Below are 56,875 nucleotides of genomic sequence, written 5' to 3' on the forward strand. Positions count from 1 at the left end.
CAAACTAAAAATACAGGCATCGCGCCAGCTAAGGCGCGCGCGTTTGTACAGGAAAGCGGCCAGCTTGTTGATGCTCGTGTAGAGCGCGACCGACACCAGCAGCGGGACAATGGAAGGGAACGAAGACATGCGGAACCTGACGATAAAAAAAACCGGGAACGAGTCCCGGTTTTGTGATGATGCGATAACTTAGCGCTTGCGCGGCGGCGGCAGGTCGGTGCAGACGCCTTCGTACACTTCGGCGGCCATGCCGATCGACTCGCCCAGCGTCGGGTGCGGGTGGATCGTCTTGCCGATGTCGGTGCCGTCGCAGCCCATCTCGATCGCCAGGGCGATCTCGCCGATCATGTCTCCGGCGTGCGTGCCGACGATGGTGCCGCCGATGATGCGGTGCGTCTCAGCGTCGAACAGCAGCTTGGTGAAGCCTTCGGCGCGGCCGTTGGCCACGGCGCGGCCGCTGGCTGCCCAAGGGAAGTGGCCCTTCTCGACCTTGATGCCCTTGGCTTTCGCTTCGTCCTCGGTGATACCGGCCCATGCCACTTCCGGATCGGTGTAGGCCACCGATGGAATCACCTTTACGTCGAAGTGCGACTTCTGACCGGCTGCGGCTTCCGCCGCGACATGGCCTTCATGCACCGCCTTGTGCGCCAGCATAGGCTGGCCCACCAGGTCGCCGATGGCGAAGATGTTCGGCACGTTGGTGCGCATCTGGCTGTCGACCGGGATGAAACCACGATCGGTCACCACGACGCCAGCCTTGTCGGCGGCGATCTTCTTGCCGTTCGGGCTGCGGCCGACGGCGACCAGCACCAGATCGTAGACCTGCGGCGCTGGCGCGGTGGCGCCGGCTTCAGCGGCTTCGAACGTGACTTTGATCCCCTCCGGCAGCGCTTCAACGCCAACGGTCTTCGTCTTGGTCATGATGTTGTCGAAGCGCTTCTCGTTGAACTTCTGCCAAACCTTGACCGCATCGCGGTCGGCGCCCTGCATCAAGCCGTCCATCATTTCGACGACGTCGATGCGCGCGCCGAAGGTGGAGTACACGGTGGCCATTTCCAGGCCGATGATGCCGCCGCCGATAACCAGCATGCGTTTCGGGATCTGACGCAGTTCCAGCGCGCCCGTCGAATCGACGATGCGTGGATCTTCCGGCACGAACGGCAGCTTCACGACCGCCGAACCGGCGGCGATGATGGCCTGCTTGAACTGCACGACCTTTTTGCTGCCGTCGCCGGCGGTCACTTCGATGTGGTTAGCGCTCAGGAACTGGCCGACACCGGTGACGATTTGCGTCTTGCGGGCCTTGGCCATGCCGGCCAGACCGCCGGTCATGTTCTTGATGACGCCTTCCTTGTACTTGCGTACCTGGTCGATGTCGATGGTCGGCTTGGCGAAGGTGACGCCGGTGTTGGACATGTGCGCGGTTTCGTCGATCACCGATGCCACGTGCAGCAGCGCTTTCGACGGAATGCAACCGACGTTCAGGCACACGCCGCCCAGCGTTTCGTAACGCTCGACGATGACCGTGTTCAGGCCCAGATCGGCGGCGCGGAACGCGGCGGAGTAACCGCCAGGACCGCCACCCAGGACCATCATGTCGCAGTCGATGTCGACCTGGCCGGAATAGCTGCTACCGGCTGGCGCGGCGATCGGCGCGGCGGCTGCCGGAGCTGGCGCAGCGGCGGCAGGCGCGGGGGCCGCAGCGGCAGCAGGTGCTGCAGCGGCAGGCGCAGGAGCGGCCGCACCAGCGGCCTCCTCGACCACCAGCAGCAACACGCCTTCCTTGACCTTGTCGCCAACCTTGACTTTGACCTCCTTCACCACACCTGCGTGCGACGAAGGGACTTCCATGCTCGCCTTGTCCGATTCGACGGTCACCAGCGACTGATCGACCTTGATCGTGTCGCCAACCTTGACCATCACCTCGATCACTTCAACTTCTGCGAAGTCGCCGATGTTCGGCACTTTCACTTCTGTGGTCATAGTCGCTCCTTACAGCAGAATTTTGCGCATGTCGCCGAGCACTTCGCTCAGGTACACGGAGAAGCGAGCACCCATCGCGCCGTCGACCACGCGGTGGTCGTAGGACAGCGAGGTACCCATCATCAGGCGAGGCTGGAAGGCCTTGCCGTCCCACACCGGCTTGATCGACGCCTTGGACAAACCAAGGATCGCCACTTCCGGCGCGTTGACGATAGGCGTGAAGTGCGTGCCGCCGATGCCGCCCAGCGACGAGATGGTGAAGCTGGCGCCCTGCATGTCGGTCGGTTTCAGCTTGCCTTCGCGCGCTTGCAGCGACAGGTCGGTCATTTCCTTGGCGATCTGCGAGACCGATTTTTGGTCCGCGTTCTTGATCACCGGGACCACCAGGCCGTTCGGCGTATCGGCCGCGAAGCCGATGTTGTAGTACTGCTTGAGGATCAGGTTCTCGCCCTTCTCGTCGAGCGAGGCGTTAAACGACGGGAATTTCTTCAGCGCGGCGACCGATGCCTTGATGACGAAGGCCAGCATGGTCAACTTGGCCGCGTCCTTGTTCTTGGCGTTGGCGTTGTTGGTCTCGACGCGGAACGCTTCCAGATCGGTGATGTCGGCATCGTCGAACTGCGTGACGTGCGGGATCTGTACCCAGTTGCGGTGCAGGTTCGGGCCACTGATCTTCTTGATGCGCGACAGCGGCAGCAGTTCGGTCGGACCGAATTTGCTAAAGTCCAGCGACGGCCATGGCAGCACGCTGAAGTTGCCGCCACCACCAACACCGGAACCACCGCTGGCGGCGCCCGAAGGAGCTGCCACGGTACCGGCGATCACGCCCTTGACGTAGTTCTGTACGTCGATCTGGGTGATGCGGCCTTTAGGACCGGAGCCCGGCACCTTGAGCAGGTCGACACCCAGTTCGCGGGCGAACTTGCGGATCGACGGCGATGCGTGTGCCAGCTTGCCGGTTTGGACCGAGCCTTGCGAAGCTGCCGGAGCGGCGGCAGCGGGAGCGGCCGAAGGCGCTGGAGCTGCGGCGGCTGGCGCGGCGGCGGCCGCAGGTGCGGAAGCCGCAGCGGCAGGAGCGGCAGCGCCGCCGGTGGCTTCCACCACCAGCACGATCGAACCCATGGCGACCTTGTCGCCGACCTTGATCTTCACTTCCTTCACCACACCAGCGTGCGACGAAGGGATTTCCATACTGGCCTTGTCCGATTCGACGGTCAGCAGCGACTGATCGACCTTGATCGTGTCGCCGACTTTGACCATCACTTCGATGACTTCCACTTCCTTGAAGTCGCCGATGTCCGGCACTTTGACTTCGACCGGGCCGGCCGAAGCGGCTGGCGCGGCGGCCGGTGCGGGAGCCGGGGCAGCAACGGCGGCTGGCGCCGGCGCAGGAGCGGCAGCAGCCGGCGCGGCGGCCGCCGGAGCGGCTGCGGCTCCCTCGGCTTCCAACAGCAACAGCAGCGAACCCTCGGCGACCTTGTCGCCGACCTTGACCTTGATTTCCTTGACCACGCCGGCGGCGGACGAAGGAATCTCCATGCTGGCCTTATCCGATTCAACGGTGATCAGCGACTGATCGACCTTGATCGTATCGCCGACCTTGATCATCAACTCAATGATTTCAACTTCCTTGAAATCGCCGATATCCGGGACTTTAACTTCCACAATGCTCATAGCGTTTGCTCCGTATTCTATTTATTGGGTCACCGGATTTGGCTTGTTCGGATTCAGGCCGTACTTGACGACCGCTTCCTCAACCACCTTGACGTCGATCTTGCCTTCTTCGGCCAGCGATTTCAGCGCGGCGACCGTGATGTAGTAACGGTTCACCTCGAAGAACTCGCGCAGCGCGGCGCGGGTGTCCGAACGGCCGAAACCATCGGTGCCCAGCACGCGATAGGTGCGGTCTTTAGGAATGAAGGCGCGGATCTGTTCAGCAAAGGCGCGCATGTAGTCGGTCGTCGCAACGATAGGACCGGAGGTATCCTTCAGCAGCTGGGTCACGTAAGGAACACGGGCTTCCTTGGTCGGGTTGACCAGGTTCCAGCGCTCGGCGTCCTGGCCGTCGCGGGCCACCAGGGTCAGCGAAGGAGCGGACCACACGTCGGCGGCGATGTTCCAGTCGTTCTTCAGCAGTTCGGCGGCGAAGATCGATTCGCGCAGGATGGTGCCGGAGCCGATCAGCTGCACGCGCTGCTTGGCTTTCTCGTCGCCCTTCTGCAGCAGGTACATGCCCTTCAGGATGCCCTCTTCCTGGCCCGGCTTGATGCCTGGGTGCGGGTAGTTCTCGTTCATGATGGTGATGTAGTAGAACACGTCTTCCTGTTCTTCCACCATGCGGCGCATACCATCCTGGATGATCACGGCGACTTCGTGGCCGAAGGTCGGATCGTACGGCATGCAGTTCGGTACCGCTGCCGCGAACAGGTGGCTATGGCCGTCTTCGTGCTGCAGGCCTTCGCCGTTCAACGTCGTACGGCCGGCGGTACCGCCCATCAGGAAGCCGCGCGAACGCATGTCGGCCGCTGCCCACACCAGATCGCCGATACGCTGCATACCGAACATCGAGTAGTAGGTGTAGAACGGGATCATCACGCGGTTGTTGGTCGAGTACGACGTCGCCGCGGCGATCCACGAGCTCATACCACCGGCTTCGTTGATACCCTCTTGCAGGATCTGGCCGGCCTTGTCTTCGCGGTAGTACATGACCTGGTCTTTGTCGACCGGCTCGTACAACTGGCCTTGCTGGTTGAAGATACCCACTTGACGGAACAGGCCTTCCATACCGAAGGTGCGCGACTCGTCGACCAGGATCGGGACGATGCGCGAACCGACGCTAGGGTCTTTCAGCAGCGTGGTCAGGATACGCACGAAGGTCTGGGTGCTCGATACTTCACGGCCTTCGGCTGTCGCGTCCAGCACGTTCTGGAAGGCGCTCAGTGGCGGCACGGTCAGTTTTTCATCGGCTTGCTGGCGGCGTGCCGGCAGGTAGCCACCCAGCGCGGCGCGGCGCTCGTGCAGGTACTTGATTTCCGGCGCGTCGTCGGCAGGCTTGTAGAACGGGATGTCGGCCAGCTTGTCGTCCGGGATCGGAATCGAGTAGCGGTCGCGCATTTCGCGCACGGCTTCGTCGGTCAGCTTCTTGGTGTTGTGCGCGGTGTTGCGCGCTTCGCCGTGCTTGCCCATGCCGAAGCCCTTGATGGTTTTCACCAGCAGGACGGTCGGCTGACCTTTGTGCTCTTGCGCGACCTTGAAGGCGGCGTAGATCTTGTGCGGATCGTGGCCGCCACGGGTCAGGCGCCAGATGTCGTCGTCGGTCATGTTGGCGACCATCTCCAGCAGCTTCGGATGCTTGCCGAAGAAGTTCTTGCGCACGTAGGCGCCGTCCTTGGCCTTGTAGTTCTGGTATTCGCCGTCCAGCGTTTCCATCATCACCTTGCGCAGAATGCCGTCCTTGTCTTGCTTGAGCAGCGCGTCCCAACCCGGGCCCCAGATGACTTTGACGACGTTCCAGCCGGCGCCGCGGAAGTCCGCTTCCAGCTCTTGGATGATCTTGCCGTTGCCGCGCACCGGGCCGTCCAGGCGCTGCAGGTTGCAGTTGACGACGATGACCAGGTTGTCCAGCTTCTCGCGCGCGGCCATGCCGATCGCGCCCAGCGATTCCGGCTCGTCCATCTCGCCGTCGCCGCAGAAGGCCCAGACCTTGCGGTCGGTGGTGTCGGCGATCGAGCGCGCGTGCAGGTACTTCAGGAAGCGCGCCTGGTAGATCGCCATCAATGGGCCCAGGCCCATCGACACGGTCGGGAACTGCCAGAAGTCCGGCATCAGTTTAGGGTGCGGATACGACGACAGACCCTTGCCGTCGACTTCGCGACGGTAATGGGTCAGTTGTTCCTCGGTCAGGCGGCCTTCCAGGAACGCGCGGGCGTAGACGCCTGGCGACGAGTGGCCCTGGATGTACAGCAGGTCGCCGCCGTGGCTTTCGCTCGGCGCTTTCCAGAAGTGGTTGAAGCCGATGCCCAGCATGTTGGCCAGCGAGGCGAACGAGGACAGGTGGCCACCGAGGTCGCCGTCGACGCGGTTGGCCTTGACGACCATCGCCATGGCGTTCCAGCGCATCCACGAGCGCAGCTTCTCTTCGTATTCCAGGTTGCCCGGGCAGTGCACTTCCATGCTGGTCGGGATGGTGTTGACGTAGGCGGTATTGGCCGAGAACGGGATGTCCGAGCCGCTTTGGCGGGCCAGGTCGATCAGGCGTTCCATCAGGTAATGAGCACGTTCAGGCCCCTCTTGTTCCAGCACCGCGGCCAGAGCATCCAACCATTCTTTGGTTTCTTGCGAATCAGGGTCGGTGTTTGCCGTTACCTGGTCAAGTTGAGCTGACATGTATTAAGTCTCCTGAGTTGAGTGCCCGTTTTATACCGTTCTGGGCCGTTGGAACGCTGTCTTTAATGAATTATTTACTATTACTTCAATGACGTGTGCAGATTCTAACAGTGATTTTTTGCTTTTTCAAACTATGATACGACATTTCGTATTGTGAAATTTCCCTATGAAAATCTTGTGCGACGCAGCATAGCAAAACGGCCGGAAACACGGCGCGGCGCGGCCTGGCGCTTTATAATCCTGCTTTCCTCTCCAACCTGGTTAAATCATGCCTGCTCAACTGATCGACGGAATCGCCCTCTCCCAAAAACTGCGTGCGGAAATTGCTGCACGTGCTGCCGCCCTCACCGCCAAAGGCAAGAAACCCGGCCTGGCCGTGATCCTGGTCGGCGACGACCCGGCCAGCCACGTTTACGTGCGCAACAAGGTCAAGGGTTGTGAGGACGCCGGTTTTTACTCGTTGAAGGAGCAATACCCGGCCGACCTGACCGAGGCCGCGCTGCTCGAGCGCATCGCCGCCCTGAATGCCGATCCGGCCATCCACGGCATCCTGGTGCAAATGCCGCTGCCTAAACACATCAACCCGCACAAGGTCATCGAGGCGATCTCGACCACCAAGGACGTCGATGGCTACTCGGTGCTCAGCGCCGGCGAGCTGATGACGGGCCTGGAGGGCTTCCGTCCGTGCACGCCGTATGGCTGCATGAAACTGATCGAAAGCACCGGCGTCGACCTGCGCGGCAAGCACGCGGTCGTCATCGGCCGCAGCAACACCGTCGGCAAACCGATGGCGCTGCTGCTCTTGCAAGCCAACGCCACCGTCACCATCTGTCATAGTGCGACCCCGGATCTGGGCCTGTACACCCGCCAGGCCGATGTGGTGGTGGCCGCCGTCGGCCGCCGCAACACCTTGACCGCCGACATGGTCAAGCCGGGCGCCATCGTCATCGACGTCGGCATGAACCGCGACGATGCCGGCAAGCTGTGTGGCGACGTGGATTTTGCCGGTGTGAAGGAAGTGGCGTCGCACATCACGCCGGTGCCGGGCGGCGTCGGTCCGATGACGATCACGATGCTGTTGATGAATACCGTAGAGGCGGCGGAACGCAGCTAACCGCGCCACGTAAACAACCTATTGGAAGCTGACATGACCACAGACGCACAGAACCCCCTTCTCGATTTTTCCGGCCTGGCGCGTTTCGACGCGATCAAACCCGAGCATGTCACCCCGGCCATCGACGACCTTCTGGCAAAAAGCCGCGCCGTCGTCGAACAGTTGCAATCGCCGTCGGAGCAAGTGACGTGGGAAAACTTCGTCACGCCGCTGGAGAACGCCACCGAGCTGTTGGGACGCGCCTGGGGCATCGTCAGCCATCTGAACAACGTCGTCGACACGCCCGAGCTGCGCGCGACCTTCAACGAGAACCAGCCCAAGGTCACCGAGTTCTGGACCGCGCTGGCGCAGAACGAGGCGCTGTTCGACAAATACAAGGCGCTGCGCGCGTCGCCCGAATTCGCCACCCTGTCGCCGGCGCGCAAACGCATCGTCGACAACGCCATCCGCGATTTCCGCATGGGCGGCGCCGAACTGCCGGCCGATAAGAAGGAACGCTTCGCCGCGATCCAGGAAGAGCACGCGTCGGTGTCGACCCGCTTCTCCGAAAACGTGCTGGACGCCACCAACGATTACAAGCTGCTGGTGACCGACGAGGCCGACCTGGCCGGCCTGCCGGACGACGTCAAGGCCGCCGCCCGCGCCGCCGCCGAAAAGGACGGCAAGCAAGGCTGGCAGTTCTCGCTGCACTTCCCGTCCTACTACCCGATCCTGCAATTCGCCCACAAGCGCGAGCTGCGCGAGACCGTCTACCGCGCCAACGCCACCAAGGCGTCCGAGCAGGGCGAGGTCTTCAGCAAAAAGGACGAGTGGGACAACACGCAAAACATCGTCACCCTGCTCAAGCTGCGCGACGAGGAAGCCAAGCTGCTCGGCTACAACAACTTCGCCGAGGTGTCGCTGGTACCGAAGATGGCCAAGTCGCCGGACGAGGTGGTCAACTTCCTCGAAGACCTGGCCAAGCGCGCCCGTCCGTTCGCCGAGAAGGACCTGGAAGAGCTGCGCCAGTTCGCCAAGGCCGAGTTGGGCATCGACGAACTGAAAGCCTGGGACATTCCGTACGCATCTGAAAAACTGCAGGAACAACGCTATGCGTTTTCCGCGCAGGAAGTGAAGCAATACTTCCCCGAACACAAAGTGGTCGACGGCCTGTTCCGACTGATCCAGAACCTGTTCACGGTCGAGATCAAGCCGGACGACGCGCCGGTGTGGCACAAGGACGTGCGCTTCTTCCGCATCGAACGCGATGGCAAGCTGATCGGCCAGTTCTACCTGGACCTGTACGCGCGCGCCGGCAAGAGCGGCGGCGCCTGGATGGACGACGCCCGTGGCCGCCGCGCCGACAAGCAGACCGTGCAAACGCCGATCGCCTATCTGACCTGCAACTTCACCGAACCGGCAGTGGTCGACGGCAAGGTACAGCCGTCGCTGTTCACGCACGATGAAGTGATCACCCTGTTCCACGAGTTCGGCCACGGCCTGCACCACATGCTGACGGCGGTCGACGAGCTGGGCGTGTCGGGCATCTCCGGCGTCGAGTGGGACGCGGTCGAGCTACCGTCGCAGTTCATGGAAAACTTCTGCTGGGAATGGGAAGTGCTGGAGCACATGACGGCCCACGCCGTCACCGGCGAACCGCTGCCGCGCGCGCTGTACGACAAGATGCTGGCCGCGAAGAATTTCCAGTCCGGTTTGCAGACCCTGCGCCAGGTCGAGTTCTCGCTGCTGGACATGCACCTGCATTACGACTACGACGCCAGCACCGGCAAGACCGTGCAGCAGTTGATCGACGAAGTGCGCGCCAAGTTCGCGCTGATTATTCCGCCGGCGTTCAACCGCTTCCAGAATTCCTTCGGCCACATCTTCGCCGGCGGCTACGCGGCCGGCTACTACAGCTACAAGTGGGCCGAGGTGCTGTCCGCCGACGCCTACGCGGCCTTCGAGGAAGCCAAGGCGCTGGGACCGGCGGCGACGACGGAAACCGGCAAGCGCTATCTGCAAGAGATCCTGTCGGTCGGCGGCTCGCGTCCGGCGCTCGAATCGTTCACCGCCTTCCGCGGCCGCGAGCCGAGCATCGACGCGCTGCTGCGTCACAGCGGTATGGCCGCCTGAATAAAAATCGCAGGTTGATATACCTCGTCGATATACCGCCGCGCGCATCGCAGGATGTCGCGCGGCATTTTCTTTTTACGCCGTGTCGCAAGCGCCGTCGATAGCAACATCGATGCCAGCGGCAAAAACGGTTTTCGCATAAACTGGAATCACGCGGCCCGCGCCGCACGCCATTCCCCTCTACAGAACAGAACAACAGCTATGACACGCATCGATTTCCACACCAACGTGCCGGACAAGATCGCCTACGCCTGCCGCCTCGTGCGCAAAGCCTGGGCCGCCAACCATCGCGTGGTGCTGATGGCGGAAGATGAGGCACAACTGACGGAACTTAACGCGGCGATGTGGGCATTTTCGGCGACCGACTTCCTGCCGCACGTGCTCGCCGGCGATCCGCTCGCGCCGCACACGCCGATCGTGCTCGCCGACAACGATGAGGCGGAATTACCACACACCGAATTATTAGTGAATTTGTCGCGCCGCGCCTCGGCCAGGGTTGCCGAGTTCGAGCGCATGATAGAAGTGATTTCCTCCGACGAGGATGATGCGGCTGCCGGCCGCAAGCGCTATGTCGCGTACAAGCAGCAAGACTACCCACTTACCCACTTTGTCACAGGAAAATCATGAGCCAAGCCCAATCGTTTGACGCCAGTATCCCTGTATTGACGGAAGTCCTCAAAGCCGAGCCGCTGGGCGGGGACCTGCTGCCCGGCGAAACAGCCAACGCGCCGCACGCCACGTCCACCCGCGCCGAAATGGCGGCCCAGCTCGAAGCCGACGCCGTCGACGGCTGGAGCGACGCCGAGTGGGCGATGCTGGAACACCGCCTGTCCGAGCGCATCATGGGCAAGCTGCAATCGCGCGTCGACTTCGTGCTCGAGCAGCGCATCAAGGACAGCATGGCCGAGGTGCTGACGCACGCGCTGCATGGCCTGACCAACGAGATCCGCATCGGCCTGCACGACACCATCGAAAAGATCGTCGCCCGCGCCGTGTCGCAGGAGCTGACGCATCTGCAGGCGCAAAAGAAATAATCCTCCCCCTCCAGGTCCGCGCCCGGACGGTGCGCGGACCGCCCCGTTTGCGCGCAGCGCCGCACCAATTTTGAGAATGCACCCCGGATCGCCGTATCAACTCTGGAGCTGCATCATAAAAGCGCAAAACTTTCACACTTCTTTCGCCTTTCCTCCTTTGCGCGGGCAACAATTTGTTGTACCTTTTGGCCTTGCAGAAAAAAACTGCGGCGTTCACAAGACAGCCGTCGACTATTCAACCATTGGAGAATATATATGCCGTTCAAATCTAAATTCATTCCACTCGCCATCGCCCTGGCTTTCGCCGGCAGCGCCAGTGCGCAAGAAGTGATCAAGATCGGCCACGTCGGCCCGGTCTCGGGTCCGTCGGCTCACTTGGGCAAGGACAATGAAAACGGCGCCAAGATGGCAGTCGAGGAATTGAACGCCAAGGGCTTCAAGATCGACGGCAAGCCGGTCAAGTTCGTGCTGCAGCTGGAAGACGACGCCAGCGATCCGAAACAGGGCACGGCGGTCGCGCAGAAGCTGGTCGACGCCAAGGTCAACGGCGTGATCGGCCACCTGAACTCGGGCACCAGCATCCCGGCCTCGAAGATCTACTACGACGCCGGCATTCCGCAGATCTCCCCCGCCACCACCCAAACCAAGTACACGCAGCAAGGCTTCAACTCGGTGTTCCGCGTGGTCGCTAACGACGCCAAGCTGGGCGGCACCCTGGGTTCCTACGCGGTCGGCAAGATGGGCGCCAAGAAGATCGCCGTCATCGACGACCGCACCGCCTACGGCCAGGGCGTCGCCGACGAATTCATCAAGGGCGCCAAGAAAGCGCTGCCGGGCGTGCAAATCGTCGGCAAGGAATTCACCAACGACAAGGCCACCGACTTCAACGCCATCCTGACCACCATCAAGGGCAAGAACCCGGACCTGGTGTTCTTCGGCGGCATGGATTCGGTCGGCGGCCCGCTGCTGCGCCAGATGAAGGCGCTGGGCATCAAGGCCAAATACATGGGCGGCGACGGCATCTGCACCGAACCGTTCGCCAAGCTGGCCGGCGATGCCGCCACCAACGGTACGGTCATCTGCGCCGAGGCCGGCGGCGTCGCGCCGGAGCAGCAAAAGAACATGGACGACTTCGTCGCCCGCTACAAGAAGAAATACAACGCCGACGTGCAGATTTACGCGCCGTACGTGTACGACGCCATCATGACGATGGCCACCGCGATGGCCGACGCCAAATCGTCGCAGCCGGCCAAGTACCTGCCGTTCCTGCACAAGATCAAGTACCAGGGCGTGACCGGTCTGATTTCGTTCGACCCGAAAGGCGACATCAAGGACGGCGCGCTGACCTTGTACACCTACACCGACGGCAAGAAGACCAAAGTAGAAGTTGTCAAATAAACTCCAGGGTCAGGTCCACCATTGCTACACGAACGCGGCTGTGGTGGCCGATTTGGGCGGCCAGACCGGTCGCCGGAGCCTCAAAGGTTGTGCCCGTGTAGAATTGGTGGACCTGACCCCGGAGTTGGAAACAAGAAACGCACCCGGAGGTGCGTTTTTTTTTGCCGGCCAGAAGTGGATTACTTCTGCGCCAGCACCCATTTGACCAGCGTCTTGGCTTCCGCCTCGCTCACCTGCGGGTTGGCCGGCATCGGGATCGCGCCCCAGGTGCCCGAGCCGCCCTTGATGATTTTGGTGGCCAGCTTGGCCTCCGCGTCCTTTTGACCGGCGTATTTCGCGGCCACATCCTTATAGGCGGGGCCGACCAGCTTGGTCGCGACAGCGTGGCAAGCCATGCAATTCTTCGCCTTCGCCAGATCCGTGCCGGCGTCCGCCATCGCCGACGACGATGCGAAAGCCGTGGCCACTACCATCCCTACCATCATCAAATTGCGTTTCATCGTGCTCTCCAGTGTTTGTGCCATAAATGCGTGCTATCAATTCCGTACTTTCGATCCGCCGATCATTCTACCGTGTTTTGCTATTGTGCATTTAACGCTTAAACCGCCCAAGGGTTGACCCAGAATTAGAATATTGCTCCCAGTAAAGCTAGAATCTTTGTAAGATGACGGCAGGAGGAAATTCAACATGCCTATCATTCTGCTGATCGTGGCGCTGTCCGGGCTGCGTTATTTTGAAGTGTGGAAGTTCGCCCAGCTGTCGTGGTGGTGGATCGTCGCGTTGAGCGTGTTCGCCTTCGTCTGGTTCGAATTCCTGGAACCCCTGTTTGGCCTGGACAAACGAAAAGCGCATAACGAAGACGAACGCCGCCGCAAGGACCGCGTCAAACAAAACTTCGACAAGAAGTCGTAAGACCGCAACGGTGGCCGCAAAGCCCGCCACATCCTTCTTCTGTTGCACCATGCAAGCCGCCCCCCTCCACCGGTAGCGCCGCGCGCGCCTTCTTGCCTGTGGGCGCATAAAGCTATGCCTTCTCTTACCTCACGTCAATGGCGGCGCGCGTTGTTGCGTCTCAACAAAAAGTGATTATTGGAGACTTTTTAACGCAAAGCACTCACTAAGATGAATCGTCCGATATGCGGAATTCTCATTTGCATATGCGGATCACGATGGACCTCAGGAGGAAGTATGAAAGCGCGTAACATGACAATTGCGAAACGGCTGGGCATGGGATTTGGCCTCGTTTCGATGTTTCTCATAGTAGTGATAGCGCTCGGACTGGTCAGCATGCGCCAGATCCAGGGCCGCATGGACGAGATCATCAACGTCAACGGCGTCGAAACCCGGCTCGCCCAAACCATGGATTTGACCGTCACCGAGCGCGCGTTGGCGATGCGCAATCTGATTTTGTTGAAAGAAGATAAAGAAATCCAGATCGAGATCAAACGCATCGCCGAGCAGGAAAAAAAATACGCCGCTGCCCAGGACAAACTGGCCCAGATGTTCGGCAGCCTGGATGAAACCTCGGCCGAGGAAAAGCAGCTGCTGGACCAGATCAAGAAGCAGGCCGTGATGGCCGCCCCCTTCATCCAGCGCGCGGCCGCGCTGGCGCTGGAGCAAAAACAGGACGAGGCGTACAAGCTGCTGCGCTACGAATTCCGCCCGGTGCAGCGCGCCTGGTGGGACATGATACGCAAGCTGATCGCCGTCGAGGAAAAACAGAACCTGGACGCCACCGAGGCCGCAGCGGCGGCCTATGAGCGCGCGCGCACGGTGATGCTGATCATCGGCTCGCTGGCCCTGCTGACCAGCCTGGTCGCGGCCGTGCTGATCACGCGTGGCGTGGTACGCGAACTGGGCTGCGAGCCGGAGCACGCCGCCGAGATCGCCGGCCAGATCGCCGCCGGCAACCTGGCCGTGCAGATCGACACCAAGCCGGGCGACAGCCACAGCCTGCTGTTCGCGATGCGCTCCATGCGCGACAGCCTGGCCCAGATCGTCACCCAGGTGCACGCCAGCACCGAGACCATTTCCACCGCCGCCAGCCAGATCGCCTCCGGCAACCTCGACCTGTCCTCGCGCACCGAGCAGCAGGCCAGCACCCTGGAGGAAACCGCCTCGTCGATGGAGGAATTGACCAGCACCGTGCGCCTGAACACCGACCACGCGCGCCAGGCCAACGGCCTGGCCGAATCGGCCTCCAGCGTCGCCGTCAAGGGTGGCGCCGTGGTGGCGCAGGTGGTCGACACGATGGCCGCCATCAATATCTCGGCGCGCAAGATCGTCGACATCATCGGCGTCATCGACGGCATCGCCTTCCAGACCAATATCCTGGCGCTCAACGCGGCCGTCGAAGCGGCGCGCGCCGGCGAGCAGGGACGCGGCTTCGCCGTCGTGGCGACCGAGGTGCGCAACCTGGCGCAGCGCTCGGCGGCGGCGGCCAAGGAGATCAAGGACCTGATCGGCGATTCGGTCGACAAGGTCGAAGCGGGCAACCGCCTGGTCGAACAGGCCGGATCGACGATGCACGAGGTGGTCGCCAGCGTCAAGCGGGTGACCGACATCATGTCCGAGATCATGTCGGCCAGCCAGGAACAATCGAACGGCATCGAGCAAATCAACACCGCCGTCACCCAGATGGACGACGTGACGCAGCAGAACGCCGCGCTGGTCGAGGAGGCCGCCGCCGCCGCGCAGGCGATGCAGGACCAGGTCAACAGCCTCAATCAGGTGGTCGGCATCTTCCGCGTCGAGGCGCGGGCCGGCGCGCTGCGCCCGCCCATGAAGGCGATGGCCAAGGCGGCCCCCGCGCAGCGGCTGGCGCACACGCCTGCCCGCCCGCCGGGCAAGGCCAAGGCACCGGCGCTGGCCACGGACAGCTGGGAACAATTCTAAGTCGCCAACGGAGAACCGATCATGGGCAAACTGGACAAACTCGAACCCACCGGCGCGGCCGGCAACGTCCCCCATCTCTTCTGGCACGCCAGCCAGGTGACGGCGCAGGCGCGCACGCACCAGGCGGGCCAGCGGGCGGCCACCGTGTGGCTCACCGGCTTGAGCGGCGCCGGCAAATCCACGCTGGCTTGCGCGCTGGAGAAAAAACTGATGGCGGCCGGCCACATGGCCTATGTCCTCGATGGCGACAATCTGCGCCACCACCTGAACCGCGACCTGGGCTTCTCGCCGGCCGACCGCCGCGAGAACATCCGCCGCAGCGCCGAGGTGGCGCGGCTGATGAACGACGCGGGCCTGATCGTGATCTGCGCCTTCATCTCGCCGTTGCGCAGCGACCGGGAGATCGCCCGCGACATCATCGGCAGCGACAATTTTGTCGAGACCTACGTCAGCACGCCATGCGAGGTGTGCGAGGAGCGCGACCCCAAGGGCCTGTACAAGAAGGCCCGCGCCGGCCTGATACCGGAATTCACCGGCGTCTCGGCGCCGTACGAGGTGCCGCTCGAACCAGCCATGTCGCTCGACACCGGCGAACTGTCGCTGGAGCAGTCGTGCGAACAGCTGCTCGACCACCTGTCGTACCGATTCCTGTGATGCCAATGAAGTATGACGTCTTCAACGGCGACGCCGATGGCATTTGCGCGCTGCACCAGCTACGACTGCACGCGCCGGCCGACGCCGCATTGATCACCGGCGTCAAGCGCGATATCGAACTGCTGCGGCGCGTGCCGCAAGGCGCGGCCGAGGTGCTGGTGCTCGACATCTCGCTCGACGCCAACGCCGGCGAGCTGCGGCGCCTGCTGGACGGCGGCGCGCGGGTCGACTACTACGACCACCACTCGGCCGATTGCGCCTTCGAGCATGCCAACCTGCGCCTGCATTGCGACGGTTCGGCCGACGTCTGCACCAGCATCCTGGTCGACCGCCAGCTCGGTGGCCGCCACCGGCTGTGGGCCGTGACGGCGGCCTTCGGCGACAACCTGGAACAGGTCGGGCAAACCATGGCGCGGGAGCTGGGCCTGCGCGACGACGCCGTCGCCGACCTGGCGCAGCTGGGCCAGACCATCAACTACAACGCCTACGGCGAATGCACGGAAGACCTGCACATCGCCCCCGAGGCGCTGTACCGGGAATTGAGCGGCTACGAAAACCCGTTCGACTTCATCGCCGCCAGCGCCGTCTACCGCGACCTGCGCGAAGGCTACCGCGAGGACTGTGCCCGCCTGCACGAGCTGCAACCATACCTGGAACAGCCGGGCGGCGCCATCTACCTGCTGCCGGCGACGCCCTGGTCGCGCCGCGTCAGCGGCGTGCTGGCCAACCGTCTGGCGGCGCGGCGCGACGGCGCCTCCTTCGCCGTGCTCAATGAACGCGCCGACGGCTCCTATCTGGTCAGCGTGCGCTCCGGCGCGCCGTCGCTGCACAGCGCCTGCGGGCTGTGCCAGCAATTCGACGGCGGCGGCGGCAGGATCGCCGCCGCCGGCATCAACCGCTTGCCGCGCCAGGAACTGGCCAGCTTCATGAAACGCTTTTGCGAGTACTTTGAATTGAAAGGAACATGGAATGACTATCGCCCCCAAAACTCCTAAGCTTCCGGCGGCCCAGGGCGTCCGCCCGCGCCCCGTAATGATGATACCGCTGCGCCGCTGCGGCAGCCACGCGCTGCGCCTGCGGCTGAACATGTCGCCGCAGTTCTATTCGCCCTACCCGCTGCACATCGTCGACCTGATGCCGCTGGTGCCGCTGTACGGCGACCTGCGCGACGACCGAAGCTACTTCCGCATGGTGACCGACGTGGTCGGGCTGCAAGCGGTCAGCATGGTCAAGTGGCCGGGCGCGGTGTTCGATCCGGTCGAGATCTTCGAAACCATCCGCAACCAGCCGCGCAGCATCCACCGCGTGGTGTGGGAGCTGCTGCTGCGCGCCGGCGAGCGCCAGCACGCCAGCGTGGTGATGGACAAGTCGCTCGACAGCGTGCACTACGCCGACCAGCAGATGGAGCTGTATCCGGATATGTTGTTCATCAACGTGGTGCGCGATCCGCGCGCGCAGGTGGCATCGATGAACCGCGCCATCATCCACGACTTCGATAGTCTGCTCAACGCGCAGACCTGGCTGGCCGCGCACCGCGCGGCCGACCATGTGCGGCTGCGCTGGCCGGACCGGGTGCTGACGATACGCTATGAGGATTTCCTGTCGCAGCAGGAGACCACGCTGCGGCAGGTGTGCGTCTTCCTCGGCATCGACTTTTTGCCGCAGATGCTCGACGTGGCGGGCTCGCAGGAGGCCAAGCAGCTCTCGCAATTGTCGGCGCTGTGGTCGTCGAACTGCTATCCGCCGATCGCCGCCAATATCGACAAGTTCAAGCAGCAGTTGACGACGCCGGAGATCAATGCCATCGAGACGGTGACGGGCGAATTCATGGATCGCTATGGCTACACGCGCTTGACGGCGGGGGATGCGGAGATCACGCCGGAACTCAAGGCGCAGGCGCGCCTGCGCTCGGACGAGGGCCGCGAGCGCGCGTGGCGCGATCTGGAGCTGGATAATTTCAGGGATTATGTGCTGCGCCGCTGCCGCGCGGATTATCTGGCGCAGTTGGCGGCCAGGTTGACGCAGCAGGCGGCGCAGCCGGGACGCAATACCATCGTCACGCTGGACGAGTTGGACCCGGAGGCGTTCGAGGTGACGGATTAAAGTCGCCGCAGGCTGCCCACGCATTGGCGGATTACGCTTCGCTAATCCGCCCTACGTATCTCCAGAAGCCGCAGCCGCCACGGGCCGCAAGCAATCACGAGGAACCATGTAGGGCGGATTAGGCGGAACGCCGTAATCCGCCATGTGTGCGCCGCCGATTGCTTATCGCTTCAACTGCGACAAATCGCGCACGGCGCCACGGTCGGCGGAGGTGGTCAGCGCCGCATAGGCCTGCAACGCCTGCGACACATAACGCTCGCGATTGACCGGCTGCCAGGCGTCGCCGCCCTTCGCTTCCATCACCTGGCGGCGCGCCGCCAAATCGGCGTCGCTGATGCGCAGGTTGATGGTACGGTTCGGGATGTCGATGTCGATCATGTCGCCCTCTTCCACCAGGCCGATGGCGCCACCCTCGGCAGCCTCCGGCGAAGCGTGGCCGATCACCAGCCCAGACGAACCGCCCGAGAAGCGGCCATCGGTGAACAGCGCGCACGCCTTGCCCAGACCCTTGGACTTGATGTACGAGGTCGGATACAGCATCTCCTGCATGCCCGGACCGCCCTTCGGACCTTCGTAGCGGATGACGACGACATCGCCCTCGTGCACCGTATCGCCCAGGATCGCCTCGACCGCCGCATCCTGGCTCTCGAACACGCGCGCCTTGCCGCTGAATTTCAGAATGCTCTCGTCGACGCCGGCCGTCTTGACGATGCAACCCTTCTCGGCCAGGTTACCGTACAACACGGCCAGGCCGCCGTCCAGCGAGTAGGCGTGCGCCTTGTCGCGGATGCAGCCGGTGCTGCGGTCCAGGTCCAGCGTCGCAAAACGCTCCGACTGCGAGAACGCCGTCTGCGTCGGCACGCCGCCCGGCGCGGCGCGGAACAGCTGATGTACCGCCGGATCGTCGCTGCGTTTGACGTCGTTGCGTTCGATCGCCTCGGCCATGGTCGCCGCGTGGATGGTCGGCAGCGAGGTGTCGAGCAGGCCGCCGCGCGCCAGTTCGCCCAGGATGCCGATGATGCCGCCAGCGCGGTGCACGTCTTCGATGTGGTACTTGTCGGTCATCGGCGCGACCTTGCACAGGCATGGCACCTTGCGCGAGATGCGGTCGATGTCGGCCATGTTGAAGTCGACGCCCGCCTCGTGCGCGGCCGCCAGCAGGTGCAGCACGGTGTTGGTGGAACCGCCCATCGAGACGTCGAGCGCCATGGCGTTCTCGAACGCGGCCTTGGTGGCGATGGAGCGCGGCAACACCGAGTAGTCGTCCTGCTCGTAGTGGCGCTTGGCCAGTTCGACCACCAGGCGGCCGGCGCGCAGGAACAGCTGTTCGCGGTCCGAGTGCGTGGCGAGGATGGTGCCGTTGCCCGGCAGGGCCAGGCCCAACGCCTCGGTCAGACAGTTCATCGAGTTCGCGGTGAACATGCCCGAGCACGAACCGCAGGTCGGACAGGCGGAGCGCTCGATCTCGGCGACATCGGCATCGCTGACGGTTTGATCGCCGGCCTTGATCATGGCGTCGACCAGATCGAGCTTGATGATCTTCTGCGTGCCGTTGACGACCTTGACCACCTTGCCGGCTTCCATCGGGCCGCCGGAGATGAACACCACCGGGATGTTGATGCGCATGGCGGCCATCAGCATGCCCGGCGTGATCTTGTCGCAGTTGGAGATGCAGACCATGGCGTCGGCGCAGTGGGCGTTGACCACGTACTCGACCGAGTCGGCGATCAGGTCGCGCGACGGCAGCGAATACAGCATGCCGCCGTGGCCCATGGCGATGCCGTCGTCGACGGCGATGGTGTTGAATTCCTTGGCGACGCCGCCGGCCTTTTCGATCTCGCGCGCCACCAGTTGTCCCAGGTCCTTCAGGTGCACGTGGCCGGGCACGAACTGCGTGAAGGAGTTGACCACGGCGACGATAGGCTTGTCGAAATCGCCATCCTTCATGCCGGTGGCGCGCCACAGGGCGCGGGCGCCGGCCATGTTGCGGCCGTGGGTGGTGGTGCGGGAACGATATACAGGCATGATGTTTCTCCAGTGATAAGGCGGCTCTAAGGCTTTGAGCGTAGCCTGACAGATTGCCTTGCCCCTGCCCCGGTGTCAAATATATGATTTTCGACTCTGTGAGTCGTATAAAATATCACCAGAGTGAATTTCAATACCAACACATATGAATCTTGAACTCCGGCAGCTGCGCTACTTCGTCACCGTGGCCGAGGAACTCCACTTCGGCAAAGCCGCCCTGCGCCTGCACATGACGCAGCCGCCGCTGTCGCAGACCATCCAGGCGCTGGAGCAGTTATTGGGCGCGGCGCTGTTCGAGCGTAGCCGCCGTGGCGTGGCGCTGACGCCGGCCGGCATCGCGCTGCTGCCGGAGGCCAGGAGGCTGCTGGCGCAGGCGCAGGAACTGCCGCAGCTGGTCCAGCGGGCCGCCGCCGGCGAGGTGGGACGCCTGACCCTGGCCTTCGTCTCCTCGGCCGACTACAGCGTGCTGCCGCCCTTCCTGCGCGCCTACCGCGCCGCCTATCCACAGGTGCAGATCACGCTGCAGGAGGCCACCTCCGACCTGCAGCTCGACGACCTGCTGCACAACCGCATCGACGCCGGCCTGCTGATCCCGCCGCTGCCCGACAAGGCCAAACCTGAACTGGACTACCTGACGGTGCTGAACGAGCCGCTGGTGCTGGCCGTGCCGGCCGGGCTGCTGGCGAAAAAGGGCAAGGTGGCGCTGGCCGCGATGCCACGGCTGCCGCTGATCGTGTTTCCGCGCGCGATTTCGCCGGCGCTGTACGACGCCATCCTCTCGGTCTTTCGCGACGCCGGCATCACGCCGGAGATCGGCCAGCAGGCGATCCAGATGCAGACCATCGTCAGCCTCGTCTCGGCCGGCATGGGCATGGCGCTGGTGCCGCAGTCGGTCTCCAACCTGATGCGGCCCGGGGTAGAATACCGGGCCTTGGCCGACACCGCCCCGCTGGTCGAAACAGGCCTGGCCTGGCGCCGCGACAATACGTCGCCGGTGCTGCGCGGCTTTTTGGAACTACTGAATAAGAATCTAGGAAAGAACGCCTTATGCTGATACATCCGATGCCCGATCCGGTCGCCATTCATCTGGGGCCGGTCGCGATCCACTGGTATGGCCTGATGTACGTGCTGGCCTTCGCGCTGTTCATCACCCTGGGCCGGGTGCGCATCAAGCAGCCGCACATCGCCGCCCAAGGCTGGCGCAAGGAGGACCTGGACGACATGCTGTTCTACGGGATGCTCGGTGTCGTCATCGGCGGCCGCCTGGGCGAGGTGCTGTTCTATGAGCCGGTCAAATACTTCTCCAACCCGATCGAGATCTTCAAGATCTGGCACGGCGGGATGTCCTTCCACGGCGGCTTCATCGGTGTGCTGATCGCGATGGCGGTGTGGGCGCGGCGCGCCGGCCGCAACCTGCTCGACGTCTACGACTTCATCGCGCCACTGGTGCCGCTCGGGTACGCGGCGGGCCGCCTGGGTAACTTCATCAACTCAGAACTGCCGGGCCGCGTGGTGTCCGATCCGTCGCTGCCTTGGGCGATGATGTGGCCGGACATTTCGTATCCGCTGTTCCCCAACCCCGTCTTCCTGCAAGGGCTGCGCCATCCATCGCCGCTGTATCAGATGCTGATCGACGGCCTGCTGGTGTTCGTGATCCTGTGGCTGTACGCGCGCAAGGAGCGTCCGCGCCTGGCGGTGGGCGCCTTCTACACGCTGCTGTACGGGTGTGCGCGCTTCTTCACCGAGTACTTCCGCACGCCGGACTGGGAGACCACCATCCTGGGCATGCCGATCACCTCCGGCCAGGTGTTGTCGTTGCCGATGATCGTCGGCGCCATCGCCATGCTGGTGTGGGCCTACAAGGTCAGACAGAAAGGCCGCGCGCCGATCATTTCTTCAAAAGCTTGACGATCGCCTTCCATTGCGCCGCCGTGACGGGCGTGATGGACAGGCGGCTGCCCTTCTGCAGCACCACCATGTCCTCCAGCGCCGGGATGGTCCGCATCTCGGCCAGCGACAGCAAACGGGTTTTCTCCGTGCCCTTCACATCGACCGAAATCCAGCGCGGCTGCTCCGGCGTCGCCTTGGCGTCGTAGTACTTGCTCTTCTTGTCGAACTGCGTGGCGTCGGGATACGGCCCGCCCACCACCACCGCCAGGCCGGCGATGCCAGGCTCGGGGCAGCTGGAGTGATAGAACAGCACACCATCGCCATCCTGCATCTGGTCGCGCATGAAATTGCGCGCCTGGTAGTTACGCACGCCGAACCATGGCGTGGTCTGGTCCTTCGACGCCATCACGTCGTCGATACTGACTTCATCGGGCTCGGACTTCATCAACCAGTATTGCATCGCTTTTCTCCAGACGAAAAAAAGCGGCTGCGCATTCACATGCTAACAACCGCTTTCTAAATATAGGGCCCCGCCTGTGCCGTCTTTGCCGGCATCCCGAACCAAACGGTTCAAGGTGGTCACAGTTAGTTCAATTTCGGGTTCATCGGTCTAGCGACGCTCACGCCCATCGAACAAAATTCCGCAACCGGTGCACATAAATGGTTCAAGGAATATATGGCAATCGCGAACACCGCAGGGTACGAAGAAGTTTACTCTCTTGTCCGCCGCAAAGGAAGGAGTTTAGCGAATTAAAACAGGGTTTCTTGTGGAGTCAGTGCGCTATCGAGCACTTTATGCATGGCGCCGATCTTGGTCTGCACTTCCAGAATCGACATGTCAGACAACGGACCTTGCGGCGATTTCACCGACAGGAATTCCGCCGCCATGCCCAGCGCGGCCATCACGGCGATGCGGTCGTTGCCTTTGATTTTGCCACCGTCGCGGATGCCGGTCATCTTCTTGTCCAGCAAAGCGGCCGCTTCGCGCAGCGCGCGCTCTTCCTCGGGTTTGCACACCAGACGGTAGGGCTGTCCCATGATGGACACATCCAGCTGAATCATCGTACATCCTCTTTTTCAGGCAGATGATCGGTTGCGTCCTCGTCCTGGTCGGACTCGGGCTTGGACTCGTCCTCCAGCGCGGGCACTTTCTCCAGCAACGCCACGATCCTGCCGGACGCTTCGCTGAGGCGGCGCTGATAGCCCATGTTCTCGACCACGAGCGCGGCATTGGCTTGGCGCAACTGGGCATTCTCGCGGCGCAAGGCGTTGGTCATCTCGGCCAACTGGTCGATCTTGTCGGATAGTTCTTCGAATTCGGAAATCATCCCGCCACTATAGGCAGCGCGCGGGGCGCCGTCAACCGAATCAGGCGGCCACAACCCCATTTTGGGGCCGTGGCCGCCTGATTTACGCCTGATTTAATTAATGGTTAAGAATACAAGACACAATCTTATTACTTTACCAGCCTTATTGCTTTACCCTCGGCTCGATCGTGACGTGCCCTTCGATGCCGCTGCCCTGACCAGGCTCGGCTTCGACGATCACATTGATCTCACGTTTGCCAGTGCCCGCCGGCAACGGCAAGTCCAGCGGCGCGGGCGCGTAGCTGTCCTTCTTGCCGACCAACGCGCCGTTGACCCACACCTCGGCCTTGCCACGGATGCCGCCGAAGCGGATCAAGCCATTGCCGTCGGCGAGGTTCTTGCGCGGGGTGAAGCTGGAGCGGTACAGATGGTATTTCGCACCGGCGTCGGCCCACAGCGGCGGCGAGCCCCAGCCCCAGGTGTTCATGTCGAAGCCGGCCAGTTTCTGGTTCGGGTCCGGACGCTGGTCGCTGACCGGCGCCACGCGCCAGCTGCGCACGAAGGTGGTCGGCGCGTCGGCGCTGGCGACGAACGGCTCGGGCGCCACCGCCTTGACGGGAATCGAGATCTTCGCCGCGCTCAGGCCCGGCGCCGTGGCGATCACGTTGACGGCCTCCTTGCTGTCCCAGTTGGTCTGCACGATCAGCTGCGCCAGGCCATTGAACAGGCGGCGCGTGGCGCCCTTCTCGTCCTCGTGCGAGGTCGGATCGCCGTTGCCGTGACCGATGGAGCGGCCGCCGCCCGTCACCGCGAAGGTGACGTTGGCGTCGGCCAGAGGCACCGCGCGGCCCTGCGCGTCGAGTGCGCGCACGGTGATCGGCATGGCGTCGCGGCCATCGCCGGCCAGCTGCGCGCGGTCCGGCACCAGCTCCAGCGCGACGGCGGCGCCTGTGGTCTCCACCGACGTGCGCGCGACTTCCTTGCCGCCGCGATAACCGACCGCCTCCAGCTTGCCCGGCGCGTAGGCGACGTTGAAGAAGTTCATGCGGAACGGATCGACCTGCTGCTCGCCGAGCGCTTTACCGTTCAACAGCAGCTGCACCTTCTCGACGTTGGCCATCACCATCACGCGGATGTCCTTGCCCTCGCTGCCGCTCCAGTTCCAGTGCGGCGCGATGTGGATCAGCGGACGGTCCTTGATCCACTGGACCTGGTGGATGTAGTAGGCGTTCTTCGGGAAGCCGTTCAAGTCCATGATGCCGAACACCGAGCTGACGGCCGGCCAATCGTTCGGCGTCGGTTCGCCGCGATAATCGAAACCGGTCCAGACGAAGCCGCCGGCCACGTAAGGACGGGTGGCGATCGCCTCCCACGCGTCGCGGTGGGTATTGCCCCACTGGGCGGCGTCGCTCAGGTCATCGTAGCTGGCGATGATGCCCTTTTCCTTGATGGTCTTGAACTCGCCGCGCGTCATGAAGGCCGACGTATCCTCCGAACTGGTGAACGGCTTGTTCGGGAAGGCCTTGTGATAACGGTCGTAGTCCGGCACCTGGTAGTTGGCGCCGACCACGTCGACCGCGTGCGAGACATTCAGGTCGCTGAAGAAGCCGCCGTTCATCGCCGCCGTCACCGGACGCGTGTCGTCCAGCGATTTGACCACCGCCGCCATGCGGCGCACCATCTCGTAGCCCACTTCGGAACCCTGCACCGGCTCCTCGTTAAACACCGACCACAGAATGATGCCCGGATGGTGGCGGTCGCGCTTGACCATCCACTCCAGCTGCTTCATGTAGTCCGGCGACGGATTGAAGTTGCGGTTCTCGTCCATGACGACAAAGCCCATGCGGTCGACCATGTCCAGCACTTCGGCCGCCGGCGCGTTGTGCGAGAAGCGGATCGCGTTCACGCCCAGTTCCTTCAAACGGCGCAGGCGGTATTCCCACACCGAGTCCGGAATCGCCACGCCGACGCCGGCGTGGTCCTGGTGGATGCACACGCCCTGCAGTTTGAGGTGCTGGCCGTTCAGGAAGAAGCCTTGCTGGGCGTCGAAACGGATGGTGCGGAAGCCGGTGTGCAGCGACACCTCGTCCTGCGCCTTGCCGTCCTGGATCACGCGCGTGGTGACGCGGTACAAATTGGTTTTCTCGATCGACCACAGGGCCGGATCATTGATGGAAAACGGCAGCTTGACGACGGCGTCCTTCAACACGCCGACGGATGCCTTGGCGGTCTGACGTCCGACCTGCTTGCCGGCCGGGTCGAACAGCGTCACTTCGACGGTGACCTCGGAGACCTTCTTACCGCTGTTGTTGACGGTGACTTCCACCGGCAAGGTCCACTGCTTGCCCTTGCCCGCGCGCGGCACGGCGTACACGCCGTCGGTCGCCACATGCACCGGCGCGCGCTTGACCAGCCACGCGTGGCGGTACATGCCGGCGCCCTCGTACCACCAGCCCTCCATTGCCTCGGCGTCGGCGCGGATCGAGATGGTGTTGAGCGAGTCGCCGTAGTTCAGATATGGCGTGATGTCGATGTTGCTGGCGTTGTAGCCGGACCAGTTGCGGTTGACCACATTGCCGTTGACCCAAACCGTGGCGTGGGTGGCGATGGCGTCGAACTGCAGCTCGAAATGGCGGCCGCGATCGGCCGGATCGACCTTCAGGTAGCGCCGATACCAGCCGATGCCGCGCGGACGATAGCCCTGCGAGATATTGGCCTTGGGGTCGAACGGTCCCTCGACGGCCCAGTCGTGCGGCAGGTCGAGGCGGCGCCAGTCGGAGTCGTCGAATTCGGTGCCGGCGGCGCCGGGCGCGTTGCCGGCCTTGGCGTTGCTATACGATTCCTCGTGGCCGACGATGGGCGGGTGGACGACGTCGCCCAGATGGAACAGCCAGCCGCGATCGAGCGACAGGCGCTCGCGCCCCGCTTTGACGTCGGGCTTGGTGGAAGTGTTGGCAGTGGTGGCCGCGTGGGCGGAAACGCAGGCCGCCAGCAGCAAAAAGGCGGAGCAGATGCGCCGCCAGTTGGTCGTCTTTGGATTCAAACTTGGCTCCCGATAGACAAAAAAAACGGAGCAGCGCTCTCACGCACCGCTCCGTAAAACCACGATAAAAAAGTTACAAGAGACTAGGACATTACAGCTTGAACGACAGGCCCAGGTTGAAGCGGCGGCCGAATTCGGTCACTTCCTGCTGCACAGGAATGTTCGCGCTGGTGTAGACGGCCTTCTGGTTGGTCAGGTTGTCGATACCGAAGCGCAGCTGGATGTTAGGCGTCAGTTGCTTGGCCAGGTTCAAGGTCAGATAGGTCTCGGCCTCGTTCTCGATCAACTGGCCAGCGTTCCAGGTCGGGTTGCGCACGAAGGCGCTCTTGTAGTTGGCCGACAGACGCGCTTCGTAACCGGCTTTTTCGTACCACAGGGTCACGCCGCCGTTGTGCTTCATCAGGCCTTCGATCGGGTAAGGATTGACCGATGGCGTGGCTTCGCGGATGTTGCTGGTCGTGTAAGCGTAGTTGCTGGCGACGCCCAGGCCGTCGAACGGCGCCGGCAGGCCGGTGAACGCTTGCTGGTACACCAACTCGATGCCGCGAATATCGCCGCCGTCGCCGTTGATCGAACGCGTCACGGTCGCCGGACGGCCGTTGATGACGGTGGTGTCGCTGGTCAGGGCGATGTAGCGCTGGACCTTCTTGTAGAACGCGCCAGCCGACAGCAGCGAACCTTTCGAGAAGTACCACTGGTAAGCCAGATCGACCTGGTTGGCCATCATCGGCTTCAACTCGGGGTTGCCCGCGCTGCCGGTGGTCGGCTGCGACGAATCGGCAACCACGTTCAGGTTGCGCGAGGCGCGCATTTCATCCATCGGCGCGCGCGACATGGCGCGGGCCAGGCTGAAACGGATCTGGTGTTCCTGCTTCTCGTCCAGGTTGAAGATGGTGTTCAGGCTAGGCAGGATCTCGGTGTACGAGGTGCCGCCTTCGACATCGGTCGGCGCAGCGCCGTTGACCGACTGCATGCCGTAGCCGGTCTGCTTGGTGTGCACCACGCGCACGCCGACGTTGCCGCGATAGGTCTTGCCGAAGGCTTCGCCATCGAGGTCGCCCTGGATGAAGGCCGAGGTGCTGCGCTCCTTGACCTTCCAGCCGGACAGCAGATCGTTCTGGGTCTGCGGACGGCCGTCCGGATTGAAGGCGTTGGGACCGAAGGCCGCAGCGGTGCTGGCGCCGAAGTCCTTCAGCACGATGTACGAAGGGAAGCCGGCGACGGTGACGGTCTCGTAATCCGAAGCCGGGATCGCCGAGGTCTGCGACAGCTGCCAGGTGGTCTGGCGATAGCTCTTCTCGCGATCGGTGGCGCGCACGCCGACCTTGATGCGGCTGATGATGCTGTTTTCGATGCCACGCGCGGCGGTGACCGACGCGGCGTTCAGCAGATCCTTGATATGGCCGTCGGTGTCGACGTACAGGGTCGGTGCTTCGAAGTTGGCAGGGTTGCCGGTGTCGATGCCGCCGAAGTTGTAGCTTTGGCGCTCGTCGCCGGTGAACGACCAGTTGATCGACACTGGAATGCTGCCCAACGAGTTCTGACGCAGGTCGCGCCACTGGCTGCTACGCAGCGCGTGGGAGGTCGACAGATCGGTTTCGACTTTCCAGTCGCCGATATTGACCTTGGCGTTCAAGCCGCTGGCCGAAACGCTGCTGTCCTGGATCCAGTGCGCGTCGTTGTTGATCACGCGCGACCAGTTCAAGGTGCCGCCGGCGACGTAGCCGTTGCGGACATCCAGGTTGCTGAAGTTGCCCGAATTGCCGCCGTCCCAGTTGCCCATGTCGCCGGTCCAGTGCTGCATCTGGGCTTCGTCGATGGCGGTCTTGGCGTAGTAGGTGTCGGCGGTGATCAGGACGTCGTTGTTCGGTTTCCATTCGACTTTACCCAGCACGCTGCTACGCTTGTTGCTGCCACGGCGCACGTCGTCCTGGAAGCCCCATGGGGTCTTGTCGATCTTGCCGTCGCCATTGATGTCGGCCGAGTTGTTCTCGTTGAAGCCCCAGTGGCGCACGTTCTTCTGCACCGAAGGCTGGTCCTGGTAGCTGAACGCGATGGCCGCGCCCAGGGTTTTGTTCAGGAACTGGTCGACGTAGATGCCGCCCACGCGCGGCGCGACCTTGTCGGCGCCGGCGATGTCCTTGGCCAGCGCGTAGTACAGCGCATCGGCTTTGAGCGACAGCTGGCGGCCGGCGTACTTCAGCGGCGAGACGGTTTGCAGATCGATGGTGGTGGCGATGCCGCCTTCGGCGATTTCCGCGTTCTGTGTTTTGTAGACGGTGGCGCCGGTCACGGACTCCGACGGGAACTGCTCGAAACGCACGGCGCGGTTAGGCTCCGACGATGCCAGTTCGCGGCCGTTCAGGGTGGCGCCGATGAAGCGCGGACCCATGCCGCGCGCGACGATCTGCGATGCGTTGCCGCGATCGAGACCGGACGACAGGCCTGGCAGGCGCGCCAGCGATTCGGCGATGGTGGTGTCAGGCAGCTTGCCGATGTCTTCCGACGATACGACTTCCACCATGCTGTTGCTGGCTTCCTTGGCCGCCAGCGCGTTGCGCACGGAGGCGCGGATACCGGTCACGTTCACTTGCTGGATCTCGCCGGCGGCCGGCGCGGCCGGTGCGGGTGTTGCTGCGGCTTCTTGCGCGAAGGCCTGCTGCGCCATCAACGGGGTCGTGAAAAGCGTGGCGATCAGCCAGCTCATTTTCTTGTGCTTCATGTGCATCTCCAGTGTTTGTATTAGTTCCGTCTCTGATACAGAGCGGACGGATAGACTGGATGCTATCGGAAACACTAGTTCGAAAGCCAATAGCTAATTGCATTCTGTCCATATCAAGTTCGTATATCAGACATGCACAATGGCACAAACGGCAATAGCTCAGCTGTGGAAACAGGAATGGAAGGAAGATTAAGCCGGCGCGTGATAATGCGGGTACATGCTGGCGGCGGCGTCGCGCAAAGCCAACAACATTGCATCCGCGCCAGGCGAGAGCTGGTGCCGTTTGCGCGTGACGATGCCGAACGAATCCATGCTCACGCCCAGATCGAACGGCAGCACGGTCATCAGGCCGGCTTGCAGATACGCTTGCACGGCGTCCGCCGGAAGCGCTACCACCATATCGCTGCTCATCAACAGACTGGCGACCACCGGCAAGTCCTGCGTCTCCACCGTCTCGCCGGGTTGCTCCAGGCCATGCGACAAGAACAGCGCGGTCAGGCGGTCGCGCAGGATGCTGCCGGCCGGCGGCAGCACCCAACATTGATGCATCAGTTCTTCCAGCTGCAGGTCGGTGCGGCTGGCCAGCGGATGGCCGCTGCGCGCGATCAGCAGATGCGGCTCGTCGGTCAGCGGTTCGAAATTGAGTTCGTCGGCGGCGGCCGTGTCGAGGATGCGGCCGACCACCAGATCGAGCTCGCCGCTGCGCAGGCGCTCCACCAGCACTTTGCTGGTCGACATCTTGACCGCGACATGCACGCGCGCGTGGCGCGACTTGAGCAGGTTGATCGCCTTCGGTACCAGACTGGTGGCGGGCGCCAGCACGGTGCCGATGCCCACGCGGCCGCGCAGGCCGGACAGCAATTCCATCACCTCCTGGTGGGCCGCGTCCATCTCGGCCAGCGCCGCGCCGGCGCGCCGGATAAGTACTTTCCCGTACCAGGTCGGCGACACGCCGCGCGAAAGGCGCTCGAACAGCTGGACGCCGAGCGCGTGTTCAAGCTCGCCCAGTAATTTGGACGCACCAGGTTGAGTCAGGTTGGCGGCTTGCGCCGCGTGTGCGATGGAGCCGTGACGGCCCAGTTCTACCAGCAAGACCAGATGGCGGGTTTTCAGGTGGGAACGAACAAAGCGATCTGAGCGGGAATCGGTCATATGGGTGATTATTTTGATCGCCCATCATATATGGCGGGCTGGTCCAGCGTCAATCACCGATGGAAGGTCTTGGCGGCGGGGTGGAACGACCGGGGCCGCCATCGGCGAACGGGACATCCGGCACGCCCTTCGGCGGATGGCGCGCCAGGTCCGCCGGCAAATCTGGCGCCAGGTCGGGCGGCAGGCCGTACAGGCCGCCGTTCGCGCCCAGCACCAGCAGCTGGCGCAAGCCCTCGCCGCCGAAGGCCACGCCGGCGGCCGCCTCGCGCGCCATGCCGATGCGGCGCAGCGCGCCGCCATGGGGCGCATATTGCACCAAGGCACCGCCCTGCACGCTCCACAAGCGGTCGGCGCTGTCGACCACGGCCGCGCCGGCGCCGGGCGCCAGCACCGCTGCAAACGTTTTCACGTTGGAGACCTTGGCGCGCTCCGAATCATATTCGCATTGCATGATGTCGCCCTGGGCCGTGTCGGCGAAGTACATGCGGCGGCCGTCGGTGCTGAAGGCGATGCCACCGGCCTTGACCACGACAGGCAACGCCAGCCGGCGCAGGCCGTGCCGTTGCGAATACTGGTAAAAGCTGCCGATGGGGCGCTGGTCGCTGGCCGTGTTGGCGGTGCCGAAGACGAAATTACCGCCCCGGTCGGTGCAGCCGTCGCTGATGCTGGTGCGCGGCTCGGCCGCGTCCACGGTGAGCAGGACCTGGCTTTGCAGCGGACGGCTGGCCTGGCCCGGCGGCGGCAAATCGACCATGCCGAGGCGCTTGCCCTGCCCCAGCAGCACCCGGCCGGAGCTGCAGCAGGCCATCACGCAGGCGTTTTCCTGCAGGCGCAGGCCGCTGGGCATGCCGGCCGGGGCCGGCCAGGCATACAACTGGCCGCCTTGCGGGTCCGGCCAGCGCCAGCAGCGCCCTGCGGGGTCCCAGCGCAGGGCGCTGCCGGCCTGGCCGACGCGCAGCAGCATGATGCCGGGGGTCGACGCGACATGCGTACTGGTATCGATCATGCTGGCCGCGCTCCCGGAATATTGAGTGCTGCCAGTCTAAAGGGCGAAGGAATACAATTGATATGAATTTACCACTATCAGGTATGCTGATATCAGATAGCAGCCTGGCTTATTTCTGCTATTCGATAATGATATGGCTTGTGTTGAATTAATCATATTTCCTGTCTAGGCGGGAAGCTTAGACTGAAGCCTGTTCCCTGAACTTATTCTTCTTCTCCTATGAAAATCACCAAACTGACGACCTACCGTGTTCCACCGCGCTGGATGCTGCTGAAAATCGAGACCGATGAAGGCGTCGTCGGCTGGGGCGAACCGGTCATCGAAGGCCGCGCGCGCACCGTGGAGACCGCCGTCCAGGAATTGGAATCGTATCTGATCGGCGCCGACCCGGCCCGCATCAACGACCTGTGGCAGACCATGTACCGCGCCGGCTTCTATCGCGGCGGCGCCATTCTGATGAGCGCGATCGCCGGTATCGACCAGGCGCTGTGGGACATCAAGGGCAAAGTGATGGGCAAGCCTGTCTATGAATTGCTGGGCGGCCTGGTGCGCGACCGCATGAAGATGTATAGCTGGGTGGGCGGCGACCGTCCTTCCGACATCATCGAACAGATCACCAAACTCAAGGCCGGCGGCTTCGATACCTTCAAGATGAATGGCACCGAGGAACTGGGCCTGCTGGACACCTCGGCCGCCGTCGACAAGGCCGTGCAGCGCGTGGCGGAAATCCGCGAAGCGTTCGGCAACACCATCGAATTCGGCCTGGACTTCCACGGCCGCGTGGCCGCGCCGATGGCCAAGACCCTGTTGCGCGAACTGGAGCAGTTCCGTCCATTGTTCGTCGAAGAACCGGTGCTGGCCGAGCAGGCCGAATACTACCCGCGCCTGGCCGAGATGACGTCGATCCCGCTGGCGGCCGGCGAGCGCATGTACTCGCGCTTCGAATTCAAGAACGTGTTCGCGGCCGGTGGCCTGTCGATTGTACAGCCGGACCTGTCGCACGCCGGCGGCATCACCGAGTGCCTGAAGATCGCCTCGATGGCCGAAGCCTACGACGTCACCCTGGCGCCGCACTGCCCTCTGGGTCCGGTGGCGCTGGCCTCGTGCCTGGCGGTCGACTTCGTGTCGTACAACGCCGTGCTGCAGGAGCAAAGCATGGGCATCCACTACAACAAGGGCGGCGAGCTGCTCGACTACGTGATCAACAAGGAAGACTTCACGATCACCGACGGCTACTGCAAGCCGCTGCCCAAACCAGGTTTGGGCGTGGAAGTGGACGAGGAGCGCGTGATCGCCGCGAGCAAAAACGCACCCGACTGGCGCAACCCCGTATGGCGCCATGCGGATGGCAGCGTCGCCGAGTGGTGATGCGGTAGTGAACGAGCCGGCGCTTCGACGCCGGCTTTTTTCTGCCTGACGAGATACAAACGCAAGACAAAAACGAATGCGCAAACATATGCGGCATCGAAAAACACTTAAAACAAATCGGAGACTTACCATGAAACGTACCTTGCTCGCCGCAGCATCGCTGTGCCTGATGGCCGCGACCCAACTCACCAGCGTCGCCCACGCGGCCGATCCGGTCAAGATCGGCTTCCTCGTCAAACAAGCCGAGGAGCCGTGGTTCCAGGACGAATGGCGCTACGCCGAGCAGGCGGCCAAGGACAAGGGCTTCACCCTGGTCAAGATCGGCATCCCCAACGGCGAAAAAATGATCGCCGCGATCGACAACCTGGCCGCGCAAAAAGCCCAGGGCTTCGTCATCTGCGCGCCGGACGTCAAGCTGGGCAAGGCCATCGAGCGTTCCGCCAAGCGCAACAACCTCAAAGTGATCTCGGTCGACGACCGCTTGGTCGACGGCACCGGCAAGCCGATCGCCTCGATCCCGCACATGGGCATCTCCGGCTACGCCATCGGCAAGCAGGTCGGCGAAGGCATCGCCGCCGAAGTCAAGAACCGCAAATGGAACATCGCCGAGGTGGGCGTGATCCGCGTCGCCTACGATCAGCTTCCGACCGCCAAGGAACGCACCACCGGCGCCATCGACGCGCTGAAAGCCGCCGGCTTCCCGGTCGCTAACGTGGTCGACGCGCCGCAAGCGAAGACCGACACCGAGAGCGCCTTCAACGCCGCCAACATCGCGCTGACCAAGAACGCGCGCTTCAAGCACTGGGTGGCCGTGGGCCTGAACGATGAAGCGGTGCTGGGCGCCGTGCGCGCCGCCGAAGGACGCGGCATCAAGGCCGATTCGATGGTGGGCGTGGGCATCGGCGGCGCCAAGGCCGCCGAGAATGAATTGAACAAACCGGCGCCGACCGGCTTCTATGGCTCGGTGTTGATCAGCGCGAAACAGCACGGCTACGAGACCTCGGTCAATATGTACAACTGGATCACCGGAAAAGGAACCCCGCCGGCCGAAGTGCTGACCAAGGGGATGCTGATGACGCGCGCCAACCAGGCCGACGTCCGCAAGCAAATGGGGATGTAAGCCATGGCGGTTTACCTCCAATTCGACGAGGTCTGCAAATTCTTCCCAGGCGTGAAAGCCCTGAACGGCGTGAGCTTCGAAGCGCACGCCGGCCAGGTGCACGGCCTGCTGGGCGAGAACGGCGCGGGCAAGTCGACACTACTCAAAATACTGGGCGGCCAATATAAACCCGACGGCGGCCGCCTGCTGGTCAACGGCGGCGAGTGCCGCTTCGCCAGCGCCAAGGACGCCATCGGCGCCGGCATCGCCGTGATCCACCAGGAACTGCAATACGTGCCCGAGCTGACGGTGGCCGAGAACGTGCTGCTGGGCCGCATGCCCACCCGTTTTGGCCTGCTGGACAAGCCCAAGGCCTACCGCATGGTGTCGGAGAAGCTGGCCGCCATCGGCGTCGACCTGGCGCCGGACGCCAAGCTGGCCGACCTGTCGATCGCGCAGCGCCAGATGGTGGAGATCTGCAAGGCCATCATGCAGGACGCGCAGGTCATCGCCTTCGACGAGCCGACCAGCAGCCTGTCGCACCGCGAGACCGAAATCCTGTTCCGCCTCGTGCGCGAACTGCGCGCCGACGGCCGTACCCTGATCTACATCTCGCACCGGCTGGAGGAACTGTACGCGCTGTGCGACGCCTGCACCATCTTCCGCGACGGCCGCAAGATCGTCACGCACAACGTCATGGCCGAGGTGCCGCGCGACCGCCTGATCAGCGACATGGTCGGCCGTGAACTGAGCGACATCTACGACTACCGTCCCCGCGCGCTCGGCGAGGAACGCCTGAAGATACAAGGCCTCGACGGCCACCACATGAAAGGCCCGCAAAGCTTTTCCGTGCGCGGCGGCGAGGTGCTGGGCTTTTTCGGCCTGGTGGGCGCAGGCCGCAGCGAGTTGATGCGGTTGCTGTACAACGCCGATCCGCGCAGCGCCGGCCAGGTGCTGCTCGATGGCGCGACCGTGGCGACCGGCGCGCCGACCGACGCCATCGCCGCCGGCATCGTGCTGTGTCCAGAGGACCGCAAGGAGCAAGGCATCCTGGCCACGGCCTCGGTGGCGGAGAACATCAACATCAGCGTGCGCCGCATCGACCTGCGCGCCGGCCTGTTCCTGCGCCATAAGAAGGAGGCGGCGCTGGCCGACGAATTCATCGCCCGCCTGCGCATCAAGACGCCCAACCGCCAGCAGGAGATCCGCCTGCTCTCCGGCGGCAACCAGCAAAAGGTGATCCTGGCGCGCTGGCTGGCCGAACCCGGGCTGAAGGTGCTGATCCTGGACGAACCGACGCGCGGCATCGACGTCGGCGCCAAGAACGACATCTACCGCATCATCCACGAAGTGGCCGAACGCGGTTGCTGCGTGATCGTCGTCTCGAGCGAACTGCCGGAGGTGCTGGGCATCTCGGACCGCGTGATCGTCATGCGCGAAGGCGCCATCTGCGGCGAACTATCGCGCGCCGACGCCAGCGAAACCGAGGTGCTGCGCCTGGCGCTGCCCGATTCCACCGTCCCCGCCCCTGCCCCCGCCCATATTGAAACTCCCGCACTTCACACCCGGAGCATCGCATGAACGTCTCATCCATCAATCCCGCCGCCAAGCCGGCGTCGCCCCTGATCTCGCGTCAATGGCTGATCGAATACAGCATGCCGCTGGCGTATGTCGTGCTGTTCGCGGTGCTGGCCGTCACCGTCGAGAACTTCTTCTCGGTGACCAACGTCGTCGGCCTGATGCTGTCGGTGGCGCAGATCGGCATGGTCGCCTGCACCATGATGCTGTGCCTCGCCTCGCGCGACTTCGACTTGTCGGTCGGCTCGACCATCGCCTTCGCCGGCGTGCTGGGCGCGATCGTGCTGGAACATAGCGGCAGCGTGGCGCTGGCCGTCGGCGCGGGCCTCGCGGCAGGCGCCCTGATCGGCGCCCTCAATGGCGTGTTGATCGCCTACCTGCGCGTGAACGCCTTGATCGCCACCCTGGCGACGATGCTGATGGTGCGCGGCCTGGCCTTCATCGTCTCGCAGGGCCAGGCGGTGGGCATCAACAACGACGCCTTCATCGACTTCGGCGACACCCGCATCTTCGGAATGCCGCTGCCGGTGCTGATCTGCGCCTGCTGCTTCGTGGTGTTCGGCATTTTGCTGAATCAGACGGTCTTCGGCCGCAACACCCTGGCCATCGGCGGCAACCCGGAAGCGGCGCGCCTGGCCGGCGTGCGCGTCGAACGGCTGCGCGTGTGGATCTTCCTGCTGCAAGGGCTGGTCACCGCGATGGCGGGCCTGATCCTGGCATCGCGCATCACCAGCGGCCAGCCCAATGCCGCGCAAGGGTTCGAGCTGGACGTGATCTCGGCGTGCGTGCTGGGCGGCGTCTCGCTGCAGGGTGGCAAGGCGCGCATCTTCGGCGTGCTGATTGGGGTGCTGATCATGGGCACGGTCGAAAACGTCATGAACCTGATGGATGTCGACGCGTTCTACCAGTATCTGATGCGCGGCGTGATCCTGCTGGTGGCGGTGCTGCTGGACCAGCTGAAAACGCGCGGCGACCGGCATTAAACCACGTAGGGCGGATTAGGCGGAACGCCGTAATCGGCCATCTTGGCGCCGCCGGCGGCGCATGCATGGCGGATTACGCTACGCTAATCCGCCCTACGTGTTTTAGATTGACGCATGCAACCGGAGCCCAACATGGCCAACCGTTTATCGAACAAAATCGCCATCGTCACCGGTTCGACGCAAGGCATCGGCGCGGCCATCGCCCGCCGCTTTGTGGCCGAAGGTGCGATGGTCACCCTCAACAGCCACCGCGCCGACGACGACGCCCGCGCCATCGCCGAGGAACTCGGCCCTGACCGCGCCATCTTCATCGAAGCCGACGTCTCCGACCGCGCCGCGATGGAAACGCTGGTCGCGCGCACCGTGGAGCGCTTCGGCAAGGTCGACATCCTGATCAACAACGCCGGCATGAACGTCTTCGACGATCCGCTGGCCCTGACCGACGAAGACTGGAAGCGCTGCTTCGCCGTCGATCTGGAAGGCGCCTGGAACGCCGCGCGCGCCGTACTGCCGGCCATGCTGGTGCAAGGCGGCGGCAGCATCGTCAACATCGCCTCGGTCCACGGCCACAAGATCATCCCCGGCTGCTTCCCCTACCCGGTCGCCAAGCACGCGCTGATCGGCCTGACGCGCGCGTTGGGCCTGGAGTACGCGGCGCGCGGCATCCGCGTCAACTCGATCTCGCCCGGGCTGATCGTCACCGACATGGTCGAACGCCACTTCGCCGGCTTCCCGGACCCGGAAGCCGAACGCACCCGCCAGGCCGCGCTGCTGCCCTGCAGGCGCCTGGGCACACCCGAGGAAGTCGCCGCCACCGCGCTCTTCCTCGCCAGCGACGAAGCGCCGTTCATCAACGCCACCGACATCCTGATCGACGGCGGACGTTCGCAGCTATACCACGAGTAAACAACCGATACCCGCGTCGTCATGCCACTGGCGGCCCGGTGTCGCCTGTTTGGCGGCAAACTGTCGTAGCATTTCGGGCATAATTCGCCCATCCTCCAGTTTCATTATTGACAACTGGAGCCCACAATGGACGATGATATGAAGTTAAGCGCGAAAACCATCAAACACCTGCGCGCCGAACGCGCATGGTCGCAAGAGCAACTGGCGGAGATCGCCGACGTCAGCCTGCGTACAGTCCAGCGGGTCGAGGCCGACGGCAGCGCCTCGCGGGAAACCAGGATGGCCCTCGCCGCCGCCTTCGACATCGATCTCCGCGATCTGGCCGAACCGGAGGGCGCCACGCCCGCACCTCCATCGCCGGCGCTTTCGCCTATCGACGCAACGCCCAAGCAGTATCGGGTGGTCGGCATGATCGCCCTGCTGGCGGCAATACTGTCGGCGGGGGCCTCGTATTTTTCGTTGGAACCGATGCCTTGGACCCTCTCCACTCTGGCGCCCATGACCGCCATCGCCGGCGGCTTATATTCCGGCTTCGGCTGGTACTTCTCGGGACGAACGCAGCTTTCCACCCCGGCGCGTCGGACGGTGCAATTCGGCTTCATCACCTGCGCGCTGGTGCTGTTATTTTCTTGCTTTAGCACCTCGCCAAGGGCCACGGCCACCGCCTACCTGCAAATGATGCTGTTCGCGTGCGCCATCCGCCACGCCTTCGACTGGTATTTTTCGCGCGGCCGTTAGGGCTCACCGCTGGTTCGCCCGCACCACGCGGGCATGCGCCTGGTGCCCGATCGCGAGCTGCCGCAACGTCAGGATGGCCACCAGCGAACCCAGGATCGGAATGCCGTAGGCAAGCAGCTTCATGCCTTCGATCACGGACTCGGACTGCGCCACGCCGGGCACATAGCCCAACCGCTCCAAGGTCCAGCCCACCGTGGCCAGCGACGCCGCGCCGCCGGCTTTGAGTATGACCAGGATGGTGGCGAAGGTGGCGGTTTCGCGCCGCTCGCCATGGCGGAACTGCGCGAAATCGGTGATGTCCGCCAGTATCCCCCACGGCAGCATGAACACGCCGCCGAAGCCGACGCCGATCAACAGCGCCGATGCCGTCAGCAGCCATGGCGTCGTGCCGGCCATGGCAAAACACAAAACGCCGCAGATGGCGACGCCGTGGCTGATGGCAAGCAGCGAGGTTTTGTCGCGCGACCGGACGAGGAAAATCCACAGCGCGGCGCCGGCCAATTGGCCCAGGGTGATGGTCAACAGGATCGGGCCGGCGAGGCCGGGCTGCTTCAGCACATACGTCGCCATATGCAGCATCATTTTGCCGAACACCGGAATCGCGAATCCGGTCATCAACGCGATGACGGCGATGGCCCCGAACAAGCGATCCAGCTTGGGCAGGAAGGCGATCCTGGCCGATGGCCGCAGCCGCCGTTCGCCAACGGCGCCCTCTTCCCTCGCCGACCAGGCCGCGAACAAGATGACGACACAAAACACCAGCCCGCCCAATATGCCCAACACGGACAACTGGCCGGCGGTGGCGGGCCGGCCGGCCGCGCCCATGAACGGCACCAGCACCGTGGCGATGACCACGCTCGCCGCCGAGCTGAACACGGTGCGATAACCCGAGGCGCGGCCGCGCGCGCGGCTGTCGGTCGCCACCCGCGCGAGCAGGCTGTTATGCGGGACATCGATGATCGCGTATGCCGCGCGAAAGCAAATGATGACCAGCGCGATCACCGTGATGTTCGGCGGCGCCAACGCGGGCAGGCTGTAAATGAGCGCGAACGCGGCGCCGCATGGCAGCGCGCCCAGGGCGATCAATCGCCGGTATGCGATTCCCCGGTTTTGCGCCCAGGCCGCCAGCAAGCCGGCGCCCAGGTCAAGCACCAGATCGGTGGCGAAGACCATCAGCATCAACAAGGCGACACGTTGCGGGGCGATGCCCAGCAGGTCCGTCAGCAGGAACAGCAACGTCACGTCCACGCTGCCGAGCAACAGGTTCTTGCCGAAGTTTCCGCTCGAATACCCTATCAGATGCCGGTCCGTCATCAGCTTCTGGCGAAAACTTTCCATGAGCGCCCCGTCCTACCAGAAAGAAACAGCGGTCGACGCGTGGATCGGCAGCAGCGCCGCGCCGAGGGCGATCGAGCTGCCGCCCAGGCGCGACACGCGGATTTCGGTGGGCTGCCGGTGGCAGGGCCAGCGAAGTTGGCCGTGGTTCAGCCTGGCGGCAAGGCGTGCCATGACGGATGCCGGCAGCGGACTGGAAAAAACGATCTCGCCCGGGTCGAACCACGCGATCGCGCTGCCGACCACCGATTCCAGCTGGCCCGCCGCCCGGTCCAGCCAGCGTTCGATCAACGCCTCGTGGCCGATGCAGGCCTCGTCGAAATGGGCAATGGACTGGATCGTGCAGCCCGCCTCGCGCAGCACCGACAGCAGGTCCATGGTGGTGGGGCGCGGCTGGTCCATCGGATACAAGCCGCCGATCTCGGCCGCGCCGCCAAACTCGCCTTTGAGCAGGCGGCCATCCTCGATGACGCCCGCGCCGATCCCATACCCCAGCAGAAACACCACCACCGTCGAGGAGCGGCGTATCGTATCGTTCAGATAGTATTCGGCCAGCGCCGAGGCGTTGGCGTCGTTTTCCAGCATGGTCGGCAAGCCGAGGGCATCATCCAGGATGCGCCGTAGCGGCACGCCGCGCCAACCCGGCAAGTCGTTGACGACGTTCCATTCGTCGCCGGCGCGTCCCCGGGGCGGGCCCGGCAGGCCGATGCCGACGCCGAGAAAGCGCCCGCCCAGCAGCCGGTGCTTGACCGCCAGCCCGGTGATGCGCTGCTCCAGCAGTTGCGCGAAGGCGAGCGGGTCCGGCGCGCCGACCTCCTCGCTGGTCAGCGAGATGACACCGCCCGCGTAGTCGACCAGGGCGATTTCCAGTACCCCCTTGTGCACCGTCGCGCCCACCGCGAAACCGCCCGCGGCCGAAATCGCCAACGGAACGGTCGGACGGCCACGGCCGCTCGCGTCCGACGAGGCCTGCTCTTCGATCAGGCCCATGCTAATTAAATTACGCGACAACTTGGTCAACGCCGAATTACTGACCTGCAGCGCCGTCGACAGCTCGGTGCGCGGCAACGGCCCCTTCGTCCGCAGCTCCCATAACAAACGTTTTTCTTCTGAAGACAGTTTTAACCGCGCAATTTTCATACAGTTATTTATATAAAGATAATTCCTGTAACACGCTTGTCATATTCTATTTATTTTACAAGTAATAAATATTTATACCACAATACCGTGGCTATACTCCGGCTCGATCACGCCCACTCATCCGTCCGGAGAAATCTATGTTGAAGAGAAAAAACACGCTTGCCCGCCACTGGGCGATCGGCGCCTTGTGCGCTGTCGCCGGTCCCGCAATGGCCCAGACCGCGCCTGCGGAATCGACGTCCGCACCGGCGGCGCCAGCCGGCCAGGAAGCGGACATCGCCAGCGTGGTCGTCACCGGTTCGGCGCGTCCGCAGCGCCGCTTCGACGTGTCGTACGCGGTCAGTTCGCTGTCGCAGAACGACGTGCAAAAACTGGCGCCGCAAAACATGGCCGACCTGCTGGGCAAGCTGCCGGGCATCCAGGTCGAGGCGACCGGCGGCGAGGTGCAGAACATCACCCGCGTGCGCGGCATTCCGACCGATGACGGCCTGGCGCTGTTCCAGCAGGACGGCTTGCCGCTGTTCACGGAAATGAACGGCTTCTTCTTCCGTGGCGACAGTTTGAACCGCTACGACCTGATGACGAAAACGCTGGAGGTGGTGCGCGGCGGGCCGGCGTCGATCTACGCCAGCCAGGCGGCGGCCATCGTCAACAGCAGCACCGTCACCGGCACCGAGACCACCAAGGGCAAGGCGCAACTGACCCTGGGCACCACCGGCCTCGGACGCATCGACGCCTACCAGGCGGGCAAGATCGACGACAAGACTTTCTACGCGGTCGGCGGCTTCGTGCGCCGCGACGACGGCCATCGCGACAACGGCTTCCCGAACGACCGTGGCGGACAAATTCGCGGCAACATCAAGCGCGTGCTGGAATCCGGCACGCTGACCGTCAGCGCCAACTACCTGAACGACCACAACACCTTCTACCTGCCGATCCCGATCTCCGATCCGCGCAATCCGGCGGTGTCGCTCGACAAGTACATCGACTACTTCGACGGCACGATGAATTCGCCATCGCTGCGCGCCGTGCCGCAGAAGTACCAGGACGGCGCCGGCAAGCTGCAAACCGACACGCGCGACCTGGCCAACGGCCGCCATCTCGAATACGGCAATATCGGTGTGCGCTACGAGGGTGAACTCGGCAAATGGCAACTGTCGGCCAAGGGCGGCATGACCAAGGGCAGCCTGGACTTCGACGCGTTTTACTCGACCTCGAACCCGGCCGACGCCACCCAGTTCGCCAATGGCTTCATGAACGCCGCCAAGGCCGCGTTCGGGCCGGTCAACCGTTTGGGCTACGCCATCGCCGGCACCAATGGCGCGCAGGTGTACAACCCGGCGGATGCCTCCGGCCTGGTGATGCAGGCGCAGTATCGCGGCGCCGGGTCCGATTTCTATTCCAACCAGGCCGACGTCAATATCACCCGCAACTTCCAGACCGGCCTGGGCAACCACGACGTCAAGCTCGGCGTGTACGGCAGCGGCTACGGCCAGACCAGCAAGACCGTCTACAACGACATGCTGATCGAGGTGCAAGGCAAACCGCGCACGCTCGACCTGCTTGCCTATTCGGCCTCCGGCGCGGTGCTCGGCTCGGTCACCGACAACGGCGTGCTGCGCTACACCACCACCCTGAACCAGGGCGATGTCGACGCCAAAATGGGCGCGCTCTATCTGAACGACACGTGGGAAGTGTTCGACGGCCTGCGCCTCGACGGCGGCGTGCGCAAGGAACGCTATCACTACGACGGCTACGCCTTGCTGACCAAGCAGCTCAACCTGGGCGACGCGGCCACCCTGGCCGACGACACCACGCGCGCTTTCACCGGCGCACGGCAGGAGCACAAGTACAACTTCAACACCGTCAACTGGACGCTCGGCGCCAACTACGACTTCTCGCAGCGCTTCGGCGGCTACGCGCGGGTGTCGCACCTGGAGGTGCCGCCATCGATGCAGGTGGCCTCCTCGGTCGATCCGCTGGTGCTGACCACCAAGGCGGACCAGTATGAAGTGGGCTTCAAGATGGCCGCGGGCCGCTCCTACCTGTACGTGACCGGCTTCTACACGCAATTCGATCCGCTCAACGCCTCGTTCACGGCCTTCAACCCGGTCACGGGGCGCAACGACCAGACCGTGCCGTTCTTCGGCAAGGCGGTGGTGCGCGGCGCCGAGTTCGACGGCGCCTGGCACCTGACGGAGCGCTTCTCCATCAATGGCTCGCTGACCGTCCAGGACCCGCAATACCGCAACTTCGTCAGCGCCACCGGCGCCGATCCGTCCAGGGTGGTCGGCAACCAGATCATCCGCGAGCCCAAGGTGTTCGGCAATATCCGTCCCAACTTCAATTTCAACGTCGGCGACAAGCTGGTCGAGCTGTACGGCAGCTATGCCTACACGGGCAAGCGCTACGTCGACTTCTTCGAGGCCACCGCGATGCCGGCTTATCACTCGATCGGCGCCGGCTTCTCGGTCAGCCAGGGCGACTGGCGGTTGCAGATCGTCGGCGACAACCTGACCAACGCCAAGGGCATCACCGAAGGCAACACCCGTACCGATGCGCTGGCCGGACAGGGTACCAAGGAAGCGATTTACGGACGTCCGGTATTCGGCCGCAGCGCCCGTCTGATATTGAGCAAGGCATGGTGAGCGCGATGTTCAAGAAAACCCTGATCGCCGTTTCCCTGCTCATGATCCAGCAGGCGCAGGCCGCCCCGGTGCGCGACAAGCACTGGGCGCTGCTGGCCAATCAATTGTTCCCCGCGCTGGTGGACCTGGGCGCCGCCCGGCCCGCCGTCACGGCGCCGGCCGCGCGCCGCGCGCGCATCGACGCCTGCCAGCAGGACACCGCCTGCGTGCTGGGCGCGAGCCTGTGGACCGACGCCGAAATCAACGACTTCGCGTCCCGGGCCGCGAAGGTGCCCGCCACCGCATGGCGCAAATCCACGCTGGCCGACGACGGCGCGCAGGCCCAGGTGACGCGCGAACTGCGCGGACTGAACAGCATCATCCAGGTGTACGGCCAAGGATTGGCCTCGCGCTATCCGTTGGTCGACGGCCCGATCGACACGCCCGGCAGCACCTTGTTCAACGCCGCCGTCAAGGACGCGCTGGCGCTGGCCAAGGCCGGCGAGGACGATCCCGTGCTGCCGCCGGACCCCGGCTTGCCGCTGGCGCTCGCCCTGCTCGACGCCAACGACCGCGCCGACGCCGTCGCCTTCGAGCCGCTGGACCTGGCCCACAACGGCGGCGCGCTGGGCCGCTCGGGCATCATCGACTGGAAACTGTACCGCTATTCGGCGATCATCATTCCAGGCATCGGGCCGGAAAACGTGGGCATGGCGCTGAGCGCGCGCGGCAAGTGGAACGTGCGGCTGGCGGCCAAGCGCTTCGCCGACGGCGAGGCGCCGTTCATCATCTTCAGCGGCGCCTCGGTTCATCCGAAGGGTACGCGCTTCGTGGAGGCGGTGGAGATGCGCAAGGCGCTGATCGAACGCTTCGGCGTGCCGGCCGAGGCCATCATCATCGAGCCGTATGCGCGCCACACCACGACCAACCTGCGCAACGTGACGCGCCGGCTGGTCGCGATGGGCGCGCCGCTGGACAAGGACAGCCTGATCGTCACTTACACCAACCAGAGCCGCTACATCGAAAGCCAGGAGTTCGCCTCGCGCAACCTGAAGGAGCTGGGCTACCTGCCGGGCACCGTCGGCGCGCGCCTGTCGCCGACCGAGCTGACGTTCCGGCCATCCGCCAAGTCGCTGCGCATCGATCCGGCCGACCCGCTGGACCCCTGATCCCCTCGGAACGCCGCGCGCCAAGGGCGCGGCGTTCCGATTCGTAGTCAGCTTTACAACATTCCCCTTCTTTTTTGCGCCTTCTCAAGGTATGCGCCTTGAAATACGGTTGGGTCGTCCCTATAATTGGCACTCGTTCCGAGAGAGTGCTAACAGCGCCCTCGACAACTTTCCGTTGTGGCAATCTGAGCATTTAGGCATGATCGGCACAACAACAAACTGTACCAATGCTAATTAAGGAGTTTTGTATGAACCTTCGCCCTTTGAACGATCGCGTAATCGTCAAACGCCTCGACCAGGAAACCAAAACTGCGTCCGGCCTGATCATCCCTGATGCGGCCGCTGAAAAACCGGATCAAGGCGAAGTGCTCGCCGTCGGCAATGGCAAGATTCTCGAAGACGGCAAAGTCCGTCCGCTGGATGTCAAAGTAGGCGACCGCGTTCTGTTCGGCAAATACGCCGGCCAAACCGTCAAAGTTGACGGTCAAGAACTGATGGTCATGCGCGAAGAAGACATCATGGCAATCGTCGTCAAGTAAATCTACTTGGCACGCGGTTCCACTCATCACCTAATTCTGGAGAAACAACATGGCAGCTAAAGAAGTAATCTTCGGCGACGCAGCGCGCGCCAAAATGGTCGAGGGCGTCAACATCCTGGCCAACGCCGTTAAAGTCACCCTGGGCCCGAAAGGCCGCAACGTCGTGCTGGAACGTTCGTTCGGCGCCCCTACCGTCACCAAGGACGGCGTGTCGGTCGCTAAAGAAATCGAACTGAAAGACAAGCTGCAGAACATGGGCGCGCAAATGGTCAAGGAAGTTGCTTCCCGCACCAGCGACAACGCCGGCGACGGCACCACCACCGCCACCGTGCTGGCCCAGGCCATCGTGCGCGAAGGTATGAAGTTCGTTGCCGCCGGCATGAACCCTATGGACCTGAAGCGCGGCATCGACAAGGCGGTCGCCGCCACCGTCGAGCAGATCGCCATCATCGCCCGTCCTTGCACCACCACCAAGGAAATCGCCCAGGTCGGTTCGATCTCGGCCAACTCGGACGCATCGATCGGCGAGCGCATCGCTGAAGCGATGGAAAAAGTCGGCAAGGAAGGCGTCATCACCGTTGAAGACGGCAAGTCGCTGAACGACGAGCTGGACATCGTTGAAGGTATGCAGTTCGACCGCGGCTACCTGTCGCCATACTTCATCAACAACCCGGAGAAGCAAGTCGCGATCCTGGAAAATCCATTCGTCCTGCTGTGCGACAAGAAAATCTCGAACATCCGCGATCTGCTGCCGGTACTGGAACAAGTCGCCAAAGCCGGCCGTCCACTGCTGATCATCGCCGAAGACATCGAAGGCGAAGCACTGGCGACCCTGGTTGTGAACAACATCCGCGGCATCCTGAAAACCTGCGCCGTCAAGGCCCCGGGCTTCGGCGACCGTCGCAAGGCCATGCTGGAAGACATCGCGATCCTGACCGGCGGTCAAGTGGTTGCTGAAGAAGTCGGCCTGACCCTGGAAAAAATCACGCTGGAAGAGCTGGGCCAAGCCAAGCGTATCGAAGTCGGCAAGGAAAACACCATCGTCATCGACGGTGCGGGCCAGGCCGAAGGTATCGAAGGCCGCGTCAAACAAATCCGCGTGCAGATCGAAGAAGCGACCTCGGACTACGACCGTGAGAAACTGCAAGAGCGCGTGGCCAAACTGGCCGGCGGCGTTGCAGTGATCAAAGTCGGTGCCGCCACCGAAGTTGAAATGAAAGAAAAGAAAGCCCGCGTTGAAGATGCACTGCACGCTACCCGCGCCGCAGTGGAAGAAGGCATCGTGCCAGGCGGCGGCGTAGCCCTGCTGCGCGCCCGCGCTTCGATCACCGTCAAAGGCGACAACCCGGACCAGGACGCAGGTATCAAGATCGTTCTGCGCGCCATGGAAGAGCCACTGCGCATGATCGTGCAAAACGCCGGCGAAGAAGCTTCGGTCGTCGTTGCCGCGGTTCTGGCAGGCACGGGTAACTACGGTTACAACGCCGCCAACGGCACCTATGGCGACATGGTTGAAATGGGCGTGCTGGATCCAGCCAAGGTCACCCGTTCGGCACTGCAAAACGCAGCGTCGATCGCCGGCCTGATGCTGACCACCGATTGCATGGTCGCCGAAGTCACCGAAGACAAGGCAGCCGGCGGCGGCATGGGCGGTATGGGTGGCATGGGCGGCATGGGTGGTATGGACGGCATGATGTAATTGCCGGCCGGCTCGGCTTAAGCCGAGCCAGCCTCGCTGCATGGAAAAGCCAGCTTCTTCGGAAGCTGGCTTTTTTTATGCGCCCGCCGTCTGCTACACTCGCGCTTTTTCCCCGATAGCCATGAAACCACTTGCCCTGATGTTCGCCGCCCTGCCAGTCCTCGCATCGGCGCAAACCCCGCCCGTCATCGATCAAGCCAGCCTGCCCGTCATCACGGCCGCGCCAGGCGTCACCTTGCGCGAGTTGAGCGGCAGGACCGCGCCCGCCGGTGCCCGCAGCGACAAGGTCAGCGTCGCGTTGTTTCATCTGGAACCGGGCAAGGCCAGCCCGTGGAGCCATAACAAGGAAGGCGAGGAATCGTTCTTCGTCCTCAGCGGAACCGGCGAGATCTGGACCGACGGCCACGTGCAAACGATAGGCCCGGGCTCGTACATCGTCATCCAGCCAAGCACCGTGCGCTCGATCCGCGCCAGCAAAGGCGTGCCGCTCGACTTCTACGCAATCACATCGCCGGCCTGGAGCAAGGATGACGACGTGCTGGTCACCGCGCCGGCCGGCGCGCCCAAGTAAGGGCGGCCGACGGCTGCTGCGGTCCGGCCTGTGATAGAGTTGGCAATTCCGCAACAGCAAGCCCAACACATGCAGACGATACGCGCCCGGATGACCTATTTGCGCAACGGCGAAGGATTCGCCGCCGTGGCCTTGCCCACCGTCCTGTCAATGGTATGGGAAACATCGGGCGCTCCGGTGGCATGGGGCATGCGGGGCGCGGCCATGGCGATGGTCGTCTACATCCTGTTGCAGGGGATGCTGTATTGGCAGCTGAAGTTACAGTCGACGGTGCGGCGTCAGCCCTTGCCCGCGTATTTCCAGCCGCTGTACAGCGTCTTTAAATATTCGAACATCGTGGCGGTCTCCGGGGTGGTGGTGTTTACCGCGTTGACCGGTGGCGGCTCCGCAGACCTGTGGTGGTCGTGCGGCTTGCTGGCATTCGCAGCGCTGGAGCACATCAACTATTACCACTACCAGCTGATGTACGACACGCGCGGCGCCTTCGACTACGTGCGCCGCAACGGCCGCCTGCGCAGGGCTGCGCTGGGGCTGGATCTGCGACGGCACAACGCGCCGTAAGCGCCGAAGTTACTGTTCGCTGTGGAGCCGTCGAAGCAGCTCGTCACCGCGATCTCGGCTTAATCCTTCCACGCGCTCGATCAGTTCATCGTCCGCAACGCCAAGCTCACATATGTATCTGTCGGCAGTCTTCGTATCCAGATCCGCGATCCCCTTGTCCTCCGTTTCTTCAATCTTGCCAAGTATTATCTTGGCAAGCTCAACAGCTTCAGGTGTCGGCATGCTGCGAAACATGGGAAAGAAATAGTCTCTCTTCGACATCGCAGGTACACCGACCTGTGACAGCGCGCTCATACAATAGCCAACGGCTTCCGTCGCGACCATCCGTGGAACAGATTCGAGCAAGTTATGCCAATTCATCGTTATCTCCCGTTACAGTTCGATGGCATCGAAAAGCTTTCTGGGCAGGTTTTCGATGAGAAATTCTTCTGACAGTACAGCCGCCCTATCGCTGACAGGAACAGGCCGCAACAGACGACAGACCGGCAACCCTGGAATCACCAGCAACAGCGGCTTGAACTCATGGAGTTGCGCCAGCAAAACGACCTCCAGCATCTCCCTGTGCGTCGCGGCGCTGATCAAACCTGCGCCAAGTTTGGCATCCGCGCCGCCCTGGATATTTTTCCGGGTGCTAAATACCTTAGCCGAATGCAAATCGCCCGCCTCCACCTCTTTTTTCAACGACCAATATATCTCCCTTGGGTTAGACGTCGTTGGTACACAATTGTTCTCACTCATGCGCGACGAAGGGTCAAAATATGGCGTGCACCAGACGTAATGATGCCTGCCGTAATAGCGCTCACAAATGAAGTAGGCGAGCGTCGTACAGCAGGAATAGTAGATACGCTTGTGATTCATGACGCCGGCCTCCGTCGCAGCGGGAACGTGGGCTTGATGATAAGGCCGTGCGCCGCCGTACTTTTGCCGGGTGCGCTCAGCGTTTGATCGCCATCATGAAGGCGCCGAAGATTCAGGCGTCGCGGAACTCCGCCTCGATCGCTTCGCGGCGCGGCTCGTCGGCGATGTGCAGGATCAACGTCTCGGGCAGTTCCAGTGCCGGATGCGAGGCGCGGTGTTTGGCGAACCAGAAGACTTCGCTTAAGTCCTCGTCCTCATGCGCGGTCGCCATCAATTGCTGCTCTTCCGGCACGTCCTCATAGTCCGCCGCCTCCAGGCTGGCGTCGTCGATCGACTCCCGCCAGGCCTCGCATTGATCGCCCCACGCGAGCGCGTACCTGCAGCCGGACTCGACGAGCCAGCGGCTGACGTCCCAGCGCGTCATCTCGGGCACTTCCGCCTCGACCATGACGATGGCTTTGAAGGCGGTCAAGCCTTCCAGTACCGGCAAGTCGTTTTCCGGGGCGAGGTGTAAATATCTGATCGATGGTTTCTGCATGATGGCGCCGCTGTAATGTTCAAGCGACGCATTCTCACCCGATTTCGCCGATACCGCAAATCCATCGGCGCGTCCGCTGACCCCGGCGGCGGCAGGCGACGACTCCTGACAGAAACTGACGGTGCCGCTGGCTAGAATGAGCTTCCTTTTTTCAACCGGAGTTCAACATGAAACCAGCAACTGTCAGCGCCGTTATCCACTTAAACTTCCGCGGCCAGGCGCGCGAGGCGCTCGCCTTCTACCAATCCGTGTTCGGCGGACAGGTCAATGCCATCACGTACAAGGACTTCAACCAGGTGACCAACGAAGCGGAAGCGGACCAGCTGATGTGGGGCCAGGTGGCGGCCGATACCGGCTTCCGCGTGATGGCCTACGACGCGCCGTCGCACACGGCCTGGAACCCGGGCGAGAACGCCTTCCTGGTCGCGGTGGAGATGAAGACGCAGGACGAGGTCCGCGCCTATTGGGACAAGCTGTCCGCCGGCGCCACTATCACTGCGGAACTGCAATCGGCGCAATGGACGCCGTTGTTCGGCATGCTGAAGGACCGCTACGGCATCAACTGGACGTTGAGCGTCGCGGCCCAGCAAGCCGCGACGTGATTCCCGGGACGGTGTGGCTTAGAACGGGTCCAGCGCGATGGTGAACTTGCCGCTGGCGTCGATCGCGCCCATGGTGTAACCCTGCCAGCCCGGGTAACCCTGCGGCTCCCAGTAGAATACGCCCAGGCCGTTCGAACCGAGCGCCTTGGTCTTGTTCAGCAAGTCGGCGATCATGGCCTTGGAGGTCGCCGCCTGGGTCCAGTCCATGCCGACCTCGGTCACCATCACCGGCTTGGTGTAACGCGACACCATATCCCACATATTGGTGGAGATCCGATTGTTGTAGTTGGCCCAGTCGGAGGCCGGCGGATAGTGCGACATGCCGATCACGTCCCACTTGGCGCCGGCGTTTTTCACGCCATCAAAGAACCAGCGGAACACGGCGTTGTCGTGGCCGTTGGCCAGGTGCAGGACCACTTTGGCGTTCGGGTAGACGGCCTTGGTGGCGTTGTAGCCGCTGTTGATCAGGCCGGCCAGATTGCCGAAGTTGGTGGTGCGTCCTTCCGGCCACAGCATGCCGCTGTTGATCTCGTTGCCGACCTGTACCCATTCGACGTTGATGCCGTTGGTCTTCAGGTAGTTCAGGATGCCCTGGGTGTGGCTGTAGACGTCGTTGTTAAGCTGCGCCAAGGTATGGTTGGCCCAGGCGGCCGGCTTGGTCTGCTGCCCCGGGTCGGCCCAGCTGTCGCTGTAGTGGAAGTCGATCATGATGCGCTGGCCTTGCGCGGCGGCGCGCTTGGCTTTGTAGAGCACGTCGGCGCCGTCGTTCCAGCCGCCGTTGGGATTGACCCACACGCGCAGGCGGATCGAGTTGATCTGCAGATTCTTCAGCAGCACGAAGGGATCGGTCTTGACGCCGCTGCTGTTATAGAACGAGTAGCCGCTGGCTTCCTGCTGGCTGACCCAGCCGACGTCGGCGCCGTTGGCGAACGTTTGCGCGGACCCGACGGACGCGGCAAGGCCCATCGCCACGCCGCAGATGGCGGCGAGCAAATTCTTGAATTTCATTTTGTCTCCAGTGTTTTATTGATTTTTATAGTTTGTACTACGCTGTCTTGCCTGCCACCCGTGCGCACCTCCCCCTGCCGCGTCGCGCGGAACATTTTTACATTCGGGATACCGCGCCGGCGCGGGGCCGGCGCGGCTGTTGTTGAAACCGCTAATTAACCGAAGCGCGCGGCGGGAACGCCGGCCACTTCCACCCGCACCGAGAACAGCGCGCCCGTCAACGGGAACTCTTTCAACTGCTCGGGCGTGTTGTCCTCACTGGCGGTGGTGATGAACAAGGTTTTCAGATCGGGACCGCCGAAGGTGCACGAGGCCGGGTTGCGCACCGGAACGCCGATGGTTTCCAGCAGTTCACCTTGCGCCGAGTAGCGGCAGACGCGGGAACCGCCCCATTGCGCGATCCAGACGCAGCCTTCGCTGTCGACCGTCATGCCGTCCGGCGCGCCCTCGGTGTCGCCGTCGAACTGGCGCCACACGCGCGGCTCGCCCAGGCTGCCGTCTGCCGCCAGCGGATAGGCGTAGGTGCGGCCCTCGAAGCTGTCGGTGTGGTACATCGTGGCGCCGTCGTTGCTGAACGCCGGGCCGTTGCAGATGTGATAGCCGTCGTCGGCCACGGTCAAGGTCAAGTCCTTGTCGAGGCGGAACAACATGCCGATCGCTTGCGCGTAATCGGTGTTGTGCATCGAACCGGCCCAGATGCGGCCGGCGCCGTCGACCTTGGCGTCGTTCATGCGCAGGCCGCTGCCTTCGGGGAACGGACGCGCCAGGTATTCGATACGCAGCTCCGGTTCGAGCCAGACGCGGGCGATGCCGTCGCGCAGGCCGGCCATGAAGCCGTCGCCGTCGCGACGGGAGATCAGCCAGCAGATATAGTCCGGCATCGTCCAGCTATGGCGCTCGCCGCTGGCGGTGTCCAGCGCGTGCAGTTTTTGATTTTTCAGGTCGACGAAATACAGGCGGTTTTGCTCCGCCACCCACAACGGACCCTCGCCCAGTTGCGCGCCGAGTTCCCACAGACATTGCACGTCATGCTTGCTCATTCGTTTTATCCCCAGGATGGAAAGAATCAGGCGGCCAGGCCGCGCCAGGTGTTGACGAAGGCCGTCGCGCGCTCGCCGAGCTGCTCGATGGTCACGCCGGGCGTGTAGAGCGCGCCGCCGATGCCGAAGCCGGTCGCGCCGGCCTTGAACCAGCCGGCCATCGTCTCCGGCGTGACGCCGCCGACCGGCCACATCGGGGTGCCGGCCGGCACTACGCTGAGCATGGCCTTCAGGCCGCCGTGGCCGATCATCTCGGCCGGGAACAGTTTGAGCGCGTGGGCGCCGGCGTCGAGCGCGGCGAACGCCTCGGTCGGCGTGGCCACGCCCGGGGCGCAGTACATGCCCAGGTCGGCGGCGCGGCGGATCGCGGCCGGATTGCAGTTCGGGGACACCAGCAGCCGGCCGCCCGCCTCGTAGACGGCTTCGACGTGCTCGACGTTGAGCATGGTGCCGCCGCCGACCAGGGTGCCAGGCAGGTTCAGCTTGACCATCGAGGCGATGCACTCGAGCGCGCCCGGACGGTTCAGCGGCACTTCCAGCGCGCGGAAGCCGGCGTCGAACAGCACCTGGGCGACGGCGACGGCCTCGGTCGGTTGCAGGCCGCGCAAGATGGCGACCAGCGGCGTGGTTGGATGGGAAATAGTCATGTTCAGCCCTGCTTGATGAATTGGGAAATCGCCGTGCAATACACGCGATGGGGATCGAGCACTTCGCACTGCAAGCCGAAGTGGGCGGCGGCGGCGGCATAGCGGGCGGCCAGCGCCGGCGAACCGATAACGGTGATGCCGGCGCCGTTGCCGTCGGCCGGCACTTCACGGGCGGCGGCGGCGAATTCGGCGCCGATCAGCAAGCCGCTGACGACGGCGGCGGCCTGCTGCTGCGGCCAGGTGCGCGAGACGACGCCGGCGCGCACGCGGAACAAGGTGTTCGACAGCGGCTCGTTGCGCGCGGCCTGGTTCAGCCCGACGGCGAAGCCTTCGGCGTCGGTGGTGTCGCCGGCCATCATCGACGACAACGTGCCGCCGGCAGACAACATGGCGAACAGCTCGCCGGTCATATAGGTGGCGAAGGACTGGATCACGCCGTCGCGCAGCAGCACCCATTTGCTATGGGTTCCGGGCAGCACCAGCCAGCCGTCGCGCTTGCCCAGCGCCACGGCGCCCAGCAGTTGGGTTTCCTCGCCGCGCATCACGTCGACGGCGGCGCCGTTGCGGTAGCAATAGCCGGGAACGATATGGCAGCGGCCGGCCCAGGCCGGATCGGTGACGGGCGCCAGGTGGCGCGGCAGCTCGGTCAGCGGCACGGCGGCGTCCAGATAGTTGACTTCCTGCCAGCCGGAGGCGCTGCCGACCATGCCGGACATGATCACCGGCACGTCGCTACCGAGGTGCATGGCATCGAGCAAGCCGTCCAGCGAGGCGCTGAAACGCTCGCGTCCGCCGACCGCCAGCATGCCCTGGCCGTCTTCGTGTTCCGCCAGGCAGTTGCCTTGTTGGTCGATCAGATAGGCGCGCCGGTTGCTGGTGCCCCAGTCGACGCCCAGAATTGTCTTATCCACTAGTCAGAGTCCTTTTCTTATGGTGCGAAGATGGTACAAAAATGGCTATAGTGCCGCCAATGAATTATCTCGCGCAACTGATACCAAAATAATATAGACAATAATATAGACCCTGAGCATTCGGCGACGCCCGGCCGGTTTGCGTTACGACAAGCAGTCCCGGCGGCTGGCCTCCTATAGTTGAGACGCAATTCAACACGGGAGGTTCCATGAGCACAGTCGATGTTTACCAACATACCAAACAGCAAGATTTTGACACGCTGGCGCGCCAACTCGGGCTCAAGCCGCGCGATCCCTGGATCGGCGGCAAGGTCGATTATGAATGGGATCAGTTGCGCATGGTGTTGGATGTGATGCCGCTGCGCCTGCCGGACATGCACGTCCTCGAGTTCGGCTGCAACATCGGCGCCTCGGCCATCCTGTTTTCCTATCTGGGCGCCAAGGTCTGCGCCACCGACGATTCGGCCGACTGGGTCGCGCTGGCGCGCCTGAACGCCGAGCGCTACGGCATCGACAACATCGACTTCGCCCACGTGGCCGACTCGCGCCGCCTGCCCTTCGCCGACGGCCAGTTCAGCCTGATCGCCTGCAACAGCGTGCTCGAATACGTGGCGCCGGCCGAGCTGCCGGCCGTGCAGCGCGAGCTCGACCGCGTGCTCGCGCCGGGCGGGCTGATCTTGCTGACCGGGTCCAGCAACCGGCTCTGGCCGCGCGAGGCGCACAGCGGGCGCTGGCTAGTGAATTACTTGCCGCGCTGGATAGACCGCCTGCTCGGCAAGCCCTTGCCGCGCGGCGTCTGGCCGTGGGCGATGCGGCGCGGCTTCGGCCCCCACTACGACAATCTGGACACCGCGCACCCCGACAATTTCCTGCTCCGCTCGCGTTTGCGCGGCGGCGCCGACGTCCGCAGCCTGCAGCCGCTGCTGTGGCTGGCGCGCCGGCTGGGCATCGGCCCGGGCATGCTGACGCCCAATATCTGCTGTTTCCTGCAAAAACACCCGCTTTCATAGGCGAACTGGAGGGTTGAAGTTGCCCGATGGATGCCTTTGGTTTAGTATGGCCGTCAACAAAATAGTCCAGGCTATCCCTTATGGCATCTCGCTCTCCGTCCCCCCGCACCTTGGCCATCGCCGGCGCAGCCGCCGTCGCGCTGGCCATCGGCGTGGGTGTTTATATTAACAACACGACGCCGGTGGCGCCGCCGCCGGCGCCGGTCAAGCCGGCCGAGCCGGTCGTCGCCAGCAAGGCGCCGCCGGCCAGCGCGCCGCCGCGCGCAGCCGCGCCGCGTCCGGCCGCAAGCGAACCGTCCGCGCCGGCCGAACCCAAGGCCACCCGCACCAAGGAACAAGCCTCCGCCGCGCTGATGGCGCTGCCGGAACTGCAACAGTGGTCGTCGATGCTGGAGAAAAGCTCCGGCGGCAAAGTGCGCGGCGCGCTGATCGAATACGATCCGACCCCGCGCAAGCTCAACGGCAAAAGCTACTGGCAGTTCAGCTTTGTCGAAAACAGCGCCGAATCGGCACAGCGCTGGGAAAGCTTCCTGGTCTCGTCGAGCGACGACGAGATCCTGGTCGAAGACGCCACCAACGACGAGGTCATCAGCCTGGCGCGCTGGCGCCGGGAAAAGCATCCGGAAAAGCGCATCAACATCGACGGCTAAGGGCCTACGCCGCCTTGCGCTGTTGCGGCGCCGGCGTCGCCGGTGTCACCTCCGCCGCACTTGCCACCTTCCCCACCCACAGCACCGAGAACACCGTCAGTCCGGCCGCGATCCAGCCGTTCCAGCCGTAGCCGAGGATGTGTCCGGCCGCGTCCGTATGCAGGGTCAGGCCGCCCAGCAAGGCGCCGACGCCGCTGCCCAGTTGCTGGATCGCCGAATTGGCGCTGAGGAAGGCGCCGCGTTTGGACGGGTCCGGCACGGTCGTCATCAATGCCTGCAAGGGAATGGTGCGTCCGGACACGGCGGTCATGAAGAACGGAAAGAACAGGATCACCGCGACCAGCGGCATGGCCGGCATGTGCGTCACGAACATCATCGGCAGCACCGAGAGCAGCGCCAGATAGCGGTAGACCTTGTGCGCGCCGGCGCGATCCGACCATTTGCCCACCATGCGCGCGCTGACCAGGGTGGCCAGGCCACCGGCCAGATACACATAGGGAATCTCCGCCGGCTTGACGCCAAGGTTGCTCACCAGCACCGGCGAGATGAACGGAATCACCAGCATGCCCGTCATCATGTTGACAAAGGACAGCGCGAACGCCTTCAGGTGGTTGGGCACGCGGTACAGGCCGATCAGGTTCGGCAGCACGGCCGACAGCGGCACGCGCTGCGTCAAATGGCCCGTAATGGACGGCAACGTCCGCGCGCCCAGCGCCCAGATCACCAGCGAGAACAGCACCAGCAGATAGAACGGCGACGCCCAGCCGAAGTGCGCGGCCAGCATCACGCCGGCCGGCACGCCGACCACCGCCGCCAGGCTGAACGAGGTCATCACGACGCCGGTGGCCGCGCCGCGCCGGTGGGCCGGAATCAGGTCGCCGATGATGGCCATGACGATCGCGCCGAGCACGCCGCCGGTCACGCCGGCGAAGGCCCGCGACAGCACCAGCACGTGGAAATTGGGGGCGACGGCGCACGCCAGGTTGGACAAGGTGAACAGCGCGAACATCCACAGCAGCAATTGTTTGCGGTCGAAGCGGTCGATATACATCGCCGCCACCAGGCCGGACAGGCCGGCGCACCAGGCATAGGCCGACACCGCGCCGGACACGGCGGCCGGGGTGATGGCGAAGGCTTGCATCAGCTGCGGCGCCAGCGGCATCATCACCATGAAGTCCATGATGACGGTGAATTGGGTCAGCGCCAGCAGCCACAGCACCAGGCGCTCGCGGGCCGGGGTCAAGGCGAGCGCGGGGGGAACGGCCATGCTCATTCCAGCGCCAGGATCTCGGCCGTCGTGCGGCGCAGGATCGCCCGGATGTGCTCCAGCTTGGCGGCACTCGGATGGTTTTCCTGGCCCTGCGCGATGACCGCGTGCTTGAGCTCATGCATGATCGTGCGCAGGTCGTCGCGCGACTCGGCCGGATCGCTCATGCGCGCCACGATGGCGTCGACGAACTGGCGGTTCTCGGCCAGGAAGGCCTCGCCTTCCGGCGTAATCGTATGCAACTTCTTGTTGCCATCGGCGGCGGCGGCGACATGGCCCATATCGAGCAGCATCGACAGCAGCGGATAGATCGCGCCCGGGCTGGGCGTATAGCCGCCGCCGGAACGCTGTTCCAGCTCCTTGATGATCTCGTAGCCATGGCGCGGCTTTTCCGAAATCAGTTGCAAAACGATATAGCGCATGGCGCCGGCATCGAACATTTTCGGACCGCGACCGCGACCGCCGCCGCCGTGGTGCGGCCCATGCGTGGCGCGCGGATGATGATGGTGATGTGAGAATCGAAACATTTTGAACTCCTTCTTCAGATATAACAAGTTAAGATATAACTTATTAAGATATATCTTAGCGCATTTCCGGAAGAGTTCAAGCGCCGATTTGTAACAGCCGTAAAAGCAACTCCGGGGTCAGGTCCACCATTGCTACACGAACTGAGGCGTAAGACGTATAAACGGTCGGTTGAGTTCGATACGGTTAGCTCGTGTAGCAATGGTGGACCTGACCCCGGAATGAAAAAAAGGCAGACCATCGAGGTCTGCCTTTGGGGTTGCGGCCGTCTTACGGTCAGCTGTCGAGGTGGGAGATCAGCAGGCGGCGGTTGTCGCTTTCGCCGCCCTTCGCTTTTGGCTGCACCACCACGCGCGAGTTCTGCGTGTCGAGCGAGATGCCCACCGACAGGATGTCGATCAGCAGCAGCTGCAAGATGCGCGAGATCATCGACAGGAAAGTGGTGCTGTCCTCCGTGTGATCGACCGCCAGGCACACGCTGGCCTTCTTCGCCAGCGGCGAGTTGCTGGCGGTGATGGCGATGACGTCGGCACCCGCCGCGCGCGCCGCGTCGACCGCTTCCAGCAGGTCCGGCAGCTTGCCGGAGTTGGAAATGGCGATCACCACGTCGCCAGGATTGAGCAGCTCGGCCGCCAACGTCAGCAAATGCGAGTCGCCGTACGCCGACGTCGGAATGCGGAAG

Annotated in this window: 52 protein-coding genes and 1 other RNA gene (2 of these 53 only partly in view); 27 read left to right on the plus strand and 26 right to left on the minus strand. The window is 63.5% G+C overall.

Annotated elements, in window-relative coordinates:
- The 4 genes in view from AC07P1_RS04770 to aceE are tightly spaced (at most 60 nt apart) and all read right to left on the minus strand, a layout consistent with a single transcriptional unit that may run on beyond the window.
- Window positions 1–129, minus strand: the 5' portion of a protein-coding gene (locus AC07P1_RS04770) for a hypothetical protein (RefSeq protein WP_494694727.1). Its footprint begins 252 nt before the window's first position; 129 of the gene's 381 nt are visible here — the first part of the coding sequence; the start codon lies at window positions 127–129; the stop codon falls past the left edge of the window.
- 60 nt (window positions 130–189) lie between these two features.
- The gene (gene lpdA / locus AC07P1_RS04775) at window positions 190–1,983 is read right to left on the minus strand and encodes a dihydrolipoyl dehydrogenase (protein WP_494694728.1); all 1,794 of its coding nucleotides are present in this window, start codon (window positions 1,981–1,983) and stop codon (window positions 190–192) included.
- Between the two features lie 9 nt (window positions 1,984–1,992).
- Window positions 1,993–3,657, minus strand: coding sequence for a dihydrolipoyllysine-residue acetyltransferase (aceF, locus tag AC07P1_RS04780; protein ID WP_494694729.1), 1,665 nt, complete (start codon window positions 3,655–3,657; stop codon window positions 1,993–1,995).
- 21 nt (window positions 3,658–3,678) lie between these two features.
- Window positions 3,679–6,369: a pyruvate dehydrogenase (acetyl-transferring), homodimeric type gene (aceE, locus tag AC07P1_RS04785; protein WP_494694730.1), complete on the minus strand. Its 2,691-nt coding sequence runs from the start codon at window positions 6,367–6,369 to the stop codon at window positions 3,679–3,681.
- Between the two features lie 268 nt (window positions 6,370–6,637).
- Here aceE and folD point away from each other — a divergent pair, with 268 nt between their 5' ends.
- From folD to AC07P1_RS04810, 5 genes are all read left to right on the plus strand, one after another.
- Window positions 6,638–7,483 carry a bifunctional methylenetetrahydrofolate dehydrogenase/methenyltetrahydrofolate cyclohydrolase FolD gene (gene folD, locus AC07P1_RS04790; protein WP_315222831.1) on the plus strand — a complete coding sequence of 282 codons (846 nt, stop codon included), beginning with the start codon at window positions 6,638–6,640 and terminating at the stop codon, window positions 7,481–7,483.
- 33 nt (window positions 7,484–7,516) lie between these two features.
- Window positions 7,517–9,595 (plus strand): M3 family metallopeptidase, encoded by a 2,079-nt coding sequence (locus tag AC07P1_RS04795; protein ID WP_494694731.1) that lies wholly within the window; start codon window positions 7,517–7,519, stop codon window positions 9,593–9,595.
- 201 nt (window positions 9,596–9,796) lie between these two features.
- Window positions 9,797–10,222 carry a DNA polymerase III subunit chi gene (locus tag AC07P1_RS04800; RefSeq protein ID WP_494694732.1) on the plus strand — a complete coding sequence of 142 codons (426 nt, stop codon included), beginning with the start codon at window positions 9,797–9,799 and terminating at the stop codon, window positions 10,220–10,222.
- A complete protein-coding gene (locus AC07P1_RS04805; RefSeq protein ID WP_494694733.1) occupies window positions 10,219–10,629 on the plus strand; it encodes a DUF2486 family protein in 411 nt (136 codons plus the stop codon). The genes AC07P1_RS04800 and AC07P1_RS04805 overlap by 4 nt, the downstream gene beginning before the upstream one ends.
- A 255-nt stretch (window positions 10,630–10,884) precedes the next feature.
- On the plus strand, window positions 10,885–12,027 hold the full coding sequence (locus tag AC07P1_RS04810; RefSeq protein ID WP_494694734.1) for a branched-chain amino acid ABC transporter substrate-binding protein: 1,143 nt from the start codon (window positions 10,885–10,887) through the stop codon (window positions 12,025–12,027).
- A 179-nt stretch (window positions 12,028–12,206) separates the two neighbouring features.
- On the opposite strand, the gene AC07P1_RS04815 is transcribed toward AC07P1_RS04810, so the two are convergent.
- Entirely contained in the window at window positions 12,207–12,527 is a 321-nt protein-coding gene (locus AC07P1_RS04815; RefSeq protein WP_494694735.1) for a c-type cytochrome, read from the minus strand.
- Between the two features lie 187 nt (window positions 12,528–12,714).
- Between AC07P1_RS04815 and AC07P1_RS04820 the strand changes: the two genes are divergently transcribed.
- The 5 genes from AC07P1_RS04820 to AC07P1_RS04840 all read left to right on the plus strand — a co-directional run bounded on the left by AC07P1_RS04820 (window position 12,715) and on the right by AC07P1_RS04840 (window position 17,679).
- Window positions 12,715–12,939 carry a TIGR04438 family Trp-rich protein gene (locus AC07P1_RS04820; RefSeq protein ID WP_494694736.1) on the plus strand — a complete coding sequence of 75 codons (225 nt, stop codon included), beginning with the start codon at window positions 12,715–12,717 and terminating at the stop codon, window positions 12,937–12,939.
- 291 nt (window positions 12,940–13,230) lie between these two features.
- Window positions 13,231–14,922 (plus strand): methyl-accepting chemotaxis protein, encoded by a 1,692-nt coding sequence (locus AC07P1_RS04825; protein WP_494694737.1) that lies wholly within the window; start codon window positions 13,231–13,233, stop codon window positions 14,920–14,922.
- Between the two features lie 21 nt (window positions 14,923–14,943).
- A complete protein-coding gene (gene cysC, locus AC07P1_RS04830) occupies window positions 14,944–15,576 on the plus strand; it encodes an adenylyl-sulfate kinase (protein ID WP_494694738.1) in 633 nt (210 codons plus the stop codon).
- Window positions 15,576–16,571 carry a hypothetical protein gene (locus AC07P1_RS04835; RefSeq protein WP_494694739.1) on the plus strand — a complete coding sequence of 332 codons (996 nt, stop codon included), beginning with the start codon at window positions 15,576–15,578 and terminating at the stop codon, window positions 16,569–16,571. Before cysC ends, AC07P1_RS04835 begins: the two co-directional genes overlap by 1 nt.
- Entirely contained in the window at window positions 16,546–17,679 is a 1,134-nt protein-coding gene (locus AC07P1_RS04840; protein WP_494694740.1) for a sulfotransferase family protein, read from the plus strand. The genes AC07P1_RS04835 and AC07P1_RS04840 overlap by 26 nt, the downstream gene beginning before the upstream one ends.
- A gap of 162 nt (window positions 17,680–17,841) precedes the next feature.
- On the opposite strand, the gene ilvD is transcribed toward AC07P1_RS04840, so the two are convergent.
- Entirely contained in the window at window positions 17,842–19,704 is a 1,863-nt protein-coding gene (gene ilvD, locus AC07P1_RS04845; RefSeq protein WP_494694741.1) for a dihydroxy-acid dehydratase, read from the minus strand.
- A gap of 145 nt (window positions 19,705–19,849) precedes the next feature.
- On the opposite strand from ilvD, the gene AC07P1_RS04850 reads away from it, so the two are divergent.
- Together AC07P1_RS04850 and lgt are read left to right on the plus strand one after the other, a co-directional pair.
- Complete coding sequence (locus AC07P1_RS04850) at window positions 19,850–20,758, plus strand: LysR family transcriptional regulator (RefSeq protein WP_494694742.1); 909 nt, start codon at window positions 19,850–19,852, stop codon at window positions 20,756–20,758.
- On the plus strand, window positions 20,752–21,612 hold the full coding sequence (gene lgt, locus AC07P1_RS04855) for a prolipoprotein diacylglyceryl transferase (protein WP_494694743.1): 861 nt from the start codon (window positions 20,752–20,754) through the stop codon (window positions 21,610–21,612). The genes AC07P1_RS04850 and lgt overlap by 7 nt, the downstream gene beginning before the upstream one ends.
- Here lgt and AC07P1_RS04860 read toward each other — a convergent pair.
- From AC07P1_RS04860 to AC07P1_RS04895, 8 genes are all read right to left on the minus strand, one after another.
- Window positions 21,593–22,054 (minus strand): EVE domain-containing protein, encoded by a 462-nt coding sequence (locus AC07P1_RS04860; protein WP_494694744.1) that lies wholly within the window; start codon window positions 22,052–22,054, stop codon window positions 21,593–21,595. The two genes, lgt and AC07P1_RS04860, sit on opposite strands and share 20 nt — an antisense overlap.
- A gap of 63 nt (window positions 22,055–22,117) precedes the next feature.
- Window positions 22,118–22,298: non-coding RNA, 6S RNA (ssrS, locus tag AC07P1_RS04865), on the minus strand.
- A 46-nt stretch (window positions 22,299–22,344) separates the two neighbouring features.
- Complete coding sequence (locus AC07P1_RS04870) at window positions 22,345–22,656, minus strand: cell division protein ZapA (RefSeq protein WP_315221409.1); 312 nt, start codon at window positions 22,654–22,656, stop codon at window positions 22,345–22,347.
- A complete protein-coding gene (locus AC07P1_RS04875) occupies window positions 22,653–22,922 on the minus strand; it encodes a hypothetical protein (protein WP_494694745.1) in 270 nt (89 codons plus the stop codon). Before AC07P1_RS04875 ends, AC07P1_RS04870 begins: the two co-directional genes overlap by 4 nt.
- A gap of 142 nt (window positions 22,923–23,064) precedes the next feature.
- Window positions 23,065–25,944: a beta-galactosidase GalA gene (gene galA, locus AC07P1_RS04880; RefSeq protein ID WP_494694746.1), complete on the minus strand. Its 2,880-nt coding sequence runs from the start codon at window positions 25,942–25,944 to the stop codon at window positions 23,065–23,067.
- Window positions 25,945–26,035: 91 nt separating this feature from the next.
- A complete protein-coding gene (locus tag AC07P1_RS04885; protein ID WP_494694747.1) occupies window positions 26,036–28,666 on the minus strand; it encodes a TonB-dependent receptor in 2,631 nt (876 codons plus the stop codon).
- A gap of 189 nt (window positions 28,667–28,855) precedes the next feature.
- A complete protein-coding gene (locus AC07P1_RS04890; protein ID WP_494694748.1) occupies window positions 28,856–29,818 on the minus strand; it encodes a LysR substrate-binding domain-containing protein in 963 nt (320 codons plus the stop codon).
- A gap of 49 nt (window positions 29,819–29,867) precedes the next feature.
- Window positions 29,868–30,824, minus strand: coding sequence for an SMP-30/gluconolactonase/LRE family protein (locus tag AC07P1_RS04895; protein ID WP_494694749.1), 957 nt, complete (start codon window positions 30,822–30,824; stop codon window positions 29,868–29,870).
- 219 nt (window positions 30,825–31,043) lie between these two features.
- Here AC07P1_RS04895 and dgoD point away from each other — a divergent pair, with 219 nt between their 5' ends.
- From dgoD to AC07P1_RS04925, 6 genes are all read left to right on the plus strand, one after another.
- Complete coding sequence (gene dgoD / locus AC07P1_RS04900; RefSeq protein WP_494694750.1) at window positions 31,044–32,192, plus strand: galactonate dehydratase; 1,149 nt, start codon at window positions 31,044–31,046, stop codon at window positions 32,190–32,192.
- 130 nt (window positions 32,193–32,322) lie between these two features.
- The gene (locus tag AC07P1_RS04905) at window positions 32,323–33,312 is read left to right on the plus strand and encodes an arabinose ABC transporter substrate-binding protein (protein ID WP_494694751.1); all 990 of its coding nucleotides are present in this window, start codon (window positions 32,323–32,325) and stop codon (window positions 33,310–33,312) included.
- 3 nt (window positions 33,313–33,315) lie between these two features.
- Window positions 33,316–34,872, plus strand: a complete 1,557-nt coding sequence (gene araG, locus AC07P1_RS04910) for an L-arabinose ABC transporter ATP-binding protein AraG (protein WP_494694752.1) — start codon at window positions 33,316–33,318, stop codon at window positions 34,870–34,872.
- Complete coding sequence (gene araH, locus AC07P1_RS04915) at window positions 34,869–35,852, plus strand: L-arabinose ABC transporter permease AraH (protein WP_494694753.1); 984 nt, start codon at window positions 34,869–34,871, stop codon at window positions 35,850–35,852. The genes araG and araH overlap by 4 nt, the downstream gene beginning before the upstream one ends.
- Window positions 35,853–35,984: 132 nt before the next feature.
- Window positions 35,985–36,758, plus strand: a complete 774-nt coding sequence (locus AC07P1_RS04920) for an SDR family oxidoreductase (RefSeq protein ID WP_494694754.1) — start codon at window positions 35,985–35,987, stop codon at window positions 36,756–36,758.
- Between the two features lie 126 nt (window positions 36,759–36,884).
- Window positions 36,885–37,496, plus strand: a complete 612-nt coding sequence (locus AC07P1_RS04925; protein ID WP_494694755.1) for a helix-turn-helix transcriptional regulator — start codon at window positions 36,885–36,887, stop codon at window positions 37,494–37,496.
- Between the two features lie 3 nt (window positions 37,497–37,499).
- Here the strand turns inward: AC07P1_RS04925 and AC07P1_RS04930 are convergent, their stop codons facing one another.
- Window positions 37,500–38,834 (minus strand): MFS transporter, encoded by a 1,335-nt coding sequence (locus AC07P1_RS04930; RefSeq protein WP_494694756.1) that lies wholly within the window; start codon window positions 38,832–38,834, stop codon window positions 37,500–37,502.
- A gap of 12 nt (window positions 38,835–38,846) precedes the next feature.
- On the minus strand, window positions 38,847–39,971 hold the full coding sequence (locus AC07P1_RS04935) for an ROK family transcriptional regulator (protein WP_494694757.1): 1,125 nt from the start codon (window positions 39,969–39,971) through the stop codon (window positions 38,847–38,849).
- A gap of 137 nt (window positions 39,972–40,108) precedes the next feature.
- Between AC07P1_RS04935 and AC07P1_RS04940 the strand changes: the two genes are divergently transcribed.
- The 6 genes from AC07P1_RS04940 to AC07P1_RS04965 all read left to right on the plus strand — a co-directional run bounded on the left by AC07P1_RS04940 (window position 40,109) and on the right by AC07P1_RS04965 (window position 47,137).
- A complete protein-coding gene (locus AC07P1_RS04940; protein ID WP_494694758.1) occupies window positions 40,109–42,619 on the plus strand; it encodes a TonB-dependent receptor in 2,511 nt (836 codons plus the stop codon).
- A 5-nt stretch (window positions 42,620–42,624) separates the two neighbouring features.
- Window positions 42,625–43,767: a YdcF family protein gene (locus tag AC07P1_RS04945; RefSeq protein ID WP_494694759.1), complete on the plus strand. Its 1,143-nt coding sequence runs from the start codon at window positions 42,625–42,627 to the stop codon at window positions 43,765–43,767.
- Between the two features lie 248 nt (window positions 43,768–44,015).
- Window positions 44,016–44,306, plus strand: a complete 291-nt coding sequence (gene groES / locus AC07P1_RS04950) for a co-chaperone GroES (RefSeq protein ID WP_008451606.1) — start codon at window positions 44,016–44,018, stop codon at window positions 44,304–44,306.
- Window positions 44,307–44,355: 49 nt separating this feature from the next.
- Window positions 44,356–46,005 carry a chaperonin GroEL gene (gene groL, locus AC07P1_RS04955; RefSeq protein ID WP_494694760.1) on the plus strand — a complete coding sequence of 550 codons (1,650 nt, stop codon included), beginning with the start codon at window positions 44,356–44,358 and terminating at the stop codon, window positions 46,003–46,005.
- A gap of 121 nt (window positions 46,006–46,126) precedes the next feature.
- The gene (locus AC07P1_RS04960; RefSeq protein WP_494694761.1) at window positions 46,127–46,576 is read left to right on the plus strand and encodes a cupin domain-containing protein; all 450 of its coding nucleotides are present in this window, start codon (window positions 46,127–46,129) and stop codon (window positions 46,574–46,576) included.
- 69 nt (window positions 46,577–46,645) lie between these two features.
- Window positions 46,646–47,137 carry a hypothetical protein gene (locus tag AC07P1_RS04965; protein ID WP_494694762.1) on the plus strand — a complete coding sequence of 164 codons (492 nt, stop codon included), beginning with the start codon at window positions 46,646–46,648 and terminating at the stop codon, window positions 47,135–47,137.
- Window positions 47,138–47,146: 9 nt separating this feature from the next.
- Here AC07P1_RS04965 and AC07P1_RS04970 read toward each other — a convergent pair whose 3' ends face one another.
- The 3 genes from AC07P1_RS04970 to AC07P1_RS04980 form a co-directional block, all read right to left on the minus strand.
- Window positions 47,147–47,497 carry a hypothetical protein gene (locus tag AC07P1_RS04970; protein ID WP_494694763.1) on the minus strand — a complete coding sequence of 117 codons (351 nt, stop codon included), beginning with the start codon at window positions 47,495–47,497 and terminating at the stop codon, window positions 47,147–47,149.
- A 12-nt stretch (window positions 47,498–47,509) separates the two neighbouring features.
- The gene (locus AC07P1_RS04975; protein WP_494694764.1) at window positions 47,510–47,995 is read right to left on the minus strand and encodes a hypothetical protein; all 486 of its coding nucleotides are present in this window, start codon (window positions 47,993–47,995) and stop codon (window positions 47,510–47,512) included.
- Window positions 47,996–48,107: 112 nt separating this feature from the next.
- On the minus strand, window positions 48,108–48,533 hold the full coding sequence (locus tag AC07P1_RS04980) for a DUF7684 family protein (protein ID WP_494694765.1): 426 nt from the start codon (window positions 48,531–48,533) through the stop codon (window positions 48,108–48,110).
- A 167-nt stretch (window positions 48,534–48,700) separates the two neighbouring features.
- Here AC07P1_RS04980 and AC07P1_RS04985 point away from each other — a divergent pair, with 167 nt between their 5' ends.
- Window positions 48,701–49,135 (plus strand): VOC family protein, encoded by a 435-nt coding sequence (locus AC07P1_RS04985; RefSeq protein ID WP_494694766.1) that lies wholly within the window; start codon window positions 48,701–48,703, stop codon window positions 49,133–49,135.
- 18 nt (window positions 49,136–49,153) lie between these two features.
- Here the strand turns inward: AC07P1_RS04985 and AC07P1_RS04990 are convergent, their stop codons facing one another.
- The 4 genes from AC07P1_RS04990 to AC07P1_RS05005 all read right to left on the minus strand — a co-directional run bounded on the left by AC07P1_RS04990 (window position 49,154) and on the right by AC07P1_RS05005 (window position 52,741).
- On the minus strand, window positions 49,154–50,143 hold the full coding sequence (locus AC07P1_RS04990; protein WP_494694767.1) for a glycoside hydrolase family 53 protein: 990 nt from the start codon (window positions 50,141–50,143) through the stop codon (window positions 49,154–49,156).
- 155 nt (window positions 50,144–50,298) lie between these two features.
- Window positions 50,299–51,183 carry an SMP-30/gluconolactonase/LRE family protein gene (locus AC07P1_RS04995; RefSeq protein WP_494694768.1) on the minus strand — a complete coding sequence of 295 codons (885 nt, stop codon included), beginning with the start codon at window positions 51,181–51,183 and terminating at the stop codon, window positions 50,299–50,301.
- Window positions 51,184–51,209: 26 nt separating this feature from the next.
- Window positions 51,210–51,830, minus strand: a complete 621-nt coding sequence (locus AC07P1_RS05000) for a 2-dehydro-3-deoxy-6-phosphogalactonate aldolase (RefSeq protein WP_363502890.1) — start codon at window positions 51,828–51,830, stop codon at window positions 51,210–51,212.
- A gap of 2 nt (window positions 51,831–51,832) precedes the next feature.
- On the minus strand, window positions 51,833–52,741 hold the full coding sequence (locus AC07P1_RS05005) for a 2-dehydro-3-deoxygalactonokinase (protein ID WP_494694769.1): 909 nt from the start codon (window positions 52,739–52,741) through the stop codon (window positions 51,833–51,835).
- Between the two features lie 209 nt (window positions 52,742–52,950).
- On the opposite strand from AC07P1_RS05005, the gene AC07P1_RS05010 reads away from it, so the two are divergent.
- Window positions 52,951–53,751: a class I SAM-dependent methyltransferase gene (locus AC07P1_RS05010; RefSeq protein WP_494694770.1), complete on the plus strand. Its 801-nt coding sequence runs from the start codon at window positions 52,951–52,953 to the stop codon at window positions 53,749–53,751.
- A gap of 80 nt (window positions 53,752–53,831) precedes the next feature.
- Window positions 53,832–54,401: a hypothetical protein gene (locus tag AC07P1_RS05015; RefSeq protein WP_494694771.1), complete on the plus strand. Its 570-nt coding sequence runs from the start codon at window positions 53,832–53,834 to the stop codon at window positions 54,399–54,401.
- A 4-nt stretch (window positions 54,402–54,405) separates the two neighbouring features.
- On the opposite strand, the gene AC07P1_RS05020 is transcribed toward AC07P1_RS05015, so the two are convergent.
- The 3 genes from AC07P1_RS05020 to AC07P1_RS05030 all read right to left on the minus strand — a co-directional run.
- Window positions 54,406–55,668, minus strand: a complete 1,263-nt coding sequence (locus AC07P1_RS05020) for an MFS transporter (protein ID WP_494694772.1) — start codon at window positions 55,666–55,668, stop codon at window positions 54,406–54,408.
- A gap of 2 nt (window positions 55,669–55,670) precedes the next feature.
- On the minus strand, window positions 55,671–56,195 hold the full coding sequence (locus AC07P1_RS05025) for a PadR family transcriptional regulator (RefSeq protein ID WP_494694773.1): 525 nt from the start codon (window positions 56,193–56,195) through the stop codon (window positions 55,671–55,673).
- A 274-nt stretch (window positions 56,196–56,469) separates the two neighbouring features.
- A protein-coding gene (locus AC07P1_RS05030; RefSeq protein WP_494694774.1) for a glucokinase crosses the window boundary here: on the minus strand, window positions 56,470–56,875 show its final stretch. Its footprint extends 1,469 nt past the window's final position; only the last 406 of its 1,875 coding nucleotides appear in the window; its start codon lies beyond the right edge, outside the window; the stop codon is at window positions 56,470–56,472.

It is taken from the genome of Duganella sp. GW821-FHT07F09, from assembly GCF_059418705.1.

Coding starts and splice junctions, on each gene's coding strand:
- lpdA (WP_494694728.1), bottom strand. CDS start 1,983: ATGACCACAGAAGTGAAAGTGCCGAACATCGGCGACTTCGCAGAAGTT.
- aceF (WP_494694729.1), bottom strand. CDS start 3,657: ATGAGCATTGTGGAAGTTAAAGTCCCGGATATCGGCGATTTCAAGGAA.
- aceE (WP_494694730.1), bottom strand. CDS start 6,369: ATGTCAGCTCAACTTGACCAGGTAACGGCAAACACCGACCCTGATTCG.
- folD (WP_315222831.1), top strand. CDS start 6,638: ATGCCTGCTCAACTGATCGACGGAATCGCCCTCTCCCAAAAACTGCGT.
- AC07P1_RS04795 (WP_494694731.1), top strand. CDS start 7,517: ATGACCACAGACGCACAGAACCCCCTTCTCGATTTTTCCGGCCTGGCG.
- AC07P1_RS04800 (WP_494694732.1), top strand. CDS start 9,797: ATGACACGCATCGATTTCCACACCAACGTGCCGGACAAGATCGCCTAC.
- AC07P1_RS04805 (WP_494694733.1), top strand. CDS start 10,219: ATGAGCCAAGCCCAATCGTTTGACGCCAGTATCCCTGTATTGACGGAA.
- AC07P1_RS04810 (WP_494694734.1), top strand. CDS start 10,885: ATGCCGTTCAAATCTAAATTCATTCCACTCGCCATCGCCCTGGCTTTC.
- AC07P1_RS04815 (WP_494694735.1), bottom strand. CDS start 12,527: ATGAAACGCAATTTGATGATGGTAGGGATGGTAGTGGCCACGGCTTTC.
- AC07P1_RS04820 (WP_494694736.1), top strand. CDS start 12,715: ATGCCTATCATTCTGCTGATCGTGGCGCTGTCCGGGCTGCGTTATTTT.
- AC07P1_RS04825 (WP_494694737.1), top strand. CDS start 13,231: ATGACAATTGCGAAACGGCTGGGCATGGGATTTGGCCTCGTTTCGATG.
- cysC (WP_494694738.1), top strand. CDS start 14,944: ATGGGCAAACTGGACAAACTCGAACCCACCGGCGCGGCCGGCAACGTC.
- AC07P1_RS04835 (WP_494694739.1), top strand. CDS start 15,576: ATGCCAATGAAGTATGACGTCTTCAACGGCGACGCCGATGGCATTTGC.
- AC07P1_RS04840 (WP_494694740.1), top strand. CDS start 16,546: ATGACTATCGCCCCCAAAACTCCTAAGCTTCCGGCGGCCCAGGGCGTC.
- ilvD (WP_494694741.1), bottom strand. CDS start 19,704: ATGCCTGTATATCGTTCCCGCACCACCACCCACGGCCGCAACATGGCC.
- AC07P1_RS04850 (WP_494694742.1), top strand. CDS start 19,850: ATGAATCTTGAACTCCGGCAGCTGCGCTACTTCGTCACCGTGGCCGAG.
- lgt (WP_494694743.1), top strand. CDS start 20,752: ATGCTGATACATCCGATGCCCGATCCGGTCGCCATTCATCTGGGGCCG.
- AC07P1_RS04860 (WP_494694744.1), bottom strand. CDS start 22,054: ATGCAATACTGGTTGATGAAGTCCGAGCCCGATGAAGTCAGTATCGAC.
- AC07P1_RS04870 (WP_315221409.1), bottom strand. CDS start 22,656: ATGATTCAGCTGGATGTGTCCATCATGGGACAGCCCTACCGTCTGGTG.
- AC07P1_RS04875 (WP_494694745.1), bottom strand. CDS start 22,922: ATGATTTCCGAATTCGAAGAACTATCCGACAAGATCGACCAGTTGGCC.
- AC07P1_RS04885 (WP_494694747.1), bottom strand. CDS start 28,666: ATGAAGCACAAGAAAATGAGCTGGCTGATCGCCACGCTTTTCACGACC.
- AC07P1_RS04890 (WP_494694748.1), bottom strand. CDS start 29,818: ATGACCGATTCCCGCTCAGATCGCTTTGTTCGTTCCCACCTGAAAACC.
- AC07P1_RS04895 (WP_494694749.1), bottom strand. CDS start 30,824: ATGATCGATACCAGTACGCATGTCGCGTCGACCCCCGGCATCATGCTG.
- dgoD (WP_494694750.1), top strand. CDS start 31,044: ATGAAAATCACCAAACTGACGACCTACCGTGTTCCACCGCGCTGGATG.
- AC07P1_RS04905 (WP_494694751.1), top strand. CDS start 32,323: ATGAAACGTACCTTGCTCGCCGCAGCATCGCTGTGCCTGATGGCCGCG.
- araG (WP_494694752.1), top strand. CDS start 33,316: ATGGCGGTTTACCTCCAATTCGACGAGGTCTGCAAATTCTTCCCAGGC.
- araH (WP_494694753.1), top strand. CDS start 34,869: ATGAACGTCTCATCCATCAATCCCGCCGCCAAGCCGGCGTCGCCCCTG.
- AC07P1_RS04920 (WP_494694754.1), top strand. CDS start 35,985: ATGGCCAACCGTTTATCGAACAAAATCGCCATCGTCACCGGTTCGACG.
- AC07P1_RS04925 (WP_494694755.1), top strand. CDS start 36,885: ATGGACGATGATATGAAGTTAAGCGCGAAAACCATCAAACACCTGCGC.
- AC07P1_RS04930 (WP_494694756.1), bottom strand. CDS start 38,834: ATGGAAAGTTTTCGCCAGAAGCTGATGACGGACCGGCATCTGATAGGG.
- AC07P1_RS04935 (WP_494694757.1), bottom strand. CDS start 39,971: ATGAAAATTGCGCGGTTAAAACTGTCTTCAGAAGAAAAACGTTTGTTA.
- AC07P1_RS04940 (WP_494694758.1), top strand. CDS start 40,109: ATGTTGAAGAGAAAAAACACGCTTGCCCGCCACTGGGCGATCGGCGCC.
- AC07P1_RS04945 (WP_494694759.1), top strand. CDS start 42,625: ATGTTCAAGAAAACCCTGATCGCCGTTTCCCTGCTCATGATCCAGCAG.
- groES (WP_008451606.1), top strand. CDS start 44,016: ATGAACCTTCGCCCTTTGAACGATCGCGTAATCGTCAAACGCCTCGAC.
- groL (WP_494694760.1), top strand. CDS start 44,356: ATGGCAGCTAAAGAAGTAATCTTCGGCGACGCAGCGCGCGCCAAAATG.
- AC07P1_RS04960 (WP_494694761.1), top strand. CDS start 46,127: ATGAAACCACTTGCCCTGATGTTCGCCGCCCTGCCAGTCCTCGCATCG.
- AC07P1_RS04965 (WP_494694762.1), top strand. CDS start 46,646: ATGCAGACGATACGCGCCCGGATGACCTATTTGCGCAACGGCGAAGGA.
- AC07P1_RS04970 (WP_494694763.1), bottom strand. CDS start 47,497: ATGAATTGGCATAACTTGCTCGAATCTGTTCCACGGATGGTCGCGACG.
- AC07P1_RS04975 (WP_494694764.1), bottom strand. CDS start 47,995: ATGAATCACAAGCGTATCTACTATTCCTGCTGTACGACGCTCGCCTAC.
- AC07P1_RS04980 (WP_494694765.1), bottom strand. CDS start 48,533: ATGCAGAAACCATCGATCAGATATTTACACCTCGCCCCGGAAAACGAC.
- AC07P1_RS04985 (WP_494694766.1), top strand. CDS start 48,701: ATGAAACCAGCAACTGTCAGCGCCGTTATCCACTTAAACTTCCGCGGC.
- AC07P1_RS04990 (WP_494694767.1), bottom strand. CDS start 50,143: ATGAAATTCAAGAATTTGCTCGCCGCCATCTGCGGCGTGGCGATGGGC.
- AC07P1_RS04995 (WP_494694768.1), bottom strand. CDS start 51,183: ATGAGCAAGCATGACGTGCAATGTCTGTGGGAACTCGGCGCGCAACTG.
- AC07P1_RS05000 (WP_363502890.1), bottom strand. CDS start 51,830: ATGACTATTTCCCATCCAACCACGCCGCTGGTCGCCATCTTGCGCGGC.
- AC07P1_RS05010 (WP_494694770.1), top strand. CDS start 52,951: ATGAGCACAGTCGATGTTTACCAACATACCAAACAGCAAGATTTTGAC.
- AC07P1_RS05015 (WP_494694771.1), top strand. CDS start 53,832: ATGGCATCTCGCTCTCCGTCCCCCCGCACCTTGGCCATCGCCGGCGCA.
- AC07P1_RS05020 (WP_494694772.1), bottom strand. CDS start 55,668: ATGGCCGTTCCCCCCGCGCTCGCCTTGACCCCGGCCCGCGAGCGCCTG.
- AC07P1_RS05025 (WP_494694773.1), bottom strand. CDS start 56,195: ATGTTTCGATTCTCACATCACCATCATCATCCGCGCGCCACGCATGGG.